Raw genomic sequence first — 57,671 nt, 5'->3', positions numbered from 1 at the left:
CACCTGAACGCGGTGTCCCTCGACAAATGACTCAAGCTCGGCAGAGGTGGTACACAACTGGACCGGCAGGGTCGTCGCGTCCATGATGGGGCGTGCCGTCGATGCGTTGGAAAGCAGCACCGTCACTGCTGCTCCTTCGACAGCGAGTCGTTCAAGCGGGGCGAGCCACTGAAGGAGCTGGTACCTCCCCTCCGGGGTGTCGGCGAAGTAGACGGCAAACGGTGAAGGGTTTGCCGGAAGGACGCGGCCGTTGAGGCGCCGGCGGGCAGCGGGCTCGCTGACCGCCGAGCCGATTCGGGCCGATAACTGTGTAAATGCGCGCTTGAGTTTTGGAACCATGGGCATTTGACAAGCCTAACTGTGGCGTCGACTGGTTTGCAGGATGCTGTACCAGCGAGCGGGTCGTGAAGCATGCATCCGTTGGCAGCCGCACCGAAGAACACGGGCAATGGATTTTCCAAGGGCGAGAGTGTTGAATGGATTCCAGTGGGGAGAGACTCATGGGCTCATCCCATGGAACAGCCGTAAGGATCGGAGATATCCGAATGCCAGGATGGCGGGGCAGGATCGGACAGCAGCTTCCGGATGGACGCTGGCGCCAGGCGATGGATTTCTCCCGGAAGCCACCGAACGCCGAGCGCGGGCTTAACGCCCTGCGCGATGAACAAACCCGGATCGTGAGACGTATCGTCATCGAGTCGGACACCCCCTGTGTGGTCAGCGATGACGGCCGAACCCTTACTATGACAGCTGCGGCATGCGCCCGGCTGCGGGAGCAACTCGCTGAGCGGGGTATCGACTCCTTGTCCATAGAGGCCGATGCCCTGTCCCGGAACATCATCGCCGGGTGGTCCTGCGCCGATAAGGCCGTCTCGCTAAGGCAAAGGGACCTGCACGAGACCCTGGGCGTCAGGATCCTGGTGACCGGAGACGGAAAGCCCTACACCGTCCCCAACATCCTTGACTTTGACGCTCCGGTCGACCTCGTCTACACGTGGGTGGACGGGGCGGACGCGCAATGGCAGGATGAACGCGCCCATGCGCTCGCAGCGGTCGATACCACCCTGCTGCCAACGGCGGCCGATGCCGTGCGGTACTCATCCAATGATGAGCTGAAGTACTCCCTGCGCTCGGTAGAGGCATTTCTTCCATGGGTTAATCACATTTACCTGGTGATGGGGCAGCAGCCACCGGTCTGGCTCAATACCGATCATCCTGGTTTGACCGTCGTTGACCACGCAGAGATCTTCGCCAATACCGGCAATCTGCCCACGTTCAACTCGCACGCCATCGAGGCCCAACTCCACCGCATCCGCGAACTCTCCGAGCATTTCATCTACATGAACGACGACGTGTTTTTCGGGAAGCCGGTGAGCCCCAGCCTGTTCTTCACCCGCGGCGGGCAAACACGATTCCAGCTGTCAACGCAGCGTTTCGAAACGGAGGTGGGCAGGGCACTGCCAGTTGATGTGGCGGCACTGAACAACTCGGAACTATTGCAGGTCGAGTTTGGGGTCCAGTCGACATTGAAATTCAAACACGTGGCGCATCCCCAACGCCGGTCGGTCCTTGAAAGGATTGAGGCCCGGCACCCGGTCGAAGTCGCGACAACGGTGTCGTCGAAATTCAGGGGTACAAACGACCTGTCGATTCCGTCATCGCTGGCCCACTACTATGGCGCGGCATTGGGGATGGCGGTTCCAGGTGACGCCAGCTACAAGTACGTCGATGTGGGCGAGGAAAGCGCCCAACTCAATCTGGCCAAGCTACTGTGGGGCAAGCGGCCACACATGCTCTGCCTGAATCAAGTATCGGGCGGTGACAAGGACCTGGAACGGCAACGCACAATGGTGACCCACTACCTCCGCCAGGCCTATCCATGGCGTTCGTCGTTCGAGAGGGTTCCCTGAGTGCTTGGAGTCCGCTAGTTGCCGCTCGACCGCCTATATGGGAAGCGCAAGGCTGAACACCTCAGCAGCCCCGGCAGCTGAATGTCCATTGTCTGGCCACGAAGCGGGCCAGCAGTCACGATCCGTCCAGGAAGGGCACATGAACCACCTTCAGGAGCGACTTGCGCGTTCGATACAGGACCTGCAGACCAGCCGCTCACGCCGGGAGCTGGTGCGCCGCCAAGCGGTCGGTGCCAGGGGATTCGAGGAACTCCATGCCGAGGTGACCGGCGGGGTGCTTGCCCTAAGGATGGTCCTTGATGCCAGGTACGACGTGATTGACCTGTCGTTGTTGGCCAGTCGCGAGGTGCTGTGGAGCGTTCAGCTGCTCCCCGCCCCAAGGCTGGGGGCCGGTGGAGCGGCGGGTGGCGCAGTCGCGTATGTGGCAGAAATCGATCTATGCGCGCTCGCCGGTGTATGGAACGCACGTCCAGATGTCGTTGATGTTGCAGGTGATGGGGCGGTTGCCGCTGGCACGCTCCGTTTGACCGTCAGGATCCGATCCAGGGCGGACCAGGTCCAGAAGCGGGCGTTGGCCGTCGAATTCCAGACCGAAGACGGAACCTACCCCAACGGCAGGCAATTCATGGCCATGGTGAATGGCGGGGTGGTTGACGCGGATGCCGAGGTTCTCAGCCATGTGCCGCTAGGCCGCTGTGGGCTGACGGTGCTCGGACGGCTGGACGGTGTTGGCGGTGGCGCGGCCCTGGTTGCCCCTTACGTCAACAGGAACGGATACCTGGCTTTGGCGGTGGGCAGGGAAGCCCGTCCCACCATCAGCCTGGGCGTTGATTCAATAGACACGACGAATGCCGTACTGTGTCTGCGTGGGCGGGCATACACCGGATTCGACAAGGTGGCCTCGTCCCGGTTCCAGCTGATCGGCCGACGTTCTGGAAACGTGCTGGAAGGACCATCCAGCTTTGGCGCGCTTCGTGATGCAACGGCACGGAATTTCGGAAGAGGGCGCTATCTCTGGGAGGCGGTCCTAGACTTCGCCACTGTCGATTGGGATCAACTCGATACGGAGGACAACTATGACCTGTGGGTCGAACTCCTGCTTGAAGGACGCGAGGAACCGGTCAGCATCCGCGTTGCCAAGACCCCGTACGTCGTCCGCGCCACTACCCGGGCAGGGCACCTGATCCGTGGCGGGGAAGTCCTCGTCCTGAACCCGTATTACACCTTTAAGCGCAAAGCCACCTCGCTACTGATCGAGCGCTTTTCGCTCAAGTCATTCACCATGATGCGCGAATCGGGCCGGGTGGGACGGGCGTTGGCCAAGCGCGGAAACAAACCGATATGGATCATCGGGGAACTGCCCTACAAGGCCCAGGACAACGGGCTGTATTTCTTCAGGTACGTCCGCGAACACCACCCTGAGATCGATGCCTACTACGTGATCAACCAGGGTTCGCCGGAGCTGGATAACCTGCGGGGCTTGGGCCATGTGGTGTTCCACCATTCCGAGGAACACTTCAGGCTGGCCCTGCTGGCTGACCGGTTCATCGGAACCCACCATCCCGACTATCTGTACCCCACGCGGATGCCCGAGTTCCGCAGCAAGGCCACGGGGTACCGGGTGTTCCTGCAACACGGTGTCATGGGCACCAAGTGGATGGTGCCGAACTACGGAAAGCGATCGACCAGTTTTGAAACGGACCTGTTCTGTGTTTCTTCGGAACGGGAAAAGGAGTACATCGTGGGAGACTTCGGATATTCCCCGCGGGAAGTGGTCGTCACAGGCCTTCCCCGTTTCGATTCGCTGCTGGCGGGCGATGTCGATCTCAAGCCGCGCCAACTACTTGTCATTCCCACATGGAGGGACTGGCTGCAGACCGACGCAGCGTTCGGTGAATCGGAGTACCTGCGGCTGTGGAGCGACTTCCTGAACCATCCGCGGTTACTCCGGCTCGCCGAAACTGAAAACGTCGAGGTTGTCTTCTGTCTGCATCCGAATATGCAGGGATTCACCTCCTACTTCGAGCATGCCCCGGCACGCATCGTGCGGCAGGGGGAAACCGACGTCCAGTTCCTGATGAAACAGAGCGCGGCGATGGTCACCGACTATTCAAGCGTCGGATTCGACTTCAGCTTCCTGGGCCGGCCGGTGCACTACCTGCAATTCGACCGGGGCCGTTTCCTGGGCAAAGCCGGATCCCATCTGGACCTCGATTCTGAGCTTCCTGGACCGGTGGCCCTTGATCTTGCCGCGCTCTTCGACCAGCTCGAGGCAACTGTTCGGCGTGGATTTGCCATGGAACCGGAATATCGGGAACGCTCGGATAGGTTCATCGTCGCCAAGGACTTGAACCATTCGAAACGGGTCTTCGAAGCGGTGGCTGCGCTGCAGGTAACTGCGAGTCCTGTGGAGAAGATCGCCAAGACCGAATTCGCCGAGCGGTTGTTGGGCAGGCTGCGCCGGAGCAAACGCTATTTCTCTGTCATGAAGGCGATGCAGCGCGGACTGCAGAAGCTACCCATGGACAGCAGGCTCATGGTCTTCGAATCCGGGCTGGGCAAGCAATACGCGGATTCGCCACGGTATATATACGAGGAACTGGTACGCCGGGGTGATGCCCGCAAGAAGGTATGGATCTACGATGGGCCCCGGCATTTCGCCGATCCGAACACGACTGTTGTCAAACGGCTTTCACCGCAGTATTTCTGGGTGATGGGCCGGGCGAAATACTGGGTCTCGAACCAGAGCTTCCCGTATTACATGACCAGGCGCAAGCGGGGGGTCTACCTGCAGACCTGGCACGGGACGCCGCTCAAGCGCATGCTGCACGACATCGGAGAGATCCAGGGGCGTGATCCGGGCTACGTCGAGCGAGTCGAGCGGGCGACGGCACAGTGGACGCACCTGCTATCCCCGAGTCCCTATGCCACAGCGGCCATGCGGAGCTCATATGGATACACCGGCCCGGTCCTGGAGCTTGGCTATCCGCGCAATGATCCATTGGTTGCCGATTCCGCGGGGGAGAAGGCCTCACAGGTGCGGCGCGGGCTGGGCATAGCGCCCGGGCAACGGGTTGTCCTCTACGCCCCCACCTTCCGGGACAACGCCTCCAACGGCCGGGGAAGGTTCGGTTTCGAGATGCCGTTTGATCTGGCCGGCTTCACCCAAAGGTTCGGAGACGACACGGTGCTGCTCCTGAGGATGCACGTGCTGGTCCAGGCCGGACTGGAGATCCCGCCCGAATGCCGGGGCAAGGTCATCGACGTTTCGGGCTATCCAGAGATCCAGGAGCTCTATCTGGCAAGCGATGTGCTGATTACCGACTACTCCTCCGTCTTCTTCGATTATGCGCTGCTGCGCCGTCCTATCGTGTTCTACGCGTATGACTTGGAGGTATACCGGGACGAGCTGCGCGGGTTCTATCTCGATTACGCGCAGGAGATGCCGGGACCTATTGTTGAGAGCGAGGATGCACTCTTCGCTGCGCTGCAAGGCGCACTTGACGGAGACCTGCAGGACGGCGGAAGGCGCGAGGAGTTCCTCGCGCGGTTCGCTCCCCGCGACGACGGCTCGGCTTCTGCCCGGGTAGTCGAAGCACTTTTCGAATCCTCCTAGCGCGGCACGTGCGCCACGCCATAGGAGATACGTTTGGGTTCTCTTCCCGCTTCGGGCTAAGATGTAATGTCGGTCTATGTTCTACAGGAGTCATCATCAGCGAAAAGCGTTCAGGTCGTTCGTCGTCACACGGCATCGATCGCAGTTCGCCCTTGGTCCTTTCGACCAAGGATCTCGGGCGCAGCCCGGGAAGCATGACAATTCTCGATGAGCAGGTCGCTGCGCCCGCTGAACTGGGTGTAGCACTCGTCGGCGTTCAGGAAGGGTCGGAAATCGACCTGGATCTGAGGTTCGAGGCCGTGCACGAGGGTATCTTGGTTTCCGGAGTGGCCACTGTTGAAATCAACGGTGAGTGCGGAAGGTGCCTGGAGTCCATCGCGTATGACCTCGATGCCGATATCCAAGAACTCTTCTATTACGAGGGCATTAATCTGCCCGAGGATGACGAAGAGGATGACCAGTGCCGGGTTATCGATGATCATATTGATCTCGAGCCGGTACTTCGGGATGCAGTGGTGACCGCGCTGCCATTCCAGCCGGTGTGTAAGGAAGACTGTGCAGGGCTTTGTTCCGAATGCGGAATGAACCTGAATGAGGATCCGGAGCACCACCATGAGGTCTTGGATCCTCGTTGGGCAGCCCTTGCCGGTTTGTCCGACAACGCCGCGGACCACGCGGCGAATAGTACACATTCAGTCGATAGAGAAGAGAGATAGCCGTGGCTGTTCCTAAGCGGAAGATGTCCCGCTCGAATACTCGCGCCCGCCGGGCCCAGTGGAAGGCGACTGCGCCTCACCTGGTCAAGACCGTTGAAAACGGCCGCGTCACCTACAGCCTGCCGCACCAGGCTAAGGTTGTCACGGACTCCGCAGGCACCGAGCTGTTCCTTGAGTACAAGGGCCGCAAGGTAGCTGACGCGTAAGTCTGTCAGATGCCTTCATCAGAAGAGCTTTTGAAGCGTCTCGGAGTCGATATCGACTCCGGGACGCTTCGTCTTGCTCTCACACATCGTTCCTTCGCGTACGAAAATGGTGGCCTGCCCACCAACGAACGCCTGGAGTTCCTGGGTGACTCGATCCTCGGCTATGCCGTCACCGATCACCTGTACCGCCAATACCCCGACCTTCCCGAGGGCGACCTGGCGAAGCGCCGTTCGGCCGTCGTCAGTACACGTGCCTTGGCCGGCATCGCCCGTACCCTCGGCGTGGGCGAATTCATTCTTCTCGGCCAGGGCGAGCGTCTCACCAACGGTGCAGACAAATCATCGATCCTTGCCGACACCATGGAGTCGCTGATCGGTGCCACCTATCTGACGCACGGCATCGAAACCGCGCGCCTGCTGGTCATGCGCCTGGTTGGTCCGCTGCTGAAGGACGTCGACGCGCTCGGTGCCGGCACGGACTGGAAGACCTCCATCCAGGAGATCGCCGCATCCAACAAGCTCGGCACCATTGAATACCGGGTTGAGGGTTCTGGTCCCGATCATGCTCGAAGCTACGTGGCAACCCTTCACATCGGTGGCCAGGCCTATGGCTCCGGTGCCGGCCCCTCGAAGAAGGAAGCCGAACAGGAAGCCGCAGCATCCTCCTGGAAGATGCTCCGGACCCCGGCCAAAGACGCCAAGGAAAACTAGCGGTGCCCGAGCTTCCCGAAGTGGAGGTCGTCCGCCGCGGGCTCGAGGACTGGGTGGTTGGCCGCACCATCGCCACCGCCCAGGTCCTTGATCCGCGTTCCCTGCGCCGCCACCCGGGTGGCCCGGCTGATTTCCTCGACACCGTTATCGGCACCACGCCCCTGGCCGCGATACGCCGGGGAAAGTTTCTTTGGCTTCCCCTGGGAGGCCTGCCCGTACCGTTAGCCATGGTGGCTCACCTGGGCATGAGCGGGCAGCTCCTGGTCGAAGAACACGAGGCCCCCGATGAAAAGCACCTCAAGGTCCGGTTTGAATTGGCCGAGACCGCAGGAAAACCCGCCGAATTGCGCTTCATTGACCAGCGAATCTTCGGGGGAGTGTTCCTCTCCCCGCTGCAGCGCACCGATGACGGACTGCCCGGCGGAACGGGCAGCGATAGCGCGCTGATCCCCGAGGCCGCGGCACACATTGCACGGGACGTGCTGGACTCTTCGCTCGGGGCCGACGACCTCTACCTGGCCCTGCGCAAGCGACGCATCGGTCTCAAACGGGCCATTCTCGATCAGCAGGTGATCTCCGGGGTCGGAAACATCTACGCCGATGAAGCGCTCTGGGCCGCCAAGCTGCATTCAAAGCGCGCAACCGACACCATCAGGCGCCCCGAGGTGGCGCTGCTCTTCGCAGCGTTGCGTGATGTCATGGGCCGGGCCCTGGAGGCTGGCGGAACCAGTTTCGATGCCCTGTATGTCAACGTCAACGGTGCTTCTGGATACTTCGACCGCTCGCTCAATGCCTATGGACGCGAGGGCAAGGAATGTCAGCGCTGCCGGGACGCGGGGCTCACCTCCTTGATCCGCCGGGATCCATTCATGGGTCGTTCCTCGTATTCCTGTCCGCGCTGCCAGCCAACGCCACGTAACGCACGGAACTGACCACGAATTCAGGTGAAACGCCTGTTCACAGGCCATCTTCTTGAACGTAGGCTTTCCCCATGGCCACCAGCGCGCACTTCATCGTCAATACCCTGGCACTCAAGCGCGGGGGACTGGTGAAGGCCGTCCGGGAACGGGCCTCCGTTCTGGCGGCAAGCGGTGCACTCCAATCGGTTCATATCGACGTGTTGGGTGCCCAGTCAAGGCTCGGGGCTGACGTTGCCGACCTTAAGCGCGATGGCCACCTGCACCCGGACGTGATCGTCAAGAGCGTGCTCAGGGCGCTTGACCAAAGTGGCCCGGAAAGTCGGGTGCCGGTGGTCATCGAGGAGGAAGCTGAGATCAGCAGCTATTTCGCCGATTCCAGCGGCCGGGCGTTCCGGCTCTTCAGAAATGGGCTCTTTGAACGGTATGTTCGTTTCGACAGGAGTGGGGTGCTCGAGGTCATCGAATATTTCAGCCCGGCCCGCTATCGCGTCCGCCGTGAGGAAATGGACGAGACCGGGCGGATCGCACGCATCCTCGAATATCAGCAGGGCAGCAACAAACCCACTGTCCAACGCTACATCGGGCGCAACGGAAGCTGCTTCCTGACGATTTGGCAAAACTCCGGGCAGGACGCGTGGGCCCAATCGTTCCTGCACGGTCCCGAAATCGAACTGGACAGTACCGGAAAGCTCTATACGCGGGCCTTCGAGCTGCTCCTCACAGCAGAGGAAGCCCCGGCAATCTGTGCTGAATTCCGTGAAAACCTGCCCAATATCCCCGCCGATAACCTGGACGATATAGTGCGGGCGATCAGCCACCCTAACCTCCTGAAGATCATCACCATCCATAGCAACCATCTCAATCCACCCTATGTACGGGGTTCGGGAACCAGCCGGAACTGGACGCGGACGCTGGAGCACTTGGACGAGTTCGATGCCATGGTGGCGCTGACCCCAGCACAGAAGGCGGACATCGCCGCGGAGGCCGGCCACGCCGAGATGATCACAGTCATCGGCCAGGTCGCCCCCGCGCCGCAGCCGCTGGTCGAGGTGAATCCACTGCGTTTGGTCCTGGTTGCCAGGACACATCCGAAGAAGCGGGTGGACGAGGCAATGCGGGTCATGGCACACGTGTTGACCAAGGAGCCCAACGCCGTCCTGGAAGTCTTCGGTTTCGGGTATGGGGACGCGGAGGAGAACAAGATCAAGGAGTTGATCGCGGAGCTGGGCATCGTCGATTCAGTGCGCTTCATGCCTTTTGCCCATGGCACAGACGCGATCTATGCCGGGGCCTGTGCCACCTTGCTGACCTCGGCCTCGGAGGGATTCCCCCTAACGCTGCTTGAGAGCATGAGCCACGGGGTGCCGGTACTTGCCTACGATGCCAATTACGGTCCCCGTGATGTCATCCGGGAGGGGATCAACGGATTCCTGGTTCCCTTTGGTGAACACGAGGCGCTGGCCGGCCGGGTGGTGGAGCTCATGCGGAATCCGGCATTACGTGAATCCATGGGCAGCGCCGGCCTGGAGACACTGGCTGACTTCGGCCCGGAAAAATTCAGTGCCCGCTGGCTGGAACTGCTCTCCCACTCGCCCCGTGCCCTACGTATCCGCGGGTCGACAGTCGGGCCGTTGGCTCGGTCAGCGCGTTGGATCGAGGGGGATCTGGAGTTGACAGCGCACCCAGACGTACCCGAAGGCACGGTGTTGGTACTGACGGAGCGGACCGGGACAGCGCCCGAAGCGAAAGCAGCCCTCGCCGGTGGGCGCTGGATTATCACGTTGCCACAGCTGCCTCCCGGAACGATCTTTGACGCACACGCCGTCATGGCAGGTGCCAGCAAGCGGCTCCAGGCGGGTCCGGTGGAACAGAGCGAGGGTTCCGGGTGGCGGATCTATGCCACGCAGGGTGGCTGGCTATCGCTGAAGGCCGTGGTGCCGCGTCAAATGACGAACTGAGCCTATCGGAGCCCCGGCCCGGCAAAGGCGGAGAGTACCGCATCGTTGAACGGAGTCCAGGCTTCAACTGCCCACGGTCCGAAATCACGGTCCGTCAGTGCTATGCAGGAAATTCCTGCTTCGGGATCCACCCAGAGGAACGTGCCAGCCTGTCCGAAGTGCCCGAAGGTCTTCGCCGAGTTCCCGGTGCCGGTCCAGTGCGGGGACTTGCTGCCGCGGATCTCGAACCCGAGGCCCCAGTCGTTCGGTCGCTGCCTGCCGTAGCCGGGCAGGATGCCATCCAGCCCGGGGAACTGGACAGTGGTGGCGCTGTGCAGTGTGGAAGGTGCCAGCAGCGTGGGGCGCTGCAGCTCGGTGGCGAAACGGAGCAGATCTGCCACGCAGGATGAACCATCGGCTGCTGCCGAACCGGCCAGTGACGTTGATGACATGCCCAGCGGCTGCAGGACCGCTTCATCCAGATAGTCGGCAAAGCCGATACCGGTGGATTCCTCCAAGGTCCGCGCCAGCACATCGAATCCGGTGTTCGAATAGATCCGTCGGGTACCGGGTGCAGCACGTACGGCCGTGCCCGAAAAATCGTAGCCGGCTGTATGCGCCAGCAGGTGGCGCACCGTTGACCCCTCGGGACCAGCCGGCTGCTCGAGCTCCAGGGCTTCCTCCTCGACCGCAACCAGCACGGCGTACGCGCTGAGCAATTTGGTGACGGAAGCCAGCGCGAAGACCCGGGAGGCGTCCCCATGGGAATCCAGCAGGGTCCCGGACGCGTCGATGACAGCCGCGGCGGCATGATCCACGGGCCAGGAGTCAATGATTTCGAGGGCAGACATGCTTCTCACTTTCCGGTGGCGCGGTTCAGGGCGCCGGTAGCTCCGTAATGGGTGGCGAGCTTTTCCAGGCCCTCGTCGATGCCGACCGCGGGCGTCCAGTCAAGGACCTCGCGGGTGGTGCGCTGGTCGAACCAGTGGGCAGTGGAAAGCTGCTCGGCCAGGAACGCCGTCATGGGCGGCTCGTCCTTGACCCAGCCGCGCTTTCCGGCAGCCAGCCAGAAGCGCTCGATCACCGTGCCGGCGGCACGTGCCACAGCTCCGGGGATGCTCCAGGCCGGTGGCTTGACCCCTCCTGCCAGACAGATCCCGGCCATGAGCTCGCCTACGGGCCGCGGCTGGCCATTGGTGATGACCAGGTGGCGGCCGTGGGCCTGTTCCATGCGGTCCAGGCCGCGCACCAGGGCAGCAGCTGCGTTGTCGATGTAGGTGGTATCGATCAGGGCCGTGCCGGAGTCAAGGAGCGGAAGCCTGCCACGTGCGGCCCGTTCCAGGACGCGTTCCACCAGTTGGGTGTCTCCCGGGCCCCAGACGATGTGCGGGCGCAGGGCAGTCACGCGGAAACCAAGGGAGTCCGCTTCGAGGGCGATAAGTTCGGCAGCTGCCTTGGAACGCGCATAGTTTCCGCGGGCACGTGCCGGGTCGGCCGGACCGGCGGGCGCCCCGATGATGGAGTCGCCGAAATGGGCGACGGACGGGGAAGAAACGAAGACGAAGTCCCCGACCCCGGCGGTGCGGGCCGAGCCAATGAGGTTTCGGGTGCCGGTGATGTTGGTGGATTCGAATTCCGACCACGCACCGGTGAACGAAACCTTGGCAGCAAGATGGATGACGGCATCCACACCGGCGACCGCCCGGTCGACGGCTTGCCGGTCAGCCACGGAGCCGGCGACCGCTTCGGTGTTCGGCAGCGGTGCCGGACCGCGCTGGAAGGTACGCACCGTGTCACCGCGTTCGATTAGGAGCGAGGCTACTGCCTGACCCAGGAGCCCGGAAGCTCCGGTCACCAGGACCGTGCGTGTCATGGGCGGTGGATCCTTCCGCCAGCAAGGGTCTTGGCCGCCCATTCGGCCAGGGCGGCACGGTCGATCTTAGAATTGTGCCTGATGTCGGTGGGCAGTTCCGGGACCACAAGGACCGCCGCGATTTGTATCCCGGTGTTCTGGGAAACGCTGGCACGCACCTCGGCCGCCAGGTCGTGCGGTGCAAGCGCCGGGCGTGTTGCCCCGGGATGGGTCTCCATGACCACGACGGCCGCCTGGGTTCCGCACGGTCCGACGCCGACTACGGCGGCACGTCCGGCTCCGGTGACAGACTGGGCGGCGTGCTCGGCCGCCACCGGGGTCCTGACTCCCGTGTCCTGGACCAGGATGTGGCCCAGCCGCCCCTCGACCCAGAGCCGGCCGGTGGCATCCAGATGTCCGACATCGCCGGTGCGATGCCATCCGGGAACCGACGAGCTGTGCTTTTCGGTGATCCACAGCCTGTCGTAGCGGTCCTTCACGTGAGCCGCAGAGACCAGGATCTCGCCGCTGACATCGATGGCATGGCCAGCGACCGGTTCAACGGATCCATCGGCCGTGAACGGGGCAATGGCCACGCGGGTGCCCGATACCGGTACTCCCACGCACACTCCGTTGCCGGTGCCGGCGTCGCGGATGCCTTCCAGCGAAATGTCGGTCACGGGCAGTGCCTCGGTCATGCCGTAGGGGGTATGGAGGGATGCTGCGGGGACGAGTTCCTGTACCCGGGACAGCAGCGGCTCGGGAACGGGCGCTCCAGCCGAGAGCAGCAGCTCGATCCCGGACAGGGCGTTACGCTGCTCCGCTGTGAGGTCCGGTTCCGTGGCCAATACGTTGGCTAGTGCTGCGGGGGAGGCGAAGATGACGGTGGCTCCGATGGCGGCAGCTGCATCGGCCAGAGCGGCAGCGGTGAGCGTTTTCGGGGAGGTCACGTCCATATCGGGCGTTACGGAGGTGGCGCCCAGGGCCGGACCGAGCAGTGCGAACGGGGCGAATCCCGCCACCAGCCCGGAGCCGGCGCGCAGGCCGTAGGTGTCCTTCAGGGTGTCGCGCATGGCAGCCAGCTGGCGGTGTGTGTAGACGACTCCCTTGGCCGGGCCTGTGGATCCGGAGGTGAACAGGATGGCCGCGTCGGTGTCTGCCCCGGGAGCTGGGAAGTGCGCCCTCGAGGCCAGGGAGGAAGTCGCAAGTTCCGCGGCGCCGAGCCTGCGGATGGCTGCCAGTGACGTTTCGACGCCCAATCCCTGGGCCTTTACCCGACCCATGTCGGCAACGCCGATCCTGACGCCCGGCCAGCCGAAAGCCTTGGCTGCTATCAGGGCCCGATCGATGCCGATCAGGAAGCGCGGTCCGGCGCCCTTGATGGCCCGGCCCAGTCCCTTGGCGCCCAGCCCGGCATCGGCGACGACTATCACCGCGCCCAGGCGAAGGCACGCGTAAATCAACGTGGTGAGTTCGATGCCCGGTGGAACCAGCAGACTGATCCGGTCCCCGGGTTCCACACCGAGGGTACGCAGTCCGGCGGCCAATTCATCGACCCGGGTGGCAAGCGTGGCCCAACTCAGGGATACCGGAACCGGGTTCGGTCCGGAGCCCAGCGGTGCCATGTCGACCACTGCGGCCGTGGTGTCCTGGTAGCGGGCGTCTAGTTCGGCCGTCATGGGAAGGTATTGGACAGCGGGGCGCAACTCCGCGGACGTCTTGGAACCGTCCTGGTTGCACGCTGTGCCCGCGATCCAGTCGAAGACTGGAGTGGCAATGTCGCGGTCCTCGGGCAGGAGGTGGCTGGCGCCCTCGAAACGGTGGACCTGGGCCTGCGGGAGGCGTCCGATCAGGTCCCGCAGGTACCGGTCCGAGAAGACCGGGTCCTTGGGTCCCCACAGGACAAGGGCCGGTACGCTCAGCCTGGTGATGCCGGTGGAGACCCGCTCCAGGGCGGGCCAACTGGGGTGGGTGGGGTCCGCCGGGATGTCGGCCACGAAGTTCGCCACCCCGGCGCGGCGCTTCGCCCCACGGTAAGGGGCCATGAAGGCCGCCTCCACGGCCGGCGCCAGGGCCGGGCTGGCCAGGGAATGGGTGACCTTCAGGAAGGCCGGGGACGTCTTGGTGCCCCAGGGGTGGACTGCCGGGTGTAGCGCGAGTTTCAGGGCGGGAGGCAGCTCGAAGCCGGCCGGATGTACCGCCGTATTGGTGAGTACCACGCCGGCCAGCAGATCCTGGTGATCCAGCGCCCAGCCCAGGGAAATAATGCCTCCCCAGTCATGGCCGACGGTGATGACCTTGCCATCCAGGCCCAGGGCGGTGGTGAGGTCGTCAAGGTCGGAAATGCGGTGTTCCAGGCGGCGGAAGACGCCGGTGCGGTGGGAGAATCCCATGTCCAGCTGGTCCACCGCGATGACCCGCCAGGGGTGCTCCAGCTTGGATGCGGCGCCGAGCAGCGAACGCCAGAGGTAGGACCAGGTGGGGTTGCCGTGAACGCACAGCAGGGTGCCGGCAGGCGTGATTCCCAGGGCTTCAAGCTCGGGGCCGTTATCCAGGAGGTGCCAGGTGTGGCTGGTGCCCGGCGCATCGATGGCTGCGGTAGACGGTACCCGGACGAACCGCGACCACGCCGCGTTGACCCCGGGCCAGGGCTCGGTTACCACGCCAGTTCCATCATCGTGGTGTTCAGCCCCGAACCAACCCCCATGCAGAGGACCCGGTCACCGGGCTTGAGCGTCTTGGATTCCTGGGCCAGGGTCATCGGCAGCGATGCCGGACCCACATTGCCCCACTTCGGGAACGTGATGGGCACCTTGCTCTTGACCAGGCCCACGGCCTTGATGATGGCATTGGTGTAGGAGGTGGACACCTGGTGGGTGACGTAGCGATCCATGGACTTCCAGTTCCAGCCGTTGGCGTGGGCCTCGTCCCAGGCATTGACGACCAGTTCCAGGCCGTTGTCCAACAGGCCCTTGGTGTCGGTGAACATGCCCGATGGTCCACCCACGCATAGGCCGTGGTGCTCGGTGCCGGCTCGTGAAACGCCACCGACGATCCGGTGGGATCCCGGATGCAGGTCGTGGGGGCCGATGACGGCCGCTGCCGCACCGGATCCCAGCGTCAGCGTGGCGAATTCACGCAAGTAGTCATCCCGGGTGGAATCCTCACGGTTCAGCCGCTCAAAGGTGGTTTCCTGGGTGGGCTGGGCGTCCTCGCCGGCAACGATCAGTGCGTAGCGGATCTGGCCGGCATCGATCATGTTCGCGGCCAGGGTGATGCCGTTGACGAAGCCAAGGCAGGCGTTGGCCAGGTCGAAGTTCATGGCCGAGCTGGGCAGGCCGAGCTCATGGTGGATCTTCACCGCGACCGACGGTTCGAGGTTGCGCCGGGTAACCGAAGTATTGATCAGCAGGTCCACCTGACCCGGCTCGATGCCTGCCTCGGCCAGGGCCTGGGAACCGGCCTCCACTGCAGCGTCCTCGAAGGTCGTCCCCTCGGGCCACCAGCGGCGCTCGGTAACACCAGCGACACGTTCGAGCAGCCGGCGTGAGAGCCGCAGCCGCTTCAGGCTCGGGGCCAGTCGACGGTCGAATTCATCGGAGGTGACAACGACCGGAGCTTCGACACTTCCGATGGCCAGGAGCGCCGAATTATCGTGTCGAAATGTTGCGTTTCCGCCCAATGTTCAGCCTTCAATCTGGTGGTGATGTCGTCCCTGCAGGCCATCATTCAGTGGCTGGTGTCACGGAACCGTTGTTCCTACAGTAGTTGCCCGGGGGCAGCAATGAACACTTTCACGCGCGCGGGCACGCGATAAGTTCCCCCTGCGACCGTGTGGGCGCCGCTGAGCCGGGGGTGGCTGGAGATATGATGGAGCCTGGCCCGCTCCGTTCACCAAAGGGAGTCCCGCTGAACCAGGAACCACCACCACCGTGCATTTGAAATCACTGACCGTCCGAGGCTTCAAGTCCTTCGCCTCCGCCACGACCTTTGACTTCGAACCAGGGGTGACGGCAGTGGTCGGACCCAACGGCTCGGGCAAGTCCAATGTCGTCGACGCGCTGGCCTGGGTCATGGGCGAACAGGGCGCCAAGACGCTGCGCGGCGGCAAGATGGAAGACGTGATCTTTGCCGGCACCTCCGGCCGTCCGCCGCTGGGCCGGGCACACGTCTCACTGACCATCGATAATGCCGACGGTGCGCTGCCCATCGACTACTCGGAAGTCACCATCTCGCGCACGCTCTTCCGTGCCGGCGGATCCGAATATGCCATCAATGGTTCCTCGTGTCGTTTGCTGGATATCCAGGAACTACTCTCGGATTCCGGACTGGGCCGGGAAATGCACGTGATCGTCGGCCAGGGCCAGCTCGACCGGATCCTGCATGCCACGGCCGAGGACCGCCGGGGTTTCATCGAAGAAGCCGCAGGGATTCTGAAACACCGCCGCCGCAAGGAAAAGACGGTTCGCAAGCTCGACGCCATGCAGGGAAACCTGAACCGGCTCAATGACCTCAGCGCCGAACTCCGCCGCCAACTGACACCGCTAGGCAAACAAGCCAAGGTGGCCCGCCGCGCCCAAAGCGTCCAGTTCGAGGCCCGCGATGCCAGGGCCCGGTTGCTCGCGGACGACCTTGTCGCCTTGTCCACCAGTCTGGAGCGGGACGTTGAGACCGAGGCGGCGCAGAAGGCCCGTCACATGGTCGTTCAACGCGACCTGAACGTCGTACGCACCGAAGTGGGCACGCTCGAAGCCTCAGCCGCCCAGGCGACGCCCGCGGTGAACGCGGCCCGCGACACCTGGTACGGCCTCGGCTCGATGCGCGAACGCTACCGTTCGCTGGGGGCGCTCGCCACCGAACGTTCCCGCCTGTTGGGCACCACAGGGACGGAATTCGACGCGGGCAGGAACCCCGAACGCCTCGAAGCCCAGGCCGAGCGCCTACGCTCCGAACTGGAAGAGCTCGACGAGCACATCGAATCCCGGCGAGACCTGCTCGAGGAGGCACTCGAAGACCGTGCGGTAGCGGAATCCGCAGCGCGTGCGGAGCAGGAACGCATGACCAGCCACCTGCGGGCCCAGGCCGACCGGCGTGAGGCCATGGCCCGCCTGGCCGGACAGGTGAGCTCCGGACGCACCCGGGTCGAGTCGGCCGCGGGGGAGCTGGGCCGGATCCGCGAATCCCTGGACGGCTGGGCCGCCCGCCGGACCGCTGCCTCCACCGAATTCACCCTCCTGGAACAGGACGCCGCGGGAGCCCATGACGGTGAAGGGGACCTGGACGGCGCCTACGAGGAGGCGCACGCGAAGGAAACCGTCCTCCGCGGGCAACTGGATGCGCTGAAGGCCGAAGAACAGGAACTGGCGGCCCGGCGCGGAGCGCTCAAGGCCCGCCACGAAGCACTGCGCCTAGGGCTGGCCCGCAAGGATGCGAGCGAAGACGTGCTCGCCACCGGCGCCGAGGGCATCGGTGCCCGGCTCTCCGCTCGACTCGTGGTGAACCCCGGCTACGAAACGGCAATTGCCGCAGCCCTGGGCAGTGCCGCAGAAGCACTCTCGGCAGCCGAGCCGGGCCTGGCTGCGGGCATCCTGGAGGACCTCAAGGCAGCCGCTGGTGGCCGCGTGCATTTCATCATCCACGACGTCCCCGGTCATCCCGGCAACGGAGTGCCACCGGCATCCTCGGTACCGGCCCTCGACCAGGTGCAGGTTCCTGACGCACTCGCCGGAGCCGTGTCCCACCTGCTGGCGGACGTGGCCATCGTCAAGGATGCCGGGCAGGCCCTGGCCCTGTTGTCAGCTGATCCGCGCTGGCGGGCGGTAACGCTTGATGGCGACACGTACAGCGCTGCAGCAGTGGCGGGAGGAACCGCCGCAGCACCCTCGCTGATCGAGCAACAGGCTGTTGTCGATTCGACCGAAGCAGAACTGGACGAAGTCCGTCAGCGCCGCGAGTTGATCCGCTTCGATCTGGCTGCCCTGACGGTAAAGCTGGAATCGGCCGCCGAACTGGCAGAACAGGCATTGGAACGACTTCACGACTCGGACGCGCGCATCTCCGCCGTCGCCGAGCGGATGGCCCAGCTGGGAGCCAGCTTGCGCCAGGGATCCGAGGAACGAGAACGCCTCGAACGCAATGCCGCGGTGGCGTCCGGGAAGCTGGAAGCCGAGCAGGAGGCCCTGGCGGTACTCGTCGAACGACTCGAGCTCGCCCAGGAGGAACCCGAAGGCGAAGAGCTGGAAGACGCAGCGATCGACCGCAACCGGGAACTGGCAGATGCCGCCGCCGGTGCCAGGCAACGGGAACTCGATGCCCGCCTGGGACTGCGCGGCGCCGAGGAACGCGCCAATGGCCTACGGTCCAGGATCGAATCCCTGCTGCGCACAGCCGAGGTGGAACGCCGTGCCCGTGAACAGGCAAGACGCAAGGCGGAGCAACGCGGCATCCAGGCTTCCAAGGCCCGCCGGGTGGCGGGCGCCGTGGAAGCAGCGCTCGGATTCTTGGACGGTTCCATCGCGCTCGCCGACGCGGAGCGTGCCGGGTTGCAGGATGCCCGTACCGCATTGGACGAGAAGCTCGCCGTGGTGCGCAGGAGCTCGGATGCACTCACCCGGGAACTGGCCGAACTCACCGATATGGTACACCGTGACGAGCTAGTCCGCGCCCAACAGCTGCTGCGCATCGAGGCGCTGGAGAACCGTTCCATTGAGGAACTGGGCCTGAGCGCCGATCACCTGATCGATAACTATGGTCCGCACCTTCCCGTCCCGCAGCACGATGAAACGGCAGGCAAATGGGCCGAACTGCGTGCCGAGGTCGATGCGGACGGGCTGGTGGTGCCCGGCGGCGCTCCCTTTGACCGCGCCGAGCAGGAAAAGCGGCTCAAGCGCGCGGAACGCGACCTGGCTGCACTGGGGAAGGTCAACCCGCTGGCGCTGGAGGAATTCGCGGCGCTCGAGGAACGGCACAAGTTCCTGAGCACGCAGCTGGAAGACCTGAAATCCAGCCGCCGGGACCTCCTGGACATCATCAAGGACGTCGACGAGCGTGTCGAGCGGGTCTTCACGGAGGCCTATAACGACACGGCCGCGCAATTCGAGCGGGTCTTTTCCCGGCTCTTCCCCGGGGGAGAGGGACGCCTGGTCCTCACCGATCCGGATAACATGCTCACCACGGGAATCGAGATCGAGGCGCGGCCCGCCGGCAAGAAGATCAAGCGGCTCTCGCTGCTCTCGGGCGGTGAGCGTTCACTGACGGCCGTGGCGCTGCTCGTGGCAATCTTCAAGGCACGTCCCTCGCCGTTCTACGTCATGGACGAGGTCGAGGCCGCCCTGGACGACACCAACTTGGGCCGGCTGATCACGATCTTCGAGGAACTTCGCGAATCAAGCCAGTTGATTGTCATTACTCACCAGAAGCGGACCATGGAGGTCGCCGACGCGCTCTATGGCGTGACCATGCGCGGGGACGGCGTATCCATGGTGATCAGCCAGCGGGTTCGACATCCAACTAAAAAGATAAGTCAATAAAGTGTATTTAAATGTATATTTATAAAATAGGAACAAGTCAAGTGAATAAAAATATTAAATTATCAAAACCAAAACCACTATTTAATCATCACCGTCCAGTCTTAATGGTTACTTGGGGAATTGGTGAGAAGTTCGGCGGGATGACGGCGGTGTGCCTGAAAAAGGCTGGGTCATTTCATGACAATGGAACTCCAAGTGCGATCGTTACCTTTGATGCAAACCCGGATCTTCAGTTGCGGATCGACGAAGTCGTATCTCACGGTCGTTTGAGCGCAGAAATACCGATTATAAATTTTCATGATTATTATTCAAATAATGATAATATATCTAATATATCTACAGAAAATATTATTAATTGGGAAAAATTTGAATGGTTAGAGACGGAAGATCCAATCCGACGGAACGACGGGTCATTGTTCCGGACCATGCGCGAGACATCCGAGGAGGAGGGGACCAAGCGACAGGATTATTATCGTCGTGATGGGTCGTGTTATCTCATTGATGTTGTGTCTGAGGCTGGCGTAGTAAAGCGAAACTTACAACTAGTATCTAGGGCTGGAGATATCACAAAGGTCTTTTCGAGTGCGGCTGCGATGTATCGAGATTGGCTGTCACTGCTGGTCGGTGATGATGAAATTGACGTCATTGTCGACAGTAAGTACGCGGCTTCATTTCTCGCCACTTGGAAGAGCGCTAAGTCCTGCAAGGCCACCGTGTTTCATAGCACTCACGTTAAGCCAGGGTCAGATCCGCTGACCGGTCCACTCGCGGACGGGTACAAAGAAACCATCGCGCGGAGAAATGATTGGGATATTATAACTTTCTTAACCAATACCCAGAAAAAAGATTTTATATCTAGATTTGGCAATCAAGGAAATTTGAAGCAGATTTCGAATCCGATTGAAAAACAGGAACATCTGCCCGATTCTAATGAGCGGAATTCTAATAAAATCGTCTTTGTGGGGCGTCTGACAAAATCAAAAAACGTGGATCAAGCCATTCGAATAATATACGGTCTTCGCGACGCAGGGTTTCCTGTCACGCTCGACATTATGGGCGAAGGCTCCTCGCGAAGTAGCCTCGAAGACTTGACTCGACAGTTAGGGGTGGAGTCGCACGTAACTTTCCTAGGGCACGCGCCCGACGTGCGAAAACGTCTGAGTGTGGCCGGATTCCTCCTCCTTTGTAGTGATTTTGAAGGAGCGCCGTTAGTTTTGGTCGAGGCGATGGGAAGTGGCTGTGTGCCAGTTTCCTATGATGCCAACTACGGACCGTCCGACATGATCAAGCATAACTCGACGGGGGTCCTAATTCCGCATGGAGATGTGGCGGAGGCAATTAGGGCGATTGCTTCTTTGCTAGAGGATCCTCAGCGGAGGGAAAAGATTTCTGAATCAGCCTTCAAAGCAGCCGATGAATATCGTGGCACGCGTGTTCACGCACGGTGGATACAGGCTTTCGCGGAAGCGAGGGCAGCAAGGGAAGGGGTGGACTATGGGTCGGATGTTTCGGTTTCACTTGAGAGGATCGTGATTTCTGCTGATGGTTCGCTCGAAGTGGATGTAAACGTGATGGGTTTTCTCGGCGGCTCCATTGGTCGAGCAAACTTCGGGGTGGTCTTGGAGGGCCGTGACTCGAGGTGCGTTGAATATATGGCACCTGAACTGATTCGTTGGAATCCTAGCGGTTTCACAGTGAGGTTACCGAATGACGCTGGATCCTTTCGCCAAAATAAAGAAGCTTTGGACTTGAGTGTCGTACTTCGGGTGAACGCTAGGGAGTACTTTCTGAGAGTTGGAGGCAGTAAGAGATTGTCGGTGACCCCCTATTTGACAGTGTATGGAAACGTAAGCTTTAAGTGAATTGATTTTATGTCAAGTTAAATTTCTCAATATATATCATATTAAAACGGCTCTTGAACTTTGGACGTGGTGCGGGTGTTCAGCGCGTTCAAAGTTCAGGAGCCGGTAATGGGTTTTTTGATTTGGCGAATCCATGTTTAACTGGTAAGACTCGGGTACCTTGTAGAGTGTAGCCTCAGGGCGTGCTAAACATGGGTTCACCTTGTCGAAACACAGGGGAACCTACTCCTATCAAATCGAAGCTTGCAGGAGACACCGAGATGGCTGCTCGACTCTGGAAGACCCGCAGTTCCAAACCCGCGGCCGCCGCACCTCAAGTACCGTCGCCTGACCTTCCGAAGCCGCTAAAGACCGCCGTCAGCGTCATCGTGCCGGTCTTCAACGCGATGCCTTACCTGACCGAGCTACTGAACTCGCTAGAAGCCCAGGATCTGGACCACGAGGAATTCGAGGTCATCGCGGTCGATGACGGATCCAGTGATTTTGGAGGCGAGATCTTGGACGTCTATGCCAAACGGAATCCCAACTTCCGTGTGGTGCATCAGGAGAACAGCGGGTGGGCCGGAAAGCCCCGGAATGTGGGCATCGCCGAAAGTACCGGCGAATATGTCTTCTTCTGTGATGCCGATGATCGGCTGGGGCCGGAAGCCCTGAAGCGCATGGTTTCGTATGCGCGGAAGCACCGAGTGGATGTCCTGGTGCCGAAGATGGTGGGCATCGGCGGCCGACGGGTCCAGGCCTCGCTTTTCCGCGAGACCGTCAAGGACGTTCCGATGGAAACGATCCTGCGCACCCTGTCACCGCAAAAGATGATCCGGCGCAGCTTGCTTATCGACAACGGCATCACGTTCCGTGAAGAAAAAGTCCGACTCGAGGATGGGATGGCCATGGTGCAGTGCTACATGGTTTCCACACGCACTTCGATCCTTGCCGACTACGACTACTACGAGATCCGAACCAGGCATGATGGCCAGAACATCAGTGAAAACGTCATCGAGCCCACTGGATACGTCGCATCCCTGCACCATATTGCCGGCACCGTCCGCCAGGGAATCAACGACCGGATCGAGGCAGAAAAGCTTAACCTCGGCCTCTTCGTCCGAAAGGGACTGCGGTTTTACGAAGGGGAACGCTTCCTGGGCTTTACTCCCGAGGCCCGGGCCCAGTGGATTGCCGCGCATCGCAACTTCCTGGCCGAGTTCGTTCCCGAGGTCCATGATGGAACGCTGCATCCCGGACACCATGAAAAGACCAGGCTCATCCGACGGGGTGACATTGGGGAACTGACACGCCTAGCAGAAGCAGAAATGGCGCGCAAGGGCCTGCCACTGCTGAAGGATCTGAGCATGGATGCCCTGAGGATTTCCTTCGAGCTTGGATTAGATGCCTCGGCGGCGACCGGTGCCGTGTTCGAGATCACCGACAGGGCGCGTACCCAGCGTCTTCAAGCAGAGCTCAGTCCAGGGCCGGGGGGAGAAGGAAACTACTGCGCGAGCATGGAATTGGTCAAGATTACGGCTCTGGGCGAAGGGCTTCTGGATTGTTCGGTGCAGGTCCATCACCCGCAGACCGAAGCAAAGCCGCGCCGCATTGTGGTGGGCGTGGTGCAGCTGCCTAAGGAACCAGTGCACGGTATTCTGCCGTATTCCACGAAGTACGGGAATCTCAGCCTCGACATGAGGCCCCGGGCGGTATAGGCGTGAGGTAGGAAGTAGACCGCTCAGGAAAGCGCTCAGCTGACCGCTGGGCCCCGTTTTTCCCTGACCGGCAGCCAGGCGATGACCCCAATGATGCCAATCACGCCGCTGACGGTGAATGCCCAGCCGAAGCCGGCCCGGTCGGCGATCATGCCCGCCAGCAGCGGACCGATGATCGAACCGAAGTCCGTGGCCATCTGGAAGGAGGCCAGGACCTTGCCGCCGTTGCGACCCTGACCCACGATGTCGGCGATAGCTGCCTGCTGGGCCGGGCCCATGAATCCGGTTCCTGCACCGGCAATGACCGAGAGCGCAATGAACAGCGGAACGTTGTCAGCCCAGCCGAGCAGTGCCGTGGCCACGGAGGCGACAATCAGCCCGAGCATCACCGGCAGGCGCCGGCCGTGCTTGTCCGTGAACCTGCCGGAAATAGTCAGTGCAGCGCCATTGCCCACGGCGAAGATGGCCAAGGCGAGCCCTGCCAGCTCTGCGCCGTCCTTGAAGGCGGCGACGGCGAAGAGCGGGATCAGCGACATGCGGATGCCGAAGGCCATCCAGCCGTTGGCGAAGCCGGAAACCAGGGCCGCACGGAACGTAGTGAAGGAGAACGCCTCGGCCAGGGACACCGCGGCCGCCTTATTGTGGGCCACCCGGCTGGCCTCGTTGGCCAGCCGGCTTGACTTCGAGGCGGCCAGCGAGAAGAAGACGATCGCCGAGGCAACGACGAGTGCCCCACCGTAGATGAAGAACGGGATCCGGTAGCCCAGCCCGATCATCAGGGATCCGAGCACCGGTCCGGCGACGTTGCCCAACAGGAACGCCCCCGCGTAAAACCCAGCAATTCGTCCGCGTATCTCCGGCGGTGAAAGCCGGGCGATCAGGGCCATGGCCGAGACGGTGAACATCGTCGAACCCAGTCCGCCCAGACCACGGAAGAGCAGCAGTTGGGCGTAGTCCTGGGCGAAACCGCACAGAATGGTCGACGCCGCTACGGTCATCACGCCCGTCACGTAGACGGTAGGTTCGCCCAGTTTCTCGGTGAGCTTCCCGCTGACCGGGGCAAAAAGCAACCGGGTGAAGGCGAAGATGCTCACGATCACGCTTGCCGCCGCCACACCCACATTGAAGCTGGTGGCAAATTGCGGCAGGATCGGTGCGATCAAGCCGAACCCGATCGCGATGACGAAGGCCGCGGCAATCAAGACGCGGATCTCACGGGGGATCGGCGGGCGTTTGCCAGGGAGGGCGGGGGCAGATTGGCCTGTACCCTCGGGGGCGCTGGGTGAAGTAGACATAGGTGTGGCCAGTTTAGTCTGTGAGAAGCTTATGGCGTGCCAGAACAACTTACATTGATCATCATCCTTATCGCCGTCGTGGCCGTCCTGGGTATCGGCGGTGCCTTCTTCCTCCTTCGATCGAACAAGGCCCCCAAGGATACCTACACCGGCCCGCGCGACTCCAACGACCCGGCGCCGACGGCCACGCTTGAGCCCGAGGCCGCCGAAGCTTCGGTTTCCTCGCCCGGGGCGGCCCCGGAAACCGCTCTTGAATCCCCTGTCGTCGAGATGCCGGAGGAGACCGAAGCTCCTGCCGCGGAGGTCCCCGAGCCGGTCTACGGCCGACTGGCCCGGCTGCGGGCCCGACTTGCCAAGTCAAACACCGCCCTGGGCAAGGGCCTGCTGGCCCTGCTCAGCCAGGACAAGATCGACGAGGACGTCTGGGACGAAATCGAAGAAACCCTGTTGCTGGCCGACCTCGGCACCGAACCGACCATGGAACTAGTCGACGCCCTGCGCGAGCGGGTCAAAGTCGAGGGAAGCCGCGATCCGCAGCGCGTCCACGACATGCTGCGCGAGGAACTGCTCAAGCTGGTCGACCCGACCATGGACCGCAACTTCATCCCGGAACGCCACAAGGACCGCCCGAACGTGATCATGGTCGTGGGCGTGAACGGCGTCGGCAAGACCACCACCATCGGCAAGATGGCCCGTGTGCTGGTCGCCGAGAACAAGGACGTGCTCCTGGGTGCGGCGGATACCTTCCGTGCGGCAGCGGCCGAGCAGCTGGCGACCTGGGGGGACCGCGTCGGCGTGCCGACGGTGAAATCCGATGTGGACGGCGCCGATCCGGCTTCGGTGGCCTTCGAGGCAGTACGGGCCGGCATCGAACAGGAAGTCGACATTGTCATGATCGACACCGCCGGCCGCCTGCAGAACAAGGTCGGCCTGATGGACGAGCTGGGCAAGATCAAGCGCGTCATCGAAAAGCAGGCAACCGTGGACGAGGTCCTGTTGGTTCTCGACGCCACCACCGGCCAAAATGGGCTGACACAGGCGAAGGTCTTCGCCGAGGTAGTCAACGTGACAGGAATCGTGCTGACCAAGCTCGACGGAACGGCCAAGGGCGGTATCGTCGTGGCCATCCAGCGCCAGCTCGGTGTTCCCGTGAAACTGGTTGGACTGGGCGAGGGTCCGGATGACCTGGCGCCGTTTGATGCCGAGGCGTTCGTGGACGCGCTGCTCGATTAGGATCGTCATTTTCTTTCAGACCGGGTGCACTGGGCCATAGGCTCGGTTCACCCGGTCTTTTTGTTTTGACTACTTCCAACAGGCGTTCCTCTATCGTGAAGGGTCCGGCTTAATCCTTGCGCAGGGCATCACCCCGGGCCTGGATGAACTGGCCAGGGGCCTTGCAGTGCCCTATCACGTTTCGCTCAAGCGTCTTCTCACCCCATGATTCCTATTCAGGATCCCCTCTTCCAGGGGCGCTCCGTTTCGACCATCCCGGACGGCATGGCCGGGAGCGATGATCACTTCGGTGAACACTCCGGGTAGCCCGCGTCACGACTTGCGGTGGCCCGCTTTGGCCAGAAGAACGTCCAATTCATTTACCTGGCCGATTCTTCTGCCGGGAAGGATCCTGCCCTCCCAACATCGGCTCAGCGATCCCCGACGTGGACGGCTCTCACAGCACGGACAGATAGGCCAAATCCTGCATGCCTTATCATGTGGAAAATTGGCGGCGTCCTCTGGGACTAGGTGTGGCGTGTTCGCGTGGATGGGAAGCTAGTCTTGAGGACCGGGGAGAGTGCCAAAGCCTTCATTGAACCCCGGTTATAGTCTCAAGTCTGGCCGACATAGAGGAATTACTAGTGGCGAAGACGGTACGCGACGCGGTCTTCCGGGGCGATATCCAGGGCTTGCGAGCCCTGGCTGTTGGCCTCGTGGTTCTCTACCACCTGTGGCCCACGCACGTGACGGGAGGCTTCATCGGGGTTGATGTCTTTTTTGTGATTTCCGGCTTTCTGATCACCTCCCATCTGGTCAGGAACCCGCCACGTTCGTTCAAGGACGTCAGGGTTTTCTGGATCCGCAGGGTCAAGCGACTGCTCCCGGCATCCTTCCTGGTCCTGTTCGCGACACTGGTCGGCATATTGCTGCTGGCTCCGGATACAGTCTGGATAGACTGGTCGCAACAGGTCTTGGCCTCCACGTTCTATGTGCAGAACTGGGCCTTGGCCGCAACTAGTGTCGATTATCTGGCAGCTGACAATGCCGTTTCGGCTGTACAGCATTTTTGGTCGCTCTCGGTGGAAGAGCAGTTCTACCTGTTCTGGCCCTTGATCATCGGCATCCTCTTTTTCCTGGCGGCGAAGGCCAAAGCGGTCCGGGTTTCGATTCCGCTGCTCGGCGTTGCCGTGATCCTCGTGCTATCGCTGTCCTATTCCATTTTCTACACGTCAGTGGACCCGGGCATCGCCTACTTCTCGACCCTGACCCGTGGTTGGGAACTGGCAGCCGGTGGCCTCTTGGCACTGTTGCCCAAAGCCACCGGAGCATTCAGGGGTTCGACCGGCGCGGCGGCGATCGGCTGGTTCGGTCTGGCTGCCGTTGTTCTTGCGGCGCTCGCCTATGACGGGTCCACCCCGTTCCCGAGTTACACGGCTGCACTTCCGGTGGTGGGAACAGCAGCAGTGATCTGGGTCCATGCGGAGGGACGGTGGTCTCCGGCATGGCTGCTGGGGAGCAAGCCGTCGCGCTTCCTGGGTGATCATTCGTACTCGATCTACCTGTGGCATTGGCCGTTGATAGTGCTCCTGCCCTTTGCCGTGGGCCGGCTGGCATGGCCTGGAAAGCTGGGTGTCATCTCCTTGAGCATCCTGCTGGCCATGGCCACCAAAACGTTCGTGGAGGACCGCTTCCGCAAGAAGCTGGATACCTCGACGATGATCACTGGCGGACGGTTCCTCCTGGTTGGATCGCTGTCACTGGGTCTGCTCAGCGGTGGGTTCCTCTACATGGCCGATCGGGCCCAAAGTTCCCAAAGCGACGTGCTGACCATGGCGCGGGAAGTCAGGTTGGAGGTCGGCAAGAATTGCTTTGGTGGTGCGGCAATGGTTAATAACTGCCCTCCATCCAACGGTTTGGGCCTGGTCCCGACGCCCTTGGCAGCCAAGACTGACAAGTCCCAGGCATACGCTGACGGGTGCTGGTCCGAAGGGGACTTCTCCAAGCGTCCGATATGCACCTATGGGAACGGACCCACGAAGGTAGCGCTAGTCGGCAATTCCCATGCGGGGCATTGGCTTCCCACCCTGCAAGAAATCGCCAAGGACAGAGGATGGACGATTTCGACATTCCTTGCCTCACGGTGCGTGGCAACCGGGATTCCGACCGCCTTCGGCACGGAGGCCGGGACACGAGGATGCCTGGACTACGGCCAATGGGTGCTGGACAAGACGGCGCATGGGCAGTTCGACCTGATCGTCAGCTCTGACCGGCTCAGCCTGCCGGTCCAGGGGATGACCATGGCCCAGTCGGTGAAGCCGGCCGAAAAGGGGCACCGCGACTTCTTGGCCAAGTGGTCTGCCGGTGGGACGCCCATCGTCGTGATCCGGGACAACCCCTTCCCGGGAAACACCGTCCCCAATATTCCCGATTGCATTGCCGGAAGCCGCGATCCGATGGCCGACTGCTCCGGAACGCCCAAATCCTGGTATCAACCGGACCCGGTGGCGGCGGCGGCGAAGGCACTGCATGATCCCGACATCCATGTCGTGGATATGAGCGGGTTCTTCTGCACGAAGAACTCGTGCCCGCCCATCATCGGATCCGTCATCGTGTATTTCGACTCCTCGCACATCACGGCAACTTACTCCAGGACGCTCGCGCCCTTCCTGGAAAGGAAAATCGAGCAGGTGGTGGGCAAATAGCCCGTCGCGCCCCCAGGCACCTCGATCCGCTCCGGGCTGCCGAGGTCGGGCCAGGGGACTCCGTCGTGGATGCCTTCGAATTTCCCGCGTTTCTCTGCAGAAGTTAGAATCGGGGAACGCTCCATCTGCCCATGCCAGTAGGGGATAAGCACCGACTGTTCGGCTGTGGGCCACATGCGGCATCGGGTAGGCGGAGAACTCTCGCACCCTGATCAAGGAACCACTTTGAACTCTTCACCCGAACCTAGCGCTGAGTCGACCGGGGGCCCGCGGAGCCTTCCCCCGGCACCCCCGCCCGAAGCCCTGCTTCCACCATCGCCGCCAACGCCTCCCGTCGAACCTGGCGCGCCATCTGCCGGCCTCATCCCCGCGTCGGTCTCCGCGCTCGCGCCGGGCAAATGGATCGGCGCGGGACTGCTTTCGGTGTGGGGTTTCGGCGCCGCACTTGCCGCAACCATCGTGCTGCTGCTGTGTGGGGTCATCGGGGCCTCGGGGCTCGATGACTACATGCCATCGACCCTGGATGTTGGCGATGCGGGTGATAACGGGTTCGGCCTGGTCGTCGCACTGCTCTTCCAGCTCGTATCCATGGCCTTCTTTGGCACCCTCGGTGGAAGCCTGGATTCCGAGGGAATGGGACTGCTCAGCGAAGCCTCCCTGTCCGTGCGCTTCGTGCCGGTCCTCGTGCTGCTGGCAGCCCTGGCCGTGACCTACTGGCGTCCGCGCAAGACCGCCCGGAGTGGGCCCGTGGCGCCATTGGCTGAGCGCATGGTCCTGTCCGCTGCCACTGGACTCGGCTTCGCGTTCCTGATGCTCATCCTGGGCCTGGTCTTTGCCGTGCGTATCTCCGAGGACTACTTCAAGGTGTCCTTCGACGCCGTTGACCTCCTCTCATTCATCGCCGCATTCGTGCTCGTGGGCCTGGCTGCCTTCCTCGGCGCGTCGGCCAAGGCCGACAAGATTCTGCCGGCCTCTTGGAGTTCGGCGTTTTCGCTCTTCGGATCGCACTACCTCGTCGGATCCGTTGTGGCAGGCCTCGTCATGCTCATCCTCGTGGTCAAGGACGGCGGATTCAGCGCCTTCGCGCTGGCCCCGGCCTACCTGCCCACGCTCGCCGGATACGGCTACGGAATGCTCCACCTGGGCGCCATCTCGGTACCGGGCATGGCCGGAAGCAGTCTTTCGCTCTTTGGCGACTCGATTCCGGTGTGGGCTACCCTGCTGGGTATCCTGCTCGCCCTGGTCCTGGCCGTTACCGCCTCCACCCGTTGGGCCCTGACCCGACCGGCCCATCCCGGTGGCACAGCCACCCCGGCGAGCTGGATGATGCTTCCCGCCGCGTTCACCCTTGGTGGAGCAGCACTCTCACTCGTCACCTACGTCGGCTTCGGCGGGACCTTCATGGGTAGCAGCGGGACAGGCGGCATGGGCCTGGCGGCTTGGGTCTTCCTGCTCCTTGGCCTCTGGGGCGTGGGCATCGAAGCACTCTCCCGCCTCATCGCATCCCGCCTAACGCCGTTCATCCCTGCCGGGCTGCGTCGTGTGCTGGTGTTCGGGGCCCCGGCCGCACCGGCAACCTCCGGATTCGTTGGTGGATCCGAATCTCCTTGGGCCGCCGCGGTGGTCACGGTCGATGCCCCGATGCCGACCGCCGGCCCGGCCCGGATGGGGGAAGCGCCGATGCCGCCGGTGGAGCCGCTCAGCGACAAGGCAAAGCGCAACATCAAGCTCGGCGCCATCGGTGCCGGTGTCATCATTGCCCTTGCCATGGGCGGTTCGCTCGGCCACTCCGCACTGAACAAGGGTGCCTTTGGTCCGCAGGGAAAGGTGGAGAACTACCTTCATGCGCTGATGGACGGCCGGGCCCAGGCCGCAGTGGACATCCTGGACCCCAACGTTTCAGGCGGAGCCCGGCTCCTGCTCACCGATGAGATCTTCTCCAAGGCGGAGAACCGGATTACCGGCTTCCGGATCATCAAGACGGTGGTCGACCATGACCAGGCAGCAGTTACCGCCGAAATCGAGCAGGATCAGGTCAAGACCGCGCAGACGTTTACGCTTCGGACCCTGGGCAAGCAGGCCCTGATCTTCAACGACTGGGAGATGGTCTCCGGTCCGGCAGGCACCGTCTCCGTGGCCGCCGAGCAGGCGGGAATCACCGTCAACGGGGTCAAAGTCGAGCTGCCCGTGATGGAACCGGGCGATTCGGTCGAGCTTCCGGGGCTGCCGGGAACCTACCTGATCGGTGCCGACGCGTCGGACCGCTTCCGCTCGTTCGGCGAGCCGGTTCGCACCACGGTGTCGGTCGCCTCGAATGGTGCTTCGGCACCGGTGGAACTGTTCTCCACCTACACGGCGGCCTTTGCAACCGAAGCTAAGGCCGCGGCCAGTGCCTACGTGGACAAGTGCATGGAAGCCACCGAGCTTCAGCCCGAAGGCTGCTTCCAGGACGCGTACTCGTCCTATTCGGGTGATGACCTTCGCAAGGTAACTTGGGAAATGACTTCCGGCCCTGAATACATTATCGAGACGGGCTATGACGGTTCCGTGGAAATGTATGTTCGCGGAGGCCAGGCCACCGCAAACTACGAGAAGAACACTGCGCGGCACGGTGAATCAGCCACCTGGGAGAAGAGCGAGTCGGTCAATGACGTCTACTTCTCCGGATCCGTTTTCATTGCCGGAGACAAGGTCAGGTTCGAAGCCGGCAACTAGGCTTCGTTCACCGCGTTAGCTGCCGGGCCGGGGCCGCTTCCCCCACGAATCCAACGATTCGTGGGGGAAGCGGCCCCGTCTTTCTTGCTTCGGCAGTCATGGCTCGAAACATGAGCGCAACAGGGGTGTCACGAGGCTTTTACCCAGACGCCCCAACGGTAACGGGGACGAAACAAACCCCGTGCCCCGGAGAAACACCGGCGCCGGATCCTTGTATTCAGGCGGGATGATCCCGCAACTGACAACGGGAGGACTGAGATGGAACTGACATCAAGCCAGGTCTGGATGATGGTCTGCGCGGCCCTGGTGCTGCTGATGACCCCGGCTCTTGCCTTCTTCTATGGGGGCATGACTCGGGCCAAGAGCGTCTTGAACATGATGATGATGAGCTTCTCCGCCATCGCACTGGTGGCCGTGGTCTGGGTGCTGTGGGGGTATTCGATGTCCGGGGGAGGCGAAGGCCTGGGCGGCATCATCGGCAACCCGATGGGTGATATCGGGCTCGTTGCCCAGCTGGGTACGGATCAGATGATTGCTGTGGGATTAGGGGCAACCTTTGCCATCATCACCGTCGCGCTGATCTCCGGGGCCATTGCCGATCGGGCAAAGTTCGGGGCGTGGATGCTTTTCGTCCCGATCTGGGTAACTCTGGTCTACGCGCCGTTGGCACACTGGGTCTGGGGTGGCGGACTGCTGGGGCCGGTAGGGCTCATCGGTTCCTGGGCGGGCGAGGCGATCGACTTCGCCGGCGGCACAGTCGTGCACATCAACGCCGGCGTAGCCGGACTGGTCCTGGCCCTCATCGTGGGCAAGCGCCGGGGCTTCGGCAAGGATCCGAGTCAGCGCCCCCACAACATTCCCTTCGTGATGCTCGGCGCGGCCCTCCTGTGGTTCGGCTGGTTCGGGTTCAACGGCGGAGCGTCAAGCACCGTGGAAGAAGCCGGACTCATCTGGGTGAAAACCCTGGTTGCGCCGGCGGCGGCGCTGCTGGGATGGATCCTAGTTGAACGCATGCGTGATGGACACGGCACATCGCTGGGGGCAGCCTCCGGCATCGTTGCGGGCCTGGTGGCCATCACACCCGCCTGTGCCAACATCACACCCTCGGCAGCCATTGGCCTGGGCCTGGTTGCCGGAGTCGTATCGGCGCTGGCCGTCGGGCTGAAGTACCGCTGGGGATACGATGATTCGCTGGACGTCGTGGGCGTCCACCTTGTATCCGGAATCATCGGCACCCTGGCCCTCGGGCTCATTGCGCTTCCGGCCGAAGGAACCGCCGGTGGCCTGCTTTATGGGGGAGGTTGGGGCCAGATGAGGGCTCAAGTTGTAGCCACGTTGGTGACTGTCGTCTTCACCGGCATCATGACGACCATCATTGGGCTGGCCATCCACCGCACCGTGGGGTTCAGGGTGAGTGAGGAAGAGGAAATTGCGGGCATCGACTTGATGCAGCACGCGGAAACCGGCTATGAATTCGGAGGCCTGGGCACAGGCGGAACCTTCGTCCCACACCCGGCGACATCCGGCCACCTGAAGACCGAGGAAGAGGTCAGCGCATGAAACTCGTGACGGCCCTCATTAGGCCCGACAAGGCGGACCAGATCCGTTCGGCGCTGGAGGCCTACGGGGTGCCCGGCCTCACCATTAGCCCAGCCAGCGGATATGGCAGGCAGCGCGGACACACTCAGACATACCGGGGCGCCAGCCACACGGTCGATCTGTTGCCCAAGGTCCGGCTCGAGGTACTTGTCGATGATCTCTACTGCCAGGACATTCTGGACGTCCTGGTCTCCACGGCAAACACCGGAAGTGCGGGCGACGGAAAGATCTGGGTGACCAAAGTTGATGAAGTGATTCGCGTGAGGACCGGGGAACGTGGAATGGCCGCAGTCTGATCCCGGGAATCCGTGGGGCAAGCGACAGCACCTTTTCGGGTGGGGGCGCCTACCCGACTTAGTGTTGGCGCCGGGAACAACTCCGGGCTCGAGGCAACCGGGTTCCTGCTAGGGCCTCTTCGGCTCGGCGCTTTGATGCGTCTGTGAAGCTAACGATCATGCAGTCGCGACCTGCAGTGAAACTGGACGCGTGTATTTGAAGACAAAAATTCTTCGCACGATGAAATGGCTGCCCGACACAAGAAAATGCGGGCTCTGCAGGAGCGGCAGCATCTCATCGTCGTCTATTCCAGTGGCTGTTCCAAGGGCAGTTCCTTTGAATTCGGCGCTTCTACAAGCCCGGACTGCGCGATAACGTCGTGAGGATCCGCGATTTTCCAGGCGACGGGTACACCTCATGCGGGCCTACGATGCCCGTTTGGTGCTGGACGGTCGCAGGCCTGCAGGGATGCCGGACGGGGGCCACCACTTCGTGCGGGAGCCCATAGGCCAGGAAAATCGACTATGCCCAAGTCCGAAGGCACACAGGCACACAGTCGCACCTCAAGTATGTCGTAAGGAAGGATCAGCGCACCAAAGTGAAATGCGAAGGGTGCGTAGGGAAATGGTTCGATGCCGCGGGTGTCCGGGACCGAGCCGCAGGCGCATGAGCTTGGTCTGGCCCGATCCGACGGCGCCACCAACCACCTGGACCGCGGCGAAAACGATGACGAGGAGCCAAAGGCTCAAGCAGGTTGCCTCGATTCAGCCATTCGCGTTTAGGATGCTTGCCGCGATGATCATCGTTGCCGACAGGTGCGTCAGCGTCTGGGGGCCGGTGCGAGGATGGGGGCCAAGACGAAGACCGGCAAATTATCCAGAATCAGCAAGGTCTTCCGATGCCGGAGAATCGGATTCACTCGTGAAAATCAGCAGACCCATCAACGGAGAATGGCATCTCACCGGGAACGACCCGAGTCGATGGGGATGCTGTAGGGTGCCTTCGCGGGGTGGAGCTACTGCGGCGCGGTGCCATTCGTGTCCCACCCGGCAGGTCCGGGTCCACCCGCCGGATACTCCTCCAGCGGAACCTCATCGGCGGCCCAGGCAGCCAACACCGGGTCGACGATGCGCCAGCATTCCTCTGCGGTATCTCCGCGCACCGATAGCGTCGGGTCCCCGCTGAGCACACCCAGCAGCACTTCGCCGTAGGGGAGCAGGTCGGTCGAGCTCAGCTCCGCCTCCAGTGTGACCCGATCCAGGGTGAAGAGGTCCCCGGGGCTGTTCACATCGAGATCGAGTTGGAGGGTGTCCGGGCCGAACCCGATGCGCAACGTGGTGGGGAAGTCGATCCCCTTGAATCCGTCGGGCAGGTGCGCGACGGGCTTGAACGTAATGACCGCTTCCTTGCGGGCCACCCCCAGCGCCTTGCCCGCCCGCAGGATGAAGGGAACCCCTGCCCAGCGCGAATTGTTCACCTTGAGCGTCACCTCGGCCAGGGTTTCGGTGCCCCGGGCCGGATCGACTCCCCGTTCGGAGGCATAGTCGGGGACCTGACGGCCCTGAGAGGTGCCTGCCGCATAGCGGGCGCGACGGCTGGAATCTGCCGGTGTCCCGGCAACTGACGTGGCCCGCAGGACCGAGCCCAGGTGGTCGCGCACGTCGCGCTCGCCGAGGGTGGCGGGGGCATTCATGGTCAGCAGGGCCAGGATCTGCAAAAGGTGCGACTGGATCATGTCGCGCAGCGCTCCGGCATGGTCGTAGTACCCGGCACGGTCCTCCAAGGCCAGGTCCTCGTCGTAGAAGATCTCCATCTTCGCCACATGGTCTGCGCTGAACACCGGTTCCAGGATCCGGTTGGCAAAGCGCAGGCCCAGAATGTTGAAAACGGTGCCCTTGCCCAGGAAGTGGTCCACCCGGTGGATGTTGGCCTCCGGCACCAGCCGGACCAGGGTCTGGTTCAGCGCCCGGGCCGAAACGGCGTCGGAACCGAACGGCTTCTCCATCACGAACAGGGTGCCCTCGGGAAGCTCGCCGGGCACCAGGGCCTCGCAGGCCCGCTGGCTGACGGCGGGCGGCAGGGCGAAGTAGACGGCTATCGGGCCCGGCAAAGTAGCCAGTAAGCGTGAAAGCTCGCCCGGGGCGGTGACATCCAGGCTGGAATAGGAGGTGTTGGCGGCGATGCGATCCAGTTCGCTGGAGCCCTGCGGCGTCGCACCGCTCTTGGCGGAGGCGAAAACCGTGTCGACGCGTTGGTGCCAGTCGGCCGGGGTGAAGTCGGCCGAACCCGCGCCGGCCAGCATCAGTCCGGGGGCCCGGCCCGAGGCCAGAAGCCGCGCCAAACCGGGAAGCAGCAGCCGCCCGGTCAGGTCGCCGGAGGCCCCGAGAACCAGCAAAGTCCGTACCTGTGAGCCCGTGTCGGGCACCGATTCCATGTCCATAGGCATAACCCTGCCACGTGAAGCACAACTTTGCCCGTGGACTTGGTAATCTTGGATGTTGAGTCCAGCGGTGTTTACCGCAGCAGACGCCTAGCGAAAGAAGTGCCCGGCACGTGTTCAATTCACTCTCCGACCGCCTGACAGCCACCTTCAAGAACCTCCGCGGCAAGGGCCGCCTTTCCGAGGCGGACGTCGATGGGACGGTTCGTGAGATCCGGCGTGCCCTGCTCGACGCCGACGTCGCCGTGCCCGTGGTGCGCGAGTTCGTCGCCCAGGTCAAGGAACGCGCCCTGGGCGAAGAGGTTTCCACCTCGCTGAACCCGGGCCAGCAGATCGTCAAGATCGTCAACGACGAACTGGTGCGCATCCTCGGCGGCCAGACCCGCCGACTGAACCTGGCCAAGGTCCCGCCGACGGTCATCATGCTCGCCGGCCTGCAGGGCGCCGGCAAGACCACCCTCGCCGGCAAGCTGGCCAAGCACCTGAAGTCCCAGGGCCACACCCCGCTGCTGGTCGCCTGCGATCTGCAGCGCCCGAATGCGGTCAAGCAGCTTCAGGTCAACGGCGAGCGCGCCGGCGTGCCGGTGTTCGCCCCGCACCCGGGCGTCTCCTCCGAGTTCGAGGCCTCCACCGGCGACCCGGTGGCGGTGGCCCGCGACGGTATCGCCGAGGCGAAGACCAAGCTGCACGACATCGTGATCGTGGATACGGCCGGCCGCCTGGGCGTGGACACCGAGATGATGGAGCAGGCAGCGGACATCCGTGCCGCCATCAACCCGGACGAGGTCCTGTTCGTCATCGACGCGATGATCGGCCAGGACGCCGTGAACACGGCGCAGGCGTTCAACGACGGCGTGAACTTCACCGGCGTGGTGCTGACCAAGTTGGACGGCGACGCCCGTGGCGGTGCCGCGTTGTCCGTGGCATCGGTGACCGGCAAGCCGGTCATGTTCGCCTCCACCGGCGAGAACCTGGACGATTTCGAGATCTTCCACCCGGATCGCATGGCCAGCCGCATCCTGGACATGGGCGACATCCTCACGCTCATCGAGCAGGCGGAGAAGTCCTGGGACAAGGGCGAAGCCGAGCGGATGGCGAAGAAGTTCACCGACCGCGAGGACTTCACGCTCGATGACTTCCTGGCCCAGATGCAGCAGATCCGCAAAATGGGCTCGATGAAGAAGATGCTCGCGATGATGCCGGGCGCCGCGATCTCCAAACAGCAGCTCGAACAGTTCGACGAGAAGCAGATGGACCGCGTGGAGGCCATCGTGCGTTCGATGACCCCGCACGAGCGGGTCGCCCCGAAGATCATCAACGGTTCGCGCCGCGCCCGCATCGCCAAGGGCTCGGGCGTGCACGTCTCCGAGGTCAACCAGATGCTCGAGCGCTTCGGCGAGGCGCAGAAGATGATGAAGAAGATGGCCTCCGGTGGCGGCATCCCGGGCATGCCCGGAGCCCGTGGCAAGAAGGCCGCTGCCAAGGGCGGCAAGAAGAAGCCGGCGAAGTTCGGCAACCCGGCCAAGGCGGCGCAGCTGGCCGCGGCCGAGGCGGACAAGAAGGCGGCGGCGCCCACCGGCGCCTCTTTCGGTGGTGCCAGCAACAAGGACTTCAACCCGGCGGACCTGAACCTGCCGAAGGGCTTTGAAAAGTTCCTTGGCAAGTAACCCCGTACCGCCCGCTGACCCGCGGACCGAACAGGTCCCCGGGCAGCTGAGCGCGGAACTGATCTTCATATTCGAGGCTGAACCCGCCACCGCCACCGCGCTTCTGCGCGGTGCCCTGTCAGCCAGGGGCGTGTTAGCGTTGCTGGCGGCACCGGCCGTGCTCGACGGTCCCTGCGCCGTCGAGGTCCAGATCCCGGTCACGGACACCGGACTGATACTCATCTGCGATGGAACCGGAGACCTGCTGCCCGGCCAGCAGGTGGAGGACTTCGCCATAGCGCTGAAGCGATCCACCGGGGCCCTGCACGTGGACTTCGACGGCGCCGACGTCGAATCCGGCGAACCGATCAGTGACGAGCGGCTCGAAACGCTCATCGGCGGGCGCAGCCTGTTGATTGGTGACTTCAGCGCCGCCGAACTGGCGTTGGCCGACGGCTCCACCGGCGACACCTGGTCCTGCTTCGAGCAGGACGGAAAATCCATCGCGGTGACCGGCCGCTTCCTGGCCGCCGATGTCTTCTTCGAAACCCGTCGCACCTCGAAGGTCATGATGCTCTCGCGGTGCGGTGACAGCTATGCGCTGGCGCACTGGGTGCGCGAGGGCCGGCGCGGGGCGCTGGGCGATGCCCGCGTGGCACAATTCTGGCCCGTGGCGATGACCCGGGTGGCCGAACCGCCCGCCGGTTCGGCCGCGGCCGACTGCTATGCGCTCGTCGATACCCAGCGCATCACCCTGGACCCGCAGGAGCTGGAGGAATTCGGTTCGATCGAGCCGCTGGCGCCGCTGCTTCCCGCCTACACGGACGCACTGGCCGGCATCGGTTCGATGGAGGCCATGCGTGCCGTGTTGATCGCCAACGGGCTCGACCCGGCGTTGGCCGGGCTGCTGGAGGCCGACGAGCCGCCCGCCGAGGCACGTACCGTCCCGGCGATTGGTTACGGCCACCCGCTGGCCGAGGCATATATCCAGTCCCAGGCGATGGCCAGCGGCGTCGGCCGGATCTGGGCCCCGGGCGGTTGGCCCGTTGCGGTCCAGCTGCTTTGGGGCCTGTTCGAGGCACTGCTCGCCTTCTCCTGGTTCTTCCCCGCGGAGGGTCCCGATGCCCTGTTCCCGCGCTGGGTGGACTTTGCCGTCGGTGTGCTCTGGTCGGCGGACGCCGTGCACAACCTGGTGGCCGGCAGCTGGCGGGCCGTTCGCAGGGTCCGCGCCCGGCTGCTCACCCGCGGCTGAACCGACGCCGGTTGAACCGGTGTCGTTGAGCGGTTCAAGCCGCCGGAGAACCGGCGGCCAGCCAGGTGGCGCGAGTGATGGCGTATTCCACATCCCCGAATTCATCGCCCTCGAGCCGGACCGGCCAGTCGGCAGTGAAGCGTCGCACCAGCACCATGCCCGCCTTTTCCATGACCCGGCGCGAAGCGTCGTGCACTGCCAGGGTTTGTGCCACGACGCGCGTCACCGGTACCGAAGCTACGCTGAAGGCGTGCCCGATCAGTGCCCTGGATCCCTCAGTGGCCAAGCCCCGACCCCAGAATTCCGGGCGTAGCCGGTATCCGAGTCCCGGCTCGGTGTCCGGCGTGCCGTGCTCCGCGCGCAGGTGAAACCAGCCCATGAAGGTTCCGGCGATCGGTTCCTGTGCGGCCCAGAAACCGAAATCAGGACCGGCGCGGTGGTAGGCCAGGAATGCCGGAAGCACCTCGCTGCGGATCTGCGCCAGGGGCGTTGCCGGACCTCCGGTGATGAACCGCATGACGTCCGGGTCGGCGTCCAGGTCGTAGAGGAGGCCCGCGTCCTCGGCGGTGAATTGGCGCAAGGCGATTGAGCGTGTCTGCAGCAGGATCTCCATGCCACCAGCATGCAACGCTGGGACAACGGATGACAGGGCGGGGAAACCAGTACCCCGGCGAGGAGCCAGCTGCGCTTCGGCTGCGCACGCACCCTGGCCGCAGGCAGCTGCCTGGGGCGCTGCACGAACTCCCAACCCTTGTGCTTCACTTCATTGTGGGTCAGCGTGCTGCCGCGAAGGGAATTAATCCGGGTCATCGTGTACACGCCGGCGACAGCGAAGGACATGACTTACCAGCCGCTGATGAAGCGGCCGGGCACAGGCTCGAGGTTGCCGGCGGCAACGCCCAGGGGACCACCATCCAGCAGCGCCACCGCGTTCCGCTGCCCCTTTGCATACAGCAGGTCCCGTGGAGGCTGTGGGCACCTTCGCCCCGCGCGGCGCCATCGGATGGCCCTTCCCCGATGGCGCGTCGGTACCGACAGGACTGGTAGGGCAGGAGTGCGCAGCGTGGACTGCGGCGAATCCGATGACATCGGTTTGCGGGTCGTGCCTGCTGCCGGTCGTCCTCGGCGTCCCTCCCCACGCGTCAGACGCTTGCCGTTCTCTCTGGAAACACACAGGAAACCGGCGGCTCCTTCACCGTTAACCGGGCGTAGGATTCCCCCGTTGGATGGCATGCCCCGGCCGGGGCATGCCGGCAGAGAAGCCGCCTGAGACTACGGCCGGAAGAGCCGAGGGATCATATGTCCGAGCGAACCGTCAACGAACCCCATGCCACGGGGGAGAAGGGGCTCAAATCCGGGGCGCTGGGCCTCATGTCGAGCATCGTCGTCGGGGTGGCGTCGACCGCCCCGGCCTATAGCCTCGCAGCGTCGCTGGGCTTCATCGTCGCCTCCGGCGGTGCGCTGCTCGCGGGGGTGAAGGCACCGGGCATCGTGTTGCTGGCCTTCGTCCCGATGTATCTGATCGCCGTGGCCTACCAGGAACTCAACAAGGCCGACCCCGACTGCGGCACGACGTTCTCCTGGGCGGCGCGGGCCTTTGGCCCGATCACCGGTTGGATGGGCGGGTGGGGAATCATCGTTGCCGACGTGATCGTCATGGCCAACCTCGCAGCCGTCGCCGGCGCCTATTCGTTCACCTTCATCGGCGGGCTGGGCTTCCCGGGCGTGGCGGACCTGTCCCAGAGCGTGCTCTGGTCCACCGTTGCCGGACTCATCTGGATCGCCCTGATGACGTGGATCTGTTACCGCGGGATTGAGGTCTCGGCACGGATCCAATACGTGCTGTTGAGCATCGAGGTGCTGGTGCTGGTCCTGTTCGCCGCGTTCGCCCTCTACCGGGTCTACAGCGGTACGGCAGAGTCCTATTCGATCCTCCCGCAATGGAGCTGGTTCAACCCGTTCACCCTTGACTTCGGTTCCGTCGTCGCCCCGGCCCTGCTGACGGCGATTTTCATCTACTGGGGTTGGGACACCGCTGTTTCGGTCAACGAGGAAACAGCGGATCCGTCCAAGACCCCGGGGCGTGCCGCCGTGATCAGCACGCTGCTGCTGCTGGTCACCTACGCGGTTGTCACCGTCGCCGCCGTGGCCTTTGCCGGGGTGGGGACAGCCGGCGTCGGGCTGGGAAATGCGGATAACGCCAACGACGTGTTCAGCGCCATTGGCCCGGCACTGTTCGGCAATAGCGTGATTGGGCACATCGGGCTGATGCTGCTCGCCGCAGCGATCCTCACCAGTGCCTCGGCATCCACCCAGACCACCATCCTCCCGACGGCCCGCACCTCGTTGTCCATGGCCACGCACAAGGCCATCCCCGAGCAGTTTGCACGCATCCACCCCCGCTTCCTCACCCCGACCTGGTCGACGGTGGCGATGGGAGTTGTCTCCGCAGTCTTCTACCTGATCTTTACGCTGATCAGCGAAAACCTGCTGAACGCGCTGATCGGTTCGCTGGGCCTGATGATCGCGTTCTACTACGGGCTGACCGGGTTCGCGTGCGTCTGGTTCTACCGCAAGACACTGACCCGCAACTTCCGTGACCTTCTCATGCGCGGAATCTTCCCGCTGGTCGGCGGGCTGATGCTGCTGGCCGTCTTCATCTACGGCACCATCCAGTTCGCCGCCCCCGACTGGCTGACCGATGCCGACGGGAACAACATCACCATCTTCGGCATCGGAGCCGAGGCAGTCGTCGGTATCGGAGGCCTGCTCATCGGGTTTGTGCTGATGTTCATCTGGCGGCTGCGGAGGCCGGACTACTTCAGGGGCCAGACCATCCCCAAGAGCGCCCACGGGGATCCACTTCCCGAGATTGCCGGGTAGGTCTGGCTCTGGCGCAGGGGAGTTTTCCTGTTGGTATTCATGGCGAGGCAGGCCGCTTGTTTTGGGGCCCGCCCTACACCCTGGATGTCGGTGGACAGTTCGCTGCCACCACCGTTCAAGGATCACGCGGACGTCCACTGTCGGGTTCATGCCGAAGGCCCATGCCGGCATCTGGGCACCCGGGACCGGTGGCGTCGACGTACCAGTGGTTGAGCAAGGGCAAGGCGATCGCCGGGGCCACGGCGTCCACGGACACGTTGGTGGCGACCGACCGTGGAAGGTGGGTTGCGGTCACGGGGGCCAAGGTCGGATATGCCCCCGGGGGCAAGGACGAGTGCCGCCAAGACCGTCGCCGGATAGGTGCCCCCTGTGGTGTTGAATCGGGTGGAATCCACGATCCGGGTCCTTGGCGGACTGCGGTGCAGGCCTCTCCTTCATCTTCCGGCGCCATCGGCAGGTTCGCCTTGGTGGAGGGAAGGATGGTGGGCAACGAGCGGCAGCAGAGGTCGGGCCGGGCCCGCCGACCGCCGAAACAGGCTATGGTTCGATGCAGGGGTACCTTCCCCTCAACAAGGGGCCAGCTGTTGGCCCCGGCTAGGACGGCACCACATGTCTGACAAATCACCGCGTAAGAGCGAAGCGAAGAAACCGGCTAAATCCATCAAGGAAAAGCGGGCCGAGAAGCGCTCCAAGAGCGACGGATCCGCGTCAATGGACCCGGTTCGCAAGGTCTCCAAGTAGGTCTGATTCAAGCCCCACCTTGGGGGTTTGGTGATCCGCAGAGCGATTTCATCAGCAAGGGCGGGCCCGCGGGCCCGCCCTTTTGCCATGCAAAACCCACGCTCCGACGTGATCTCCGGCACGTCCCGTCCTCCTGTCGAGTATGAGTCGATGCGCAGATAACCTGGGCGACAGGCAGGCAAAGGTGCAACGTTGTTGACGGCTTGGCCTTTGCCGCCGCAGGAAAAGCGCCCAAATCGGGTTCCATACTGTCCCGCAGCACCTTCCAGCTCGACCGCTCGGCCAGACATCATGGAAATCGGCGCCCAGGGCCTCGGAGGTGCTCCGCTCAACGCGGGCAAGGCAGGGTTGGACTACTTCGGCGTGGGGGAGCACACCCGCTTGACCATGACCGCATCCCCGCCCGGTGCCCTGATCGCCGCGTCCGCCGCAGCAACCAGCCGGATCACACTCGGCAGCGCCGCAAACATCATCAGTACCGACCGATTCGCCCCGTCACCCGAGCTGTTAGTGCAAGGCCGTTGCAGTCTCGGGACATGCCCGGGAAGAGCTCAAGGCCTGCTTCGGCGCCCTGGGCTGACAGCCCCGGTGAAGAAGGAACCACTCGAGCGTTTCTACCCGGGCTGGCACCGGATCAACATCGAAAGGGGGCCGCTGTGCGGCCGGCCTGCACCGGATCAGCACCACTTCCTGCAGCTGGATAGCAGGGGCCTGCCGCGCGAACACTTCCTGGAGGTGCTGACGCTGCTTGCCGCCGAGGTCAAGCCCCGGGTTGGGCGTCTTCCGGCAGCGAAATAACGCTGGACCGGAAGGTCCGTTTCGTTACTTTGAGCAAATCCCCAGGTAAAAAACCCTCGACGATTCGGCTGTTAAGGGGCAGAATCGAAGCAGCGGGGATTCCCGCCTTCGGCAGACGATGGGAGGACATTGGACCAGATACTCGAACTTTCTGTTGGTTCGGCGTTGGAGGAATCGTTTCCCATCCGAACCGACCACGACGCAACGGAAAACTGAACCAGGGGCCCGGGATCCACGACCGCCAGAGCGGTCCGTAGAAGCGGATTCCACCGATTGACGGCATGGCCGTAGCTGACATTCATTGCAGCTGGCGCTCCCGCTCACGGCAGACACCCCGTGGGTTCAGCAATCCAGAAGAAGGCGTATCCGGTCGACCCGAGGTCTGGGTGGCCGGATACGTTCATGTCAGGGCCTTTCGACACTGCCGCGTACCGGCCCCGGAGGCTAGCGTTTTAAGTGTCGACGGCACACGTCGTGCGGATCCGGTGATCCGCCGGTACGTCGACGGCCCGGCCCGCAGACCGGGTGTCCAAAGGACCTGCCATGTTGCAAACAATACTGTGGAGCATCGGGATCGCCATCGTCGTGATCATTCTTGCCGTACTCGCCATCCACGTGATCACGCAGTACGAAATGGGCGTCGTCTTCCGCCTGGGCAAGGTGCGTACGCCCAAGCCCCCGGGGCTGCTGCTGATCATTCCGTTCATCGACAGGCTGCAGAAGGTCTCGCTGCGGATCGTGACCATGCCGATCCAATCGCAGGGCATCATCACCCGGGACAACGTCAGCGTCGACATTTCCGCAGTTGCGTACTTCCGGATCGTTGATGCCGTGAAATCGGTGGTGGCGATCGAGAACGTCTATGCGGCCATCGACCAGATCGCCCAGACGACCCTGCGGAACCTCGTGGGGCGGCACACGCTCGATGAGATCCTTGCCGAGACTGAGGTCATCAACACCGGGATCAGGCAAATCCTGGACGTCACCACCATTGCTTGGGGTGTCGATGTCACGCAGGTGGAACTCCGGGACATCCAGCTGCCCGATTCCATGAAACGTGCCATGGCAAGGCAGGCCGAGGCTGAGCGGGAGAAGCGGGCGAAGATCATCGCCGCAGAGGGCGAATCGTTGGCTGCCGCCGCGTTGGGAGCGGCATCGGACACCATGATGGCCCACCCGTTGGCCCTGCAGCTGCGTAACCTGCAGACCCTGGTGGAACTGGGCGTGGAAAAGAACACGACATTGGTCTTCCCGGCCCCGTTCATGAGCACCATCAACGAGCTGGGCTCGTTCCTGGAACGGGAAAACGCGGCGTCCAGGGCTGCGGCGGGCCCGCAGGCCTGAATCACCGCACCGTGCTGCCCCGGCCACAGGAGCGCAGGCCCGGGCGGTACGTCGAGGTCTACCCCCACCCGCGGGCCGGACGAGGTGCGTTTCGCTCGAGTTCCCAGAAGCCTGCTCGATCCATGGATCGAGCTCCGTCTGCGAGCGCGGCGTCCCGTTGCCAGTGGTGGCCGTTCCCCTCAGCCCCCAGGTGCCCGTCCGGCCCGCAGGACCAGCCTCAGCAGCATGAATTCTGAGGTCTTCAGCGAGGCGAACCCGACGATGACGTTGGCCTCGCCACGAGTGGCATCCTCAGGCGTGGTGGTATCGGCACCGCAGCGGACGAAGTAGGCCTGGTTCGGGGTGCTTGCCTGGAACGCGCCACGGATGAAGAGGTCCTGCATGAAGGCGGTGACCTCCAGCCGCAGCAGCTTCCGCAGCGTTTCGCCAGCGGGCTCGAGGGCGGCCCATTGCCTGCCGGCGAGGATGCTTTGTTCCAGGTGCAGGGCGAGTCTGCGCAGGGGCAGGTATTTCCACTCGGGACCCGAAGTCCGCGCGTCGATGGTGGTGCGCGCGCCCCAGGCCACGGGACCGACACCGGGCAGCAGGTGCAGGGCCTTGATGCCGGCTTGGGCGAGCCGGCCGAGCGCGGCATCGGTCGGAACGTGTTCCAGTCCGGTGACACCGCTCAGCGTCGCCTGGATGCCTGCCGGTGCGCCCCATGCCCCGCGGGTGGCATCCGTGCGGGCCATGATCCCGGCCATCACGCCAGAGGGTCCGAAGGGTGCCGGCTGGTTCCCGGACAGCGGGTCGGGCATCAACACCCGCGGGAAGTAGAGCGCCGTATCCGCATCCCGCGGGATTGCCCCGGCGCCGGCCGCGGCCTGCACCTCTTCGATGCCCGTCCATGTTGCCGGCGGGTCCAGGATCAGGATGGCCCGGCGCGTCGCGCAGTAGGTGCCTGCCGCTTTGACGAGTGCGGGCCAACTGGGATCGCCAGCTGGCTCCGGTCCCGGTGGCGGGATGGCCATCAGGTTGAGGGCGTCCACGCGGTCCAGCGCGTAGATGCCCAGCAGTGCCTCCTCCATTCCCGGTTCGGTCGCCAGATCCGCCGCGGTGATCGGCTCGCCATCGCCTCCGCCGGTCAACGCGATGCAGGTGGCAGTGCCGTCCGGCCCCGTCGCTGTTGCGTTGGGCCGAACGGGGCCGGAGATGCCCGGGGGCTGGATGCGCACCAGCCGGGAGCCGCGTTCAAGTATCAGGGGTGCCTAGCGGCCCGATGCCGGGTCTGGGGAGAGGCCGGAGTGTGCCTCGGCGAGGCGGATCGCCCCGCCGGCCGGGTCCACCTCGTTGACGCACAGGCTGAAGGGCACCGTGCCCGTGGCATCGGCCGGGCCATGCACCACGGTGATCCGGAGCCCGGTGCCCCAGGCCCCGCTGCTTTCCGCCGTCACCACCCTGGTGCTCCCGCCCGCTCCGGGCAGGGTGGCGCTCGCCGTCGTGGTCTGACGGCCGACCCGTACGATGAGAGCATCGGAACCGCCATTGAGGAAGAAGGCCCGGACCGATCGGGCAGTGTGCCCCGCTCCCACAGGCCGTCGAAGGTGCGCTCGAAGTCGGCCGGACCGCGCACGGGCACCGGATGGTTCTCGGGCCCGCGCCGAGTCCGTCCGATGAATGCGGTGACGGAGGTCGGGGCGCCGGTGATCGGGCGCCGTGGCGCATCGGGGGTGGGTCCTCCGCTAGCGGGTGCCATCCGCTGCGGCCGCATGCCGTGTCCCACCTCTGGAACCTCCGTGCCGAAGGTGGAACCCGGGTCCTGCGGCCCGACCGGGAAGCCGGGCGTTCCTAGAAGATAGAGCTTGAGCCGTTACCCGGGCATGATCGAACCCGCCCGATTCGCCGATTCGCCGATTCGCCGGATTGGCGCACCGGCCTAGTCGCCGGTGCGCCGCAGCTTTGCCTCCGCGGCGGTGATGACCAGCCGCCGGTGTGGCGCGGCCACCCGCCAGCCGCCGGCCTTCGCGCACGAGCGCAGCTGGCAGTCAAGAGTAGGTGAGGCGCCGGGTAGGTGCTGTGGATTCCCGGCGGGTGCAGGATGTCCTCGCGGTGTCGGCCAACGGCCCGGGGACCACGTGCACGTCCCGGCCAAGACGCTGGCCCCCCGCCACTGAGCCGGTGCCAGCCGCTGCAAATCGACCCGTCGTGCCCATCGTTGTGCGTGGACGGGCGGCCTGTCCTTAGCGGGGGACATGGAGTCGGGTCAATGTGTCAAGCGGGTCAAGGGCCCACCGCGCCAGTGCGAACGCTGCCCACCACGGGGCCGTGGCCCGTCGGCGCTCGCCGGATAGCGGCCATGGCCACCCGTCGGTCCCCCTGTGTGGGTTCCCGGCGAATGGCCATGGCGGGTGAAGCGGGTGTGACTTAGCGAAGTCCGGCGCCGCGGTAGATGCGCACCCAGGCATCGGGTGCCACGCCGAGCGCCCGACGCTGTCCCGCGGATTCAACCGTGACCGTGATGCGATGTGCGGTCGACGGCTGGAAGGCCTTCAGCAGCGGCCCGGAAATGGTCTGGACGCCGTTGGTCACCTCGACGAAGCGGCCCAGGTGTTCCGGGCCGAGGTCCTCGGCCCGGACCAGCGTCTCGCGGCGCGGCCCGCTGTTGGTCGCTTCCGGTGCCGGAGCCAGGGACCGGACCTCGGCCATGGCGCCGATGCGACCTTTGCCACGTTCGGCGGGCTGCTCGGGAGAGCCTTCGGCCGGTTGGGCCGCACTCGAAGCGGGGCCGTTGGCCCGGACCGCCGTGATGCGTGCAGTGGCCTCAGGGTGCTTGGCCTCGAGGCGCTCCCAGACCTTGCGGGCGGCGGCTCCCTGCAGGTACACGACGCGCACCTTGGGCAGTAGGCGCAGCAACCGCTTCAGCGGGTCGATGCCGGCGATTTCATCAGCGGCGGACATGCGGCTGCCCGGCTCGGCGCGGTGCCAGGGGAAGGCGTTCCAGAGGACCGTCTCGGCCTGGTCGATGCCGGCGCCCTCGAGCAGCTTTCCCAGCATTTCAGCGGCAGGATCGTCGTTTTCGACGCTCAGCATGCCGCTTCCGGTCTCCGGCAGACTCGCCTCGCCCGGCTCCTGCATCAGGCACAGGATGGTCGCGTCGACACCTCCGAGCGACGGTGCGACATAGGGTGCCTGGCCGTTGCTGCGGGCCGGGGCCTTGGCCCGCAAATCACCGACCAGGGAGTTGATCGGGGCGATGTGCTCGTCCCACAATCCGGCCTCCTGTGAGGTGCGGTAGTGGTCCTGGGCCATCAAGCGTGTCATTGCCGTATCTTTCATGTTGAGCTGAAGTAGGACTTCAGCATGGCATGTCCGGCGTCGGCCCGTTAGCCTGCGCGCGACACTCCGGGGCCCCGGGTCGCGCTGAAGGGCTGTCATCTGGCATAATGAACGGGTACTCGACCCGCGTGGCCCCTCTCTCCGCGTGAGGTCTAGACCTTCAGAACCAGCGAGTATGGCCCGCCCCACGGGAGCAGATCCAATGGTTCGACATTGTTGAGAAACAGGAGTGACCACTAAAGTGGCCGTTAAAATTCGTCTGAAGCGCTTCGGCAAGATGCGCGCCCCGTACTACCGTATCGTCGTCATGGACTCGCGCTCCAAGCGTGATGGCCGTGCCATCGAGGAGATCGGCAAGTACCACCCGACCGAAGAGCCCTCGTTCATCGAGGTCAAGTCTGACCGCGCTCAGTACTGGCTCTCCGTCGGCGCCCAGCCGACCGAGCAGGTTGCCGCGATCTTGAAGATCACCGGTGACTGGCAGAAGTTCAAGGGCATCGAAGGCCAGGAAGGTACCTTGCGCGTCAAGGCACCGAAGGAAGCTTTCGTTGTTCCGGAGAAGGCATCGGTCATCCTGCCCGAGGCCATCACCAAGAAGGCTGAAAAGGCACCCGAGGCTGAAGCCGTCGAGGCCGAGTAACAATGCTTTCCGAAGCGCTGGAGCACTTGGTGCGCGGCATCGTCGATTCTCCGGATGACGTTGCCGTCGCAGCCAAGGGCAATCGCCGTGGCGACACCTTGGAAGTCCGGGTTCACCCGGATGACCTGGGTCGGGTCATCGGCCGTCAGGGACGCACCGCCAAGGCGTTGCGTACCGTCGTCGCCGCATTGGCCGACGAATCGGTCCGGGTCGACGTTGTCGACACCGACCGTCGTCGCTAGGCCTGTTCGGCTTACAGCACGCTTCTAGCCACGTTGGCCCCGCACGCAGCTTGTGCGGGGCCAACGTTGTTTAACCGCAGAACACCATAGGATTACCGGGACATCGATTCCCACGAAGGAGAAACAGCATGCGCGTTCAGGTTGCACGCATTGGCAAGCCGCACGGAATCCGCGGAGAGGTGACCGTCCAGGTCCTCACCGATGCGCCCCAGGACCGCTTTGTTCCCGGTGCGGAAATCGAGATCGAGCACGCGACACTCAAGACGGTCACCGTCGAAAGCGCGCGCTGGAACAAGGACATCCTGCTGTTGGCCTTTGCCGAGATCCTGGACCGCAACCAGGCCGAAACCATCCGTGGTTCCAAGCTCTTCATCGACTCGGATACTACCGAGGACGAGGATGAAAATGCCTGGTACGAGCACGAGCTCGAGGGCTTGTCCGTCCGTGTCGACGGGGTCGAGATCGGCAGGATCACCGCTCTGCGCACCGGCAACGCCCAGGACCTGCTGGTCATCGAGACCGTGGCGGGCGACGAGGTCTACCTTCCGTTCGTCCACGGCATGGTCCCCGAGGTTGACGTCAAGGGCGGCTTTATCGTGGCCACCCCGCCGGCTGGCCTGTTCGACGTGAACAAGTCGGAAGCCCAGGACGGTAAGTAAGGGTGCGCATCGATGTCGTCAGCATCTTCCCGGAGTATCTGGCAGCGCTTGACCTCTCGCTGATCGGAAAGGCCCGTCGCGAGGGGCTGCTCGAGTTGAACGTGCACGATCTGCGCGACTACACCTTCGACAAGCACCGCACCGTCGACGACACCCCCTATGGCGGTGGAGCAGGCATGGTGATGAAGCCCGAGCCGTGGGCGGCCGCACTGCGCCGCATTGCCACCGAGTCTCCCCTCGACGCCGCGGGCCCGGTGAAGCCGACACTGATCGTCCCGTCCCCGGCCGGCGCCGTCTTCGACCAAGCCATGGCCTACGAGCTGGCTGAACACGAACACATTTCCTTTGCCTGCGGCCGGTACGAGGGGATCGACGAGCGGGTGCTGGAATTCGCACAAGAGCACTTCGATGTCCGTCCGGTCTCCATCGGCGACTATGTGCTCAATGGGGGAGAAGTCGCCGTCCTGGCGATGGTCGAGGCCATTGGCAGGCTCATTCCCGGCGTCGTGGGCAACCCCGAATCGCTGGTCGAGGAATCGCATTCCGACGGACTGCTTGAGTACCCGGTCTACACCAAGCCCGCCGAATGGGAAGGGCACGAGGTTCCCGAGGTCCTGCTCTCGGGCAACCACGGAAAGATCACCCGCTTCCGCCGCAACGAGCAGCTCAAGCGCACCGCCGAGCGCCGCCCGGACCTGATCGTGAAGCTGGACCCGGCAACGTTCAACAGGCATGACCGCGACACGCTGTGGCATGCCGGCTTCGCCATCCACGAGGGCAAGGTCATCGACAAGGGCGAGCACCCGGGTCTTTAGGGCCCCTACCAGTGCGTTAGTATCCCTCAGGCCGCACTTATTTGACATCTGGCTGGTGAGAATAATGTTGTGAGGACATTGGCCACCAGTGCTGCCATGGCACTGGTGGCTTCGTCGGTGGTGAGAGTGTCGACCTGGGCCCATGCGGCTTCGGTGGCGAGGCCGGCAACCGAGGTCACCATGTCCATCGGAATCGGCTTGATGCGAGCAACAAGCCGGTTCCCGATGCCATCTGCTGCTAGGCGGAGCATGAGCAACCCGGCGAAATCCATTGCGCCCCCAGAGCTGGTGTGCAAGGACAGGGAGAGCGCCTGTCCGGATACCAGGGTGGACACCAACAAGGAATATGCCGGCCAGCAGGCTTCGGAGGATGGCGCCGGAATGCACCTGTGTACTTGGTTCTTACTTCGATGCCCCGACTGGTACCACCGGACTAGGATGCTTGAGAACTGCGACATGGTTGGCTTCACAGCTGATGCCGACCGACGCCGAGGGGCCGGAACAGCGGCTCTCGTGGCCAGTATCCCGTCCGTTTGGAATGCGTGTGGCATAATTAAGGACTGTGCCTACTGGGCTTCCCTCCTGCCGCAGGGGGAGATGGTCAACAGTCAGGTCGATCGGTGTCCCGAATCCGGGGCTCGATGCTAAGCTTCGGCGCAAAGAAACCGGACCCCTGGTCCCTGCTCTTGCGCCGTGTCTAAGGTGGTTGACCTGCGGCGTCCATCTAGGAGATGCATTCATGCACATTCTCGACTCTGTCGATGCAGCCAGCCTGCGCAACGATATCCCGACCTTCCGCGCCGGCGATGCCGTCAAGGTCCACGTCAACATCATCGAAGGCAAGAACACCCGTGTTCAGGTCTTCCAGGGCTTCGTGCTCGGCCGTCAGGGCGATGGCGTTCGCGAGACCTTCACCGTGCGTAAGGTTTCCTTCGGCGTCGGCGTGGAGCGTACCTTCCCGGTTCACTCCCCGATCATCGAGCGCATCGAAGTTCTTTCCAAGGGCGATGTCCGTCGTGCAAAGCTTTACTACATGCGCGATCGCCACGGCAAGGCTGCGAAGATCAGGGAAAAGCGCGACTTCAACACCGGCAAGTAGCCAGATCCTTCGATTCGGGTGCCCCTGCGGTTCCCATCGTTATCTTGCAAAAGCACAGTGTTCCGGACGATGAGTCCGGTCGCGTGAAGCGCCAGCACCGTCACCGGGGCTGGCGCTTCGTCGTTGGCGCCTTGGTCACCGCCGCGCTCCTCACAGTGGTCCTGAGGGCCACGGTCATTGACTTCCACTACATCGGCTCCGGCTCGATGGAAAACACGCTGCTGCCCGGCGACGGGATAGCGGTGAACCGGTTGGCCTACGCCAATTCCGGGATCCAACGCGGCGACGTCGTCATCTTCGACGGACGCGGCTCCTTCCTGCCCTACGAGCGCTCCGACGCCCTGGACGGGCTGCTGTGGGCTTTGCGGCTGCGCGGGAACGATTCGGTCTACGTCAAACGGGTCATCGCCGTGGGCGGGGATACGGTCGATTGCTGTTCCGCCGACGGAAAGGTCCGGGTGAACGGGAAGCCGATCGACGAACCGTACCTCTATCCGGGCAACGCGCCCAGCGAGACGCCCTTCGCCGCAGTCGTCCCGCAGGGTCGAATCTGGGTCATGGGCGACCACCGGGCCGAATCCGCGGACTCGCGTTCCCTGCTCGGGGCCCCGGGTGGCGGCATGATCAACACCGAGCGCGTGATCGGCAAGGTCGAACGAATCATCTGGCCGCTGGACCGGGCAGCATCCCTCGAACCGGGAGTGCGCTGATCCGCAGCACCCGGGAGTCTCCCCATTCGTTCGGAAAGTGTGGAAGCCAGATCCGTCCGTGCCGGTTCGCGGTGTGGGCCCGAGGGCAAAGTAGGCTTATCGTGGTGGTCAGTACGCTGGCTGCAACGCCGCACCGCGCCGGGCGCCATGCTCCATACAACTGAGAAAGAGGTCATGCGTGTCCCACGCGCAGGAACAACCCGCAACGGATCCGCAGGGATCAGGCAAACACCGCAACAAGGTCTGGGCCGCGGTCCGAGAGATCCTCATCGTGGTGGTCGCCGCGCTGCTGATCTCGCTGCTGGTGAAGACCTTCTTCTTCCGCGCCTTCTACATCCCCTCGGGATCGATGGAGCTGACGCTGCAGAAGAACGACAGGATCTTCGCCAACCTCCTGGTGCCCGGCCCCTTCGACGTGCAGCATGGGGACGTGGTGGTGTTCCGGGACGACCTGGGCTGGTTGCCGCCGATTGAACCGGCACCCACGAACCCGGTCGGCGACTTCCTGATCTTCGTCGGCCTGTTACCCGATCCGTCCAGCCAGCATCTGGTCAAGCGCATCATTGGCATGCCGGGGGACACCGTGGTCTGCTGCACCGCCGACGGGAAGTTGAGCATCAACGGCACCGAAATCACCGAACCCTACATCTACCCGGGCAACGCGCCATCCATCGAGGAATTCAAGGTGACGGTGCCCGAGGGCAAGGTCTGGGTCATGGGCGATCACCGGGCCGCCTCGGCCGATTCTCGATTCCACATGGAAGACCATGGTGGCTTCGTATCAATCTCATCGATTGAGGGCAAGGTGGGGGTCATCTCCTGGCCGCTGGACCGGATCGGCTTCGTCTCCAACTACTCCGAGGTCTTCGCCCAGGTCCCCGCCGCATCGGCTGTGTCCAAGTAGATGGCGGGAGTCGACCCCACGCTGGAGCTGGAACTCGAGCTGGCGGCAGCCGGATACCGCCTGGTGGGAGGATGTGACGAGGTGGGTCGCGGATCGCTGGCCGGTCCGGTCAGTGTCGGTTTCGTGGTCATCGACCCGGTCAAGGCCGCGGCACTGCCCGGAGTACGTGATTCCAAGCTGGTTTCTGCCCCCAAGCGCCTGGCCCTGGTTCCTCAGATCAAGTCCTGGGCCCTGGCCTGGGGGGTGGGTCATTCAAGCGCCGCCGAGATCGATGCCATTGGGCTGGTCCCGGCCTTGCGCCTGGCCGGGCGCCGGGCGTGGATGGCTGCGCTGCCTGCGGCGCGGGCCGACACCGTGCTCCTGGATGGAAACCTGAACTGGTTTGGTTCCCCCAGGCAGCCCTCGCTGATGGATGCGCTCCTGGATGCCGGGCCCGAAGACCCGGCGGAGGATGACGGCGTCGACGTCCCGGTCCGGCTGGCGATCAAGGGCGACCTGCGCTGCCTGTCGGTCGCGGCGGCAAGCATCCTGGCCAAGGTCGAGCGCGATGCGCTGATGGATGTCTATGACGGTGAACTTCCGGCGTACGGTTGGAGCGGTAACAAGGGCTACGGCACCGCGGCACACCGCGAAGCCATCGAAAAGCACGGTGCCACCGGCTATCACCGCAAGTCGTGGCGACTGACGGCCTCCCAGCAGGGATAATAGGATTTCAGACCAGGAGGATAGATGAGCGCCGAAGACCTCGAGAATTACGAGACAGACATGGAGCTGCAGCTCTACCGCGAGTACAAGGACGTCGCGAACCTCTTCAACTACGTGGTGGAAACCGAACGCCGTTTCTACCTGGCCAATGCCGTGGACATGAAGGCCCGCTCCGCCGATGGGGAGGTGTACTTCGACGTCACGCTGACCGATGCGTGGGTCTGGGACGTCTACCGCACCGCGCGGTTCGTGAAGACGGTGCGGATCGTCACGTTCAAGGACGTGAACATCGAGGAGTTGAGTCGGATCGAGGATCTGACGATCCCGAAGGACGCCGGCATGGGACTGGGCTAAGCACCCTTCCCGCAGCAGCACGCCGAAAGCCCCGGACCGCTCGGTCCGGGGCTTTCGGCGTGCTGCGGTGCCCGCCTCCCGCAATAGTGGCGATCGGCTGCTGATTCCCCCCGGTCTCGCCCGCTGCTCCCTTTGGTGCCGCGTGTTAGCATCGCCAGTAACCTGAATGGTGCGTCACAAGCCGTTCCGAGCACCAGAAAGGCAATGCGGCATGAGCGATGGAACCAGCGCCCCGGAGGGCTCAGCCTCGGGCGGGCACGAGGAATTCACCGTGCTGGCCGCCGGATACGGCAGGCTGCCCGGGCATCTGCCGCAGCTGGACGGACTGCTCCTTTCCTTCCCCGAACCGGTCACCGACAAGCCGGCCGCATTCCTCTGGTTCCAGGAAGCGGCGCAGCGGCACAAGGAGAAGCTCGACGCGTACCTGGAACTGCTGCATTCCCGGGACGGGGACACCGCCGATCAGCGCGTCATCGACGCGGCAGATCAGCTGCACCATTCCATCACCGAGCTGATGATCGGCCATGGAAGGTACGCGGGAACCGGATTCCCCTCCTCGGATGACAACGAGCCGGACGACGAAGACCCGGGTGCCGGGTACCGGGGCGAGGATGAGGAATGGGACCCGAACGCCGTGGAGAACGGGTACGGCCAGGAGGTCTTCGATGTGTCCCGGAGCGGGGCCACCGAACTGCCGGTCGGTATCGCACTGAACCTCACTGTCCTGGAAACCGAAGCCCACCTGCTGCGCCTGCGTGCCGTCACGGTCCACTCGGACGGGCTAATGGTGCACCTGGACGAGGCGCTGCGTCGGGACGGGAACCAAGCACAGGGAACATGGGAAGCCCGTCGCATGGCCTACTACGTGGCCGGACCGGGTGAGTTCACCGCGACCCGCGCTGATGGAACGGCACTGGTCGTCGCCCCTGGGGGCGGGGAGAGCAGCGAGAACGACGCGGCAGCCGTCGCCGAATCCCGGTACTGGATCAGCGGGGACCTGGACGGGGCGCCGATCACGTTCCGCCTGATGCGCGAGGACCTGGGGCCCGACGGTGCCGGCTTCACGCTGGAGGGCGCTTCCGTGCTTCGGGCCAGAGCCGGTGTGCTGACCTTTTGATTCGCCGGCGAAGTGGCGCGCCCGGGACAATCTGAACTGCCCCGGCACGGTCCGGTCCGACGGCTTTCCGGGCAGTTACAGCACCAGGCCCGCGGGATCCGCATGCCCGGCTACCCGGTGATGTCCGCCGGATCGTCCATGGCCGTCGCCTGGCTCGAGCGTGACCGCGATCGGTGATGGCGGCGTGGGAACCCCCGTGCCCCGGGCTTCGGGGCCCGTTCGGACCGCTGGATCCACCCGGACGGGAACCGGGGCATCTCGGGCGCCCGTCCCGTCCCTCAAATCCCGCAGCCCAGGGGCGATAGGCTTGTTCCCGTGCATCGGCGATTGCGGTGCCCACCATAGCCACCTTGGAGCAGCCGAGCATGACCAGCACACCGATGACCATCACCTGGGATGAAGCAGGAGAAACCCGCAGCGCGCTCTGGCACTCCTCCAACGGCGCCCCGGCACCCCGGCGCATCGTCGTGGCCGATGACACCCTCACCGCCCAGGACGCGTACAAGCTGGCGACCGGCGGAACGGCGATGCTCTGGCGCGGGGACTACCACAATGCCCGCCAACTGCTTGGGGCGATGGCGCGCCGTGTGCCGGACCCGGCGAAGGCCAAGCGTGGCGCGGCACCCGCCACCGTCGCCCAGGACTTCTACAGGTACCGCCAGGGGCGCACCCACCGTGCCCGCATCCTCTCGATGCTGCTGGTGCCCGTGGACCCCGGGCCCGTCGTTGCCCTGCGCCGTGCCCCGGACGTCACCGTGGCCTGGCTCAACGCCTTCGGCCCGGTCGCCGAACCGGTACTCGTCTCGCTACAGGAGCTGCTCGGTGCCATCGGTGCCCAACAGTGGCGCACCACCGGACTGCACATCGATGCGCTGGATGCCAAGATCCACCCGCACTACGGCACCTTCGCCCCGGTGCGCGGGGAATACCTGAACCTCGTGGCCCAGGCCGACCTGCACGGCGCCGACACGGCGTTCGACATCGGAACCGGCACCGGAGTGCTCGCTGCCATCCTTGCCCGCCGCGGCATCAAGCACGTCATTGCCACGGACAGCCAGGCCCGGGCCATCGCCTGTGCCACCGAACTGTTCCAAACCCTCGCCCTGGATGGCCGGGCCACGGCCATTGAGCAGGACATGTTCCCGGCGGGGCGTGCCCAGCTCGTGGTCTGCAACCCGCCCTGGCTTCCGGGCACCCCGCAGACGCTGCTCGACTATGCCGTATACGACCCCAAGTCGACCATGCTGCGTGCCTTCCTGGCCGGGTTGCCGGATCACCTGAACGATGGCGGCGAGGGCTGGCTGATCATCTCCGACCTGGCTGAACGGCTTGGGCTGCGCACCCGCGAGGAACTTCTGGGCTGGATTGCCGATGCCGGACTCGAGGTCGTTGGGCGGGCGGATACCGTTCCTACCCACGGACGGGCGGCGGATGCCGATGACCCGTTCCACGCCGCACGGTCAGCGGAGATCACTTCCTTGTGGAAGCTGCGCGCGACGTAGCCGCTTCCCGAAGGGGCCGGCGGATGGGCCGATCCTTGAGGCCGCAGGCCGGGTCCTTCCGGTGGTTTGAGGCACGCGAGAACTTTTTCGTGGACCGGAGGCCCGTGCGGATAACTCCGTTCACCTGAGTCGTCGTGGCCGAATGGGGAGAAGTGTCCATCGCTTTAGGGCATGAATTGTACATATCCCCGACCGGTGGAAATTAGACTGGTAGCAATCGGCGGTTTCCGGGTGTAGTTCCATGCCCGGAGCCCGCCCCGCCAACTGGTCTCTGAGGGGTAACATGTCGCGCGCTTTGGGCAGCAAATACACGCTGGGGGAGAGCCTCGGCCGAGGCGCCATGGGCGAGGCCTTCCGGGGCACCGACCACCAGGGGAACAAGCTGGCCTTCAAGCTGCTGCACGCCGAATTGGCGCGGGACCCCGAGCTTGTCGAGCGCTTCGTGCGGGAGCGTTCCATTTTGTTGGCCCTGCGCGGCGAAAACCTCGTTCAGGTACGGGACCTGGTCATCGAGGGTGACACCCTGGCCATCGTCATGGACCTGGTGAGCGGAGGCGACCTGCGCGCGGCCATCACCCGGCAGGGATCCTTCACTCCCGGCGAGGTCTGCCGGTTGGGCGCCGGGATCGCCCGTGGACTGGAGACTGTGCATGGCACCGGGATCATCCACCGCGACATCAAGCCGGCCAACATCCTGCTCGGCGGATCCGAGGGGGCGCCCGTTCCTCAGCTGAGCGACTTCGGCATCTCCTCGTTGATCGACGATGCGCACATGCGCAGCACCACGGTCGTGGGAACGCCGCAATACATTGCCCCGGAGGTCGCCGCCGGGCACTCGGCCGTCCCGGCCTCCGACCTCTACGCGCTGGGCATCGTGTTGTACGAACTGTCGGTCGGGGTCACGCCCTTTGCCGGAGGATCGGTCATGGCGGTGCTGCTGCGCCATGGGACCACCCTGGCCGCCCGCCCCGAGGGGATCCCGGACCCGCTCTGGAACCTGATCTGCCTGCTCTTGGCCAAGGAGCCGGCCCAGCGGCCGGCTGACGCCCGCACCACGGCAGAGGCGCTGGAGGCACTTCGGGGGCAGCTGGCCGGGCTGCCGGCCGCCCCGCGGCTGGCCCACCCGCTGGATCCGGTGCCGCTGAGCGGGGTCACCCCGACCGGTGCGGTGGCCATGCCGGCGGCAGCCTCGGGCCCGGGAGTGGCCCTGGCCCCGCCTCCGCCCGAATCATCGGCATCTTCCCCGGTCCCCACTTCCTTCCTGCCGCCGAATCCTCCGGGGCCGGGACTGGTCAAGGCCTATGCCTCCATCGCCGAACCGGCCGATTCGATGGATGGCTCCGGCGCTGCGACGACTGTACGGGGCGGCCTGAAGCCACCGGTCCAGGGCATCGCGCCTGTTGCTCACACGGCGAACCAAACTGCGGAGCCGGGCTCGCGCACAGCGCTCTTCGTGGTCCTGGCCCTGGTGCTGGCCATCGTGCTTGCCGGAGCAGGCATCCTCTTTTGGTACCTCAACGGAAACCGGGAAGCCCCGGGCACCGAAGTCGCTTCCGGTGCGACTCCTGCTGCCGCTCCCACCACCCTGCCGCAGCCATCGGATGACGCAACGCCTTCGGCAGCGCCTTCCGCCGCGGTGACCGCGCCCGATCTCAAGGGCAAGACCGAGGCTGAAGCCCGTGCGCTGCTGCCTGCCGGAATCAAGCTCAGCATCACCCAGACAACGAGCCTGGATGTCCCGGCAGGC

General features: G+C 63.9%; 45 protein-coding genes (2 of these 45 cut by a window edge). 33 read left to right on the top strand and 12 right to left on the bottom strand.

Going from position 1 to position 57,671, the window contains the following annotated elements:
- A protein-coding gene (locus E9229_RS17630) for a CDP-glycerol glycerophosphotransferase family protein (protein ID WP_183512965.1) crosses the window boundary here: on the bottom strand, positions 1-345 show its 5' portion. Its footprint begins 876 nt before the window's first position; 345 of the gene's 1,221 nt are visible here — the first part of the coding sequence; the start codon lies at positions 343-345; its stop codon lies off the left edge, out of view.
- A 260-nt stretch (positions 346-605) separates the two neighbouring features.
- Between E9229_RS17630 and E9229_RS17625 the strand changes: the two genes are divergently transcribed.
- From E9229_RS17625 to E9229_RS17595, 7 genes are all read left to right on the top strand, one after another.
- The gene (locus tag E9229_RS17625; RefSeq protein ID WP_183512964.1) at positions 606-1,910 is read left to right on the top strand and encodes a stealth conserved region 3 domain-containing protein; all 1,305 of its coding nucleotides are present in this window, start codon (positions 606-608) and stop codon (positions 1,908-1,910) included.
- A gap of 139 nt (positions 1,911-2,049) precedes the next feature.
- Positions 2,050-5,526, top strand: a complete 3,477-nt coding sequence (locus E9229_RS17620; RefSeq protein ID WP_183512963.1) for a CDP-glycerol glycerophosphotransferase family protein — start codon at positions 2,050-2,052, stop codon at positions 5,524-5,526.
- A gap of 152 nt (positions 5,527-5,678) precedes the next feature.
- Complete coding sequence (locus E9229_RS17615) at positions 5,679-6,242, top strand: YceD family protein (RefSeq protein WP_407671386.1); 564 nt, start codon at positions 5,679-5,681, stop codon at positions 6,240-6,242.
- 2 nt (positions 6,243-6,244) lie between these two features.
- The gene (rpmF, locus tag E9229_RS17610) at positions 6,245-6,448 is read left to right on the top strand and encodes a 50S ribosomal protein L32 (RefSeq protein WP_183512960.1); all 204 of its coding nucleotides are present in this window, start codon (positions 6,245-6,247) and stop codon (positions 6,446-6,448) included.
- 9 nt (positions 6,449-6,457) lie between these two features.
- A complete protein-coding gene (gene rnc, locus E9229_RS17605; RefSeq protein ID WP_183512959.1) occupies positions 6,458-7,159 on the top strand; it encodes a ribonuclease III in 702 nt (233 codons plus the stop codon).
- Positions 7,160-7,161: 2 nt separating this feature from the next.
- A complete protein-coding gene (gene mutM, locus E9229_RS17600; protein ID WP_183512958.1) occupies positions 7,162-8,091 on the top strand; it encodes a bifunctional DNA-formamidopyrimidine glycosylase/DNA-(apurinic or apyrimidinic site) lyase in 930 nt (309 codons plus the stop codon).
- Between the two features lie 59 nt (positions 8,092-8,150).
- Positions 8,151-10,037 (top strand): glycosyltransferase, encoded by a 1,887-nt coding sequence (locus tag E9229_RS17595; protein WP_183512956.1) that lies wholly within the window; start codon positions 8,151-8,153, stop codon positions 10,035-10,037.
- 2 nt (positions 10,038-10,039) lie between these two features.
- On the opposite strand, the gene E9229_RS17590 is transcribed toward E9229_RS17595, so the two are convergent.
- Genes E9229_RS17590 through E9229_RS17575 form a run of 4 tightly spaced genes read right to left on the bottom strand, consistent with a single transcriptional unit; the run spans position 10,040 to position 15,550 of the window.
- Positions 10,040-10,867, bottom strand: a complete 828-nt coding sequence (locus E9229_RS17590) for a serine hydrolase domain-containing protein (protein ID WP_183512955.1) — start codon at positions 10,865-10,867, stop codon at positions 10,040-10,042.
- 5 nt (positions 10,868-10,872) lie between these two features.
- Positions 10,873-11,889 (bottom strand): NAD-dependent epimerase/dehydratase family protein, encoded by a 1,017-nt coding sequence (locus E9229_RS17585; protein WP_183512954.1) that lies wholly within the window; start codon positions 11,887-11,889, stop codon positions 10,873-10,875.
- Positions 11,886-14,531: an alpha/beta fold hydrolase gene (locus tag E9229_RS17580; protein WP_183512953.1), complete on the bottom strand. Its 2,646-nt coding sequence runs from the start codon at positions 14,529-14,531 to the stop codon at positions 11,886-11,888. Before E9229_RS17580 ends, E9229_RS17585 begins: the two co-directional genes overlap by 4 nt.
- Complete coding sequence (locus E9229_RS17575) at positions 14,525-15,550, bottom strand: 3-oxoacyl-ACP synthase III (RefSeq protein WP_183512952.1); 1,026 nt, start codon at positions 15,548-15,550, stop codon at positions 14,525-14,527. Before E9229_RS17575 ends, E9229_RS17580 begins: the two co-directional genes overlap by 7 nt.
- 250 nt (positions 15,551-15,800) lie before the next feature.
- On the opposite strand from E9229_RS17575, the gene smc reads away from it, so the two are divergent.
- The 3 genes from smc to E9229_RS17560 all read left to right on the top strand — a co-directional run bounded on the left by smc (position 15,801) and on the right by E9229_RS17560 (position 22,956).
- Positions 15,801-19,397: a chromosome segregation protein SMC gene (smc, locus tag E9229_RS17570; RefSeq protein WP_183512950.1), complete on the top strand. Its 3,597-nt coding sequence runs from the start codon at positions 15,801-15,803 to the stop codon at positions 19,395-19,397.
- Between the two features lie 11 nt (positions 19,398-19,408).
- Positions 19,409-21,259, top strand: a complete 1,851-nt coding sequence (locus tag E9229_RS17565) for a glycosyltransferase (RefSeq protein WP_183512949.1) — start codon at positions 19,409-19,411, stop codon at positions 21,257-21,259.
- Positions 21,260-21,450: 191 nt separating this feature from the next.
- Positions 21,451-22,956, top strand: a complete 1,506-nt coding sequence (locus tag E9229_RS17560; RefSeq protein ID WP_246380948.1) for a glycosyltransferase family 2 protein — start codon at positions 21,451-21,453, stop codon at positions 22,954-22,956.
- A 35-nt stretch (positions 22,957-22,991) separates the two neighbouring features.
- On the opposite strand, the gene E9229_RS17555 is transcribed toward E9229_RS17560, so the two are convergent.
- Positions 22,992-24,251 carry an MFS transporter gene (locus E9229_RS17555; protein WP_183512947.1) on the bottom strand — a complete coding sequence of 420 codons (1,260 nt, stop codon included), beginning with the start codon at positions 24,249-24,251 and terminating at the stop codon, positions 22,992-22,994.
- Between the two features lie 36 nt (positions 24,252-24,287).
- Here E9229_RS17555 and ftsY point away from each other — a divergent pair, with 36 nt between their 5' ends.
- The 5 genes from ftsY to E9229_RS17530 all read left to right on the top strand — a co-directional run bounded on the left by ftsY (position 24,288) and on the right by E9229_RS17530 (position 32,778).
- A complete protein-coding gene (ftsY, locus tag E9229_RS17550; protein WP_183512946.1) occupies positions 24,288-25,484 on the top strand; it encodes a signal recognition particle-docking protein FtsY in 1,197 nt (398 codons plus the stop codon).
- A 623-nt stretch (positions 25,485-26,107) separates the two neighbouring features.
- Complete coding sequence (locus E9229_RS17545) at positions 26,108-28,168, top strand: acyltransferase family protein (protein ID WP_183512945.1); 2,061 nt, start codon at positions 26,108-26,110, stop codon at positions 28,166-28,168.
- 225 nt (positions 28,169-28,393) lie between these two features.
- Positions 28,394-30,883: a hypothetical protein gene (locus E9229_RS17540; RefSeq protein WP_183512943.1), complete on the top strand. Its 2,490-nt coding sequence runs from the start codon at positions 28,394-28,396 to the stop codon at positions 30,881-30,883.
- 258 nt (positions 30,884-31,141) lie between these two features.
- Positions 31,142-32,443 carry an ammonium transporter gene (locus tag E9229_RS17535; RefSeq protein WP_183512942.1) on the top strand — a complete coding sequence of 434 codons (1,302 nt, stop codon included), beginning with the start codon at positions 31,142-31,144 and terminating at the stop codon, positions 32,441-32,443.
- Positions 32,440-32,778 carry a P-II family nitrogen regulator gene (locus tag E9229_RS17530; protein ID WP_183512941.1) on the top strand — a complete coding sequence of 113 codons (339 nt, stop codon included), beginning with the start codon at positions 32,440-32,442 and terminating at the stop codon, positions 32,776-32,778. Before E9229_RS17535 ends, E9229_RS17530 begins: the two co-directional genes overlap by 4 nt.
- 995 nt (positions 32,779-33,773) lie before the next feature.
- Here the strand turns inward: E9229_RS17530 and E9229_RS17525 are convergent.
- Complete coding sequence (locus tag E9229_RS17525; protein ID WP_246380842.1) at positions 33,774-35,198, bottom strand: glucose-6-phosphate dehydrogenase; 1,425 nt, start codon at positions 35,196-35,198, stop codon at positions 33,774-33,776.
- 113 nt (positions 35,199-35,311) lie between these two features.
- Between E9229_RS17525 and ffh the strand changes: the two genes are divergently transcribed.
- Entirely contained in the window at positions 35,312-36,865 is a 1,554-nt protein-coding gene (ffh, locus tag E9229_RS17520; RefSeq protein WP_183512940.1) for a signal recognition particle protein, read from the top strand.
- Complete coding sequence (locus E9229_RS17515; protein WP_183512939.1) at positions 36,855-38,096, top strand: hypothetical protein; 1,242 nt, start codon at positions 36,855-36,857, stop codon at positions 38,094-38,096. The genes ffh and E9229_RS17515 overlap by 11 nt, the downstream gene beginning before the upstream one ends.
- Positions 38,097-38,130: 34 nt before the next feature.
- Here E9229_RS17515 and E9229_RS17510 read toward each other — a convergent pair whose 3' ends face one another.
- Positions 38,131-38,709, bottom strand: a complete 579-nt coding sequence (locus E9229_RS17510) for a GNAT family N-acetyltransferase (RefSeq protein WP_183512938.1) — start codon at positions 38,707-38,709, stop codon at positions 38,131-38,133.
- Between the two features lie 686 nt (positions 38,710-39,395).
- Here E9229_RS17510 and E9229_RS17505 point away from each other — a divergent pair.
- The 4 genes from E9229_RS17505 to E9229_RS17495 all read left to right on the top strand — a co-directional run bounded on the left by E9229_RS17505 (position 39,396) and on the right by E9229_RS17495 (position 43,862).
- Positions 39,396-40,979 carry an APC family permease gene (locus E9229_RS17505; protein ID WP_183512937.1) on the top strand — a complete coding sequence of 528 codons (1,584 nt, stop codon included), beginning with the start codon at positions 39,396-39,398 and terminating at the stop codon, positions 40,977-40,979.
- 609 nt (positions 40,980-41,588) lie between these two features.
- Positions 41,589-41,720 (top strand): hypothetical protein, encoded by a 132-nt coding sequence (locus tag E9229_RS19745; RefSeq protein ID WP_281369620.1) that lies wholly within the window; start codon positions 41,589-41,591, stop codon positions 41,718-41,720.
- A gap of 291 nt (positions 41,721-42,011) precedes the next feature.
- On the top strand, positions 42,012-42,518 hold the full coding sequence (locus E9229_RS17500) for a hypothetical protein (RefSeq protein ID WP_183512936.1): 507 nt from the start codon (positions 42,012-42,014) through the stop codon (positions 42,516-42,518).
- Between the two features lie 543 nt (positions 42,519-43,061).
- Complete coding sequence (locus tag E9229_RS17495; RefSeq protein WP_183512935.1) at positions 43,062-43,862, top strand: slipin family protein; 801 nt, start codon at positions 43,062-43,064, stop codon at positions 43,860-43,862.
- Between the two features lie 179 nt (positions 43,863-44,041).
- Here E9229_RS17495 and E9229_RS17490 read toward each other — a convergent pair whose 3' ends face one another.
- From E9229_RS17490 to E9229_RS17480, 3 genes are all read right to left on the bottom strand, one after another.
- The gene (locus E9229_RS17490; RefSeq protein ID WP_183512934.1) at positions 44,042-45,076 is read right to left on the bottom strand and encodes a phage tail sheath family protein; all 1,035 of its coding nucleotides are present in this window, start codon (positions 45,074-45,076) and stop codon (positions 44,042-44,044) included.
- 33 nt (positions 45,077-45,109) lie between these two features.
- Positions 45,110-45,433: a hypothetical protein gene (locus tag E9229_RS17485; RefSeq protein ID WP_183512933.1), complete on the bottom strand. Its 324-nt coding sequence runs from the start codon at positions 45,431-45,433 to the stop codon at positions 45,110-45,112.
- Between the two features lie 832 nt (positions 45,434-46,265).
- Positions 46,266-47,162: a uracil-DNA glycosylase family protein gene (locus tag E9229_RS17480; RefSeq protein WP_183512932.1), complete on the bottom strand. Its 897-nt coding sequence runs from the start codon at positions 47,160-47,162 to the stop codon at positions 46,266-46,268.
- Between the two features lie 256 nt (positions 47,163-47,418).
- Between E9229_RS17480 and rpsP the strand changes: the two genes are divergently transcribed.
- The 4 genes from rpsP (at position 47,419) to trmD (ending at position 49,533) form a co-directional block, all read left to right on the top strand.
- Positions 47,419-47,817, top strand: a complete 399-nt coding sequence (rpsP, locus tag E9229_RS17475; protein ID WP_183512931.1) for a 30S ribosomal protein S16 — start codon at positions 47,419-47,421, stop codon at positions 47,815-47,817.
- A 2-nt stretch (positions 47,818-47,819) separates the two neighbouring features.
- Positions 47,820-48,059 carry an RNA-binding protein gene (locus tag E9229_RS17470; RefSeq protein WP_183512930.1) on the top strand — a complete coding sequence of 80 codons (240 nt, stop codon included), beginning with the start codon at positions 47,820-47,822 and terminating at the stop codon, positions 48,057-48,059.
- 128 nt (positions 48,060-48,187) lie between these two features.
- Positions 48,188-48,718 carry a ribosome maturation factor RimM gene (gene rimM / locus E9229_RS17465; RefSeq protein ID WP_183512929.1) on the top strand — a complete coding sequence of 177 codons (531 nt, stop codon included), beginning with the start codon at positions 48,188-48,190 and terminating at the stop codon, positions 48,716-48,718.
- Positions 48,719-48,720: 2 nt separating this feature from the next.
- On the top strand, positions 48,721-49,533 hold the full coding sequence (gene trmD, locus E9229_RS17460; protein WP_183512928.1) for a tRNA (guanosine(37)-N1)-methyltransferase TrmD: 813 nt from the start codon (positions 48,721-48,723) through the stop codon (positions 49,531-49,533).
- A gap of 26 nt (positions 49,534-49,559) precedes the next feature.
- Here trmD and E9229_RS17455 read toward each other — a convergent pair whose 3' ends face one another.
- Positions 49,560-49,868 carry a hypothetical protein gene (locus E9229_RS17455; RefSeq protein WP_183512927.1) on the bottom strand — a complete coding sequence of 103 codons (309 nt, stop codon included), beginning with the start codon at positions 49,866-49,868 and terminating at the stop codon, positions 49,560-49,562.
- A gap of 404 nt (positions 49,869-50,272) precedes the next feature.
- On the opposite strand from E9229_RS17455, the gene rplS reads away from it, so the two are divergent.
- The 8 genes from rplS to E9229_RS17415 all read left to right on the top strand — a co-directional run.
- On the top strand, positions 50,273-50,632 hold the full coding sequence (rplS, locus tag E9229_RS17450) for a 50S ribosomal protein L19 (protein WP_183512926.1): 360 nt from the start codon (positions 50,273-50,275) through the stop codon (positions 50,630-50,632).
- A gap of 83 nt (positions 50,633-50,715) precedes the next feature.
- Positions 50,716-51,342 carry a signal peptidase I gene (lepB, locus tag E9229_RS17445; RefSeq protein WP_312855749.1) on the top strand — a complete coding sequence of 209 codons (627 nt, stop codon included), beginning with the start codon at positions 50,716-50,718 and terminating at the stop codon, positions 51,340-51,342.
- 178 nt (positions 51,343-51,520) lie between these two features.
- Positions 51,521-52,246, top strand: coding sequence for a signal peptidase I (lepB, locus tag E9229_RS17440; RefSeq protein WP_183512924.1), 726 nt, complete (start codon positions 51,521-51,523; stop codon positions 52,244-52,246).
- The gene (locus E9229_RS17435) at positions 52,247-52,951 is read left to right on the top strand and encodes a ribonuclease HII (protein ID WP_183512923.1); all 705 of its coding nucleotides are present in this window, start codon (positions 52,247-52,249) and stop codon (positions 52,949-52,951) included.
- A gap of 24 nt (positions 52,952-52,975) precedes the next feature.
- Positions 52,976-53,305: a DUF2469 domain-containing protein gene (locus tag E9229_RS17430; RefSeq protein ID WP_183512922.1), complete on the top strand. Its 330-nt coding sequence runs from the start codon at positions 52,976-52,978 to the stop codon at positions 53,303-53,305.
- A 211-nt stretch (positions 53,306-53,516) separates the two neighbouring features.
- Positions 53,517-54,422, top strand: coding sequence for a hypothetical protein (locus E9229_RS17425; RefSeq protein WP_183512921.1), 906 nt, complete (start codon positions 53,517-53,519; stop codon positions 54,420-54,422).
- Between the two features lie 365 nt (positions 54,423-54,787).
- Positions 54,788-55,924 (top strand): methyltransferase, encoded by a 1,137-nt coding sequence (locus E9229_RS17420; RefSeq protein WP_183512920.1) that lies wholly within the window; start codon positions 54,788-54,790, stop codon positions 55,922-55,924.
- A 283-nt stretch (positions 55,925-56,207) separates the two neighbouring features.
- Positions 56,208-57,671, top strand: partial view of a serine/threonine-protein kinase gene (locus tag E9229_RS17415; RefSeq protein WP_183512919.1) — the 5' portion only. It continues 498 nt past the right edge of the window; the window shows 1,464 of its 1,962 coding nt (coding positions 1-1,464); the start codon lies at positions 56,208-56,210; its stop codon lies off the right edge, out of view.

It is taken from the genome of Paeniglutamicibacter cryotolerans, from assembly GCF_014190875.1.
GTDB lineage: Bacteria > Actinomycetota > Actinomycetes > Actinomycetales > Micrococcaceae > Paeniglutamicibacter > Paeniglutamicibacter cryotolerans.
The sequence above is the reverse complement of the archived record's forward strand: the minus strand, read 5'-3'. Positions and strand labels throughout refer to the sequence as shown.

Bases quoted from the DNA above. Each gene is read 5' to 3' on its own strand.
- E9229_RS17585 (WP_183512954.1), bottom strand. From the start codon at position 11,889: ATGACACGCACGGTCCTGGTGACCGGAGCTTCCGGGCTCCTGGGTCAG.
- E9229_RS17510 (WP_183512938.1), bottom strand. From the start codon at position 38,709: ATGGAGATCCTGCTGCAGACACGCTCAATCGCCTTGCGCCAATTCACC.
- E9229_RS19745 (WP_281369620.1), top strand. From the start codon at position 41,589: ATGTCTGACAAATCACCGCGTAAGAGCGAAGCGAAGAAACCGGCTAAA.
- E9229_RS17590 (WP_183512955.1), bottom strand. From the start codon at position 10,867: ATGTCTGCCCTCGAAATCATTGACTCCTGGCCCGTGGATCATGCCGCC.
- E9229_RS17505 (WP_183512937.1), top strand. From the start codon at position 39,396: ATGTCCGAGCGAACCGTCAACGAACCCCATGCCACGGGGGAGAAGGGG.
- E9229_RS17480 (WP_183512932.1), bottom strand. From the start codon at position 47,162: ATGACACGCTTGATGGCCCAGGACCACTACCGCACCTCACAGGAGGCC.
- E9229_RS17530 (WP_183512941.1), top strand. From the start codon at position 32,440: ATGAAACTCGTGACGGCCCTCATTAGGCCCGACAAGGCGGACCAGATC.
- E9229_RS17525 (WP_246380842.1), bottom strand. From the start codon at position 35,198: ATGGACATGGAATCGGTGCCCGACACGGGCTCACAGGTACGGACTTTG.
- E9229_RS17500 (WP_183512936.1), top strand. From the start codon at position 42,012: ATGGAAATCGGCGCCCAGGGCCTCGGAGGTGCTCCGCTCAACGCGGGC.
- E9229_RS17435 (WP_183512923.1), top strand. From the start codon at position 52,247: ATGGCGGGAGTCGACCCCACGCTGGAGCTGGAACTCGAGCTGGCGGCA.
- E9229_RS17620 (WP_183512963.1), top strand. From the start codon at position 2,050: ATGAACCACCTTCAGGAGCGACTTGCGCGTTCGATACAGGACCTGCAG.
- E9229_RS17425 (WP_183512921.1), top strand. From the start codon at position 53,517: ATGAGCGATGGAACCAGCGCCCCGGAGGGCTCAGCCTCGGGCGGGCAC.
- rnc (WP_183512959.1), top strand. From the start codon at position 6,458: ATGCCTTCATCAGAAGAGCTTTTGAAGCGTCTCGGAGTCGATATCGAC.
- E9229_RS17535 (WP_183512942.1), top strand. From the start codon at position 31,142: ATGGAACTGACATCAAGCCAGGTCTGGATGATGGTCTGCGCGGCCCTG.
- E9229_RS17560 (WP_246380948.1), top strand. From the start codon at position 21,451: ATGGGTTCACCTTGTCGAAACACAGGGGAACCTACTCCTATCAAATCG.
- rplS (WP_183512926.1), top strand. From the start codon at position 50,273: ATGCACATTCTCGACTCTGTCGATGCAGCCAGCCTGCGCAACGATATC.
- rimM (WP_183512929.1), top strand. From the start codon at position 48,188: ATGCGCGTTCAGGTTGCACGCATTGGCAAGCCGCACGGAATCCGCGGA.
- E9229_RS17565 (WP_183512949.1), top strand. From the start codon at position 19,409: ATGTATATTTATAAAATAGGAACAAGTCAAGTGAATAAAAATATTAAA.
- E9229_RS17420 (WP_183512920.1), top strand. From the start codon at position 54,788: ATGACCAGCACACCGATGACCATCACCTGGGATGAAGCAGGAGAAACC.
- E9229_RS17595 (WP_183512956.1), top strand. From the start codon at position 8,151: ATGGCCACCAGCGCGCACTTCATCGTCAATACCCTGGCACTCAAGCGC.
- E9229_RS17555 (WP_183512947.1), bottom strand. From the start codon at position 24,251: ATGTCTACTTCACCCAGCGCCCCCGAGGGTACAGGCCAATCTGCCCCC.
- E9229_RS17430 (WP_183512922.1), top strand. From the start codon at position 52,976: ATGAGCGCCGAAGACCTCGAGAATTACGAGACAGACATGGAGCTGCAG.
- E9229_RS17625 (WP_183512964.1), top strand. From the start codon at position 606: ATGGATTTCTCCCGGAAGCCACCGAACGCCGAGCGCGGGCTTAACGCC.
- E9229_RS17495 (WP_183512935.1), top strand. From the start codon at position 43,062: ATGTTGCAAACAATACTGTGGAGCATCGGGATCGCCATCGTCGTGATC.
- E9229_RS17470 (WP_183512930.1), top strand. From the start codon at position 47,820: ATGCTTTCCGAAGCGCTGGAGCACTTGGTGCGCGGCATCGTCGATTCT.